Here is a 56,429-nt window from a genome sequence, read left to right on the forward strand (position 1 = left end):
CCGCGCCTCCAGGGCCCTCGTGCGTGCCGACACGCCACCCGGCCGCGGCTTGCGGGTTTCCGTATCCGCACTCGGGGGTCCGCAACCAGTGCCCACCCGCATTGACCAGCCCCGTCCGCCGGACGATGGTTGGTCCAAGCCCAGGGAACGGTGTACCCCCGTTCCGACGCCCACCCAGCGCCGGGTCCTCCCTCGACCACTCCCGCATGCAGCCTGAACCCGACAGGAGCACCATGTCCGCCAGCACCGTCCGACCCCGAGACCCCCGCGTCTCGGTCGTCATCCCCGCGAGGAACGAGGCCCGCAACCTCGAGATCATCCTCCCGCAGCTCCCGCCCGTCTACGAGGTGATCCTCGTCGACGGCAACTCGGTGGACGACACCATCGCGACGGCGCAGCGCCTCATGCCGACGATCAAGGTCGTGCAGCAGACCCGCAAGGGCAAGGGCAACGCGCTCGCCTGCGGCTTCGAGGCCGTGACCGGCGACGTCGTCGTCATGTTCGACGCCGACTGCTCCGCCGACGCCGCCGAGATCCCGCGCTTCGTGCAGGCGCTCGTCGACGGTGCCGACGTCGCGAAGGGCTCCCGCTACGCACCCGGTGGCGGCAGCGACGACATCACGATCATCCGCGGCCTCGGCAACAAGGGGCTCAACATGATCTCCAACGTGCTGCTCCGTGCGCGGTACACCGACCTCTGCTACGGCTACAACGCCTTCTGGGCGGACACGCTGCCGACGATCGGGCTGCTGTCGTCGACGCTCCCGCAGCCGACCGACGGCTCGATGCGCTGGGGTGACGGCTTCGAGATCGAGACGATCCTGACCTGCCGCTGGTCCGCCGCGGAGTTCGCGATCACCGAGGTGCCGAGCCACGAGAAGCTCCGCGTGCACGGCACCAGCAACCTCAACGCGGTCAGCGACGGCATCCGCGTCCTGAAGTCGATCATGCACGAGCGTCGTCGTGCCCGCGAGGCCAAGGCCCGCATGCGCCTCATGCCGACCCCGGTCTCGGGCCTCGTGGTCCCGGCCGCCGTGCCGGCGATGGACGAGGAAGCGGCGTGAGCGTCGCGACGGTCGCCGTCGTCATCTGCGCCTACACGCAGCAGCGCTGGGGTGACCTGCAGGACGCGGTCGAGTCGGCGAAGCGCCAGCCCGACGCGACCGAGGTGATCGTCGTCATCGACCACGAGCCGGAGCTGTTCCGCCGTGCGGCCGCCCGCTGGCCGGAGCTCCGCGTCGTCGAGAACGCCGAGGACCGCGGCCTCTCGGGTGCGCGCAACACCGGCGTCGCACTCACCGAGGCCGACGTCGTCGCCTTCCTGGACGACGACGCGACGGCTGACCCGGACTGGCTGATGCACCTCGTCGAGGCGCTCGAGCTGCCCGACGTCGTCGGTGTCGGCGGCCGGGCGACCCCGTCGTGGCCGACCGCGACCGGCGCCGGGCCCTACCCGGACGAGCTGCTCTGGATCGTCGGGTGCAGCTACACCGGCCTCCCCACCACGTCCGCGGACGTCCGCAACGTCATCGGGTCGAGCATGGCCTTCCACCGTGACGTCGTGCTCGCCGCCGGCGGCTTCCGCTCCGGCATCGGTCGCGTCGGCAACCACCCGCTGGGGTGCGAGGAGACCGAGCTCTGCATCCGCATCGCCCGGATCCGTCCCGGCGCCCGCATCCGCTTCGAGCCGCGCTCGAACGTCTCGCACCGGGTCTCCCCGGACCGCGTCACGATGCGGTACCTGCGGCGCCGGAGCTACTACGAGGGCATCTCGAAGGCCGTGCTGAGCCGCCGGGTCGGTGCCCGCGACTCGCTCTCGAGCGAGTCGACGTACCTCACCCGGGTCCTGCCCGGCGCGGTGCTCCGCGAGCTCGGGGCCCTCGGTCGCGGTGGGGGCCTCCGTGCCCTGGCGATCGTGACCTCGGCGGTCTCGACCGTGTTCGGCTACGCCGTCGGCCGTGTCTTCGGCACCGTCGTGGTCCGTGCACCCGCCCCGGTGTCCGCGCCCGTGCAGCAGCCCGTCGGCGCTCCCTGACCGACACCCACCCACCCGACCCACCCACGCACAGAAGACGACATGCAGCGAGACGCCCCGACCCCGAGTGCCACCATCCGACGCCGTTGGAAGGTGGCACTCGCGGTCGCGGCAGCGGTCATCACGGGCGCCACCGTCTCGGCGCCGAGCCTCCTCGCGCCGTCGAGCGCCGGTGCGGCGACCACCGCGGACTGCAGCGCGGGGAAGGTCCTCACCGTCGTCGCGCACGCCGACGACGACCTGCTGTTCGAGGGCACCGAGCTCCGCAAGGACATCGACGCGGACAAGTGCGTCCGCTCGGTCATCGTCACCGCCGGGGACGCGGGCAAGTCCGCCACGTACTGGAAGGGCCGGCAGACGGGCCTCGAGGCCGCCTACGCGAACCTCGCCGGCGTCACGAACGCCTGGACCTCGGGCTCGGTCAGCGCCGGTGGCAAGACCCTCGTGACGCGCACCCTGACGGCGGACCCGCGGCTCAGCCTGGTCTACCTGCAGCTGCCGGACGGCAACATCGACGGCTCCGGGTTCGCCGCCACCCGGTACCAGAGCCTGCAGAAGCTCTACCAGCGCTCGATCACGAGCATGAGCACGGTCTCCGGTGCGACCTACGGGACCACCTACACGCTCGCCCAGCTCCAGGCCACCGTGCTCGCGCTGATGAACGGGTACGGGCCGCAGGAGGTGCACACCCTCGACCACGTCGGCACCTACGGCGACGGCGACCACAGCGACCACCACACCGTCGCGTACCTCACCAAGTCGGCGCAGCAGCAGCTCACGACGGCGAGCACGCTCACCGGGTACATGGGGTACCCGATCGCGGACAAGCCCTCGAACCTCACCGCCGCGCAGACGCAGGCGAAGGGGAACGCGTTCTTCGCCTACTCCGCGTACGACGCCGAGACCTGCGCCTCGGTGGCGTCGTGCTCGTCGCGTCCCGAGGGCTCGTGGCTCAGTCGTGAGTACACCGTCGGCACGCAGACACCCACCGACCCGGGCACCGGTTCGGGCGGGTCCGTCGGAGCTGACGTGACCGCCGGTGCGGCCGTCACCGCGAGCAGCGAGAACCCCGCGGACGGGCAGACCGCCGTGAAGGCCGTCGACGGCGTCGCGAGCGGCTACCCCGACGCGCCGACCGCCGAGTGGGCGACCCGCGGGGGCGGCACCGGTTCGTGGCTGCAGCTCGCGTGGTCGAGCCCGGTGACGCTCGGCGCCGTGGACCTCGCGGACCGTCCGAACGCCGACGACCAGGTCACGGCCGGCACGCTGACGTTCTCCGACGGGAGCAGCGTCGCCGTGCCGACGCTCGACAACGGCGGCGCGTTCACCCGCGTCACCTTCTCGTCCCGGCAGGCCAGCTCGGTGAAGTTCACCGTCACCGCCGTCAGCGCGACGACGCGCAACGTCGGCCTGGCGGAGATCCGGACGTTCGCCCCGGGCACCACGACGCCGACGCCCACGCCGACCCCGACGCCCACCCCGACGCCGACCCCGACCCCGACGCCGACGCCGACCCCGACGCCCGGGGGCGCGACCGACGTCACGGGCTCGGCGACCGCCACCGCGGCGTGGGACGACACCTCGACCGGGCAGACCGCCGCCAAGGCGATCGACGGAGTCGTCAGCGGCTACCCCGACAACACGACCGCCGAGTGGGTCGCTCCCTGGGGCACGACCGGTGTCTGGTTGCAGCTCGACTGGTCCTCGTCGAAGGCGGTGAACCGGGTCGTCCTGTACGACCGACCGAACGGCGACGACCAGGTCACGAGCGGCACCCTGACGTTCTCCGACGGCAGCCAGGTGGCGGTCGGGACACTCCCGAACGACGCGTCGCCGCTCACGGTGGACTTCTCGGCGCGGAACGTCACGTGGGTCCGGTTCACCGTCACCGGGGTGTCGGCGAGCACGCGGAACGTCGGCCTGGCCGAGTTCCGGGCGTTCACCGGCTGACCCGGGAGCACCCGACGGACGGGAGGCGCGGTGCCGGTGGGCACCGCGCCTCCCGTCCGTCGTCCGCGCGCGTCGCGGGTCGCGGGTCGCGGGCGCAGCGTGCGAGGTTCCGCGCACGGTGCGGCCCGTGAGCCGTTGCGCCGCGCGCGCGAGCTCGCACGCTGGTGCGGCTCGTGCCGCCGCGGGTGACCGTCGTCGTGGGCGCGACCTCATCGCGGCGGGCGGCGCGGTACCGGCGGGCGGACGCCTGCGGGAACGGGCGGGCATCGCGCGGGGAGAGCACGTTCTGGACGGGAGGTGTGACCGTTCTGGTTCGCGATCGCCGGGGATCGCGAACCGGAACGGTCAGGCGGCGAGGAGAAGGCGACACGGGCGCGAGCACGCGACGGACGGGAGGAGCGGTGCCAGGGGGAGCCGCGCCTCCTGGGCTTCAGCGACGGGCGTGCGTGAGCAGAGCGCGCAGGAGACCGGCCACGTGCGGTCCGCGGCCGTAGTGGTCGCGCACCCAAGCGCGGCAGCGCTCGCCGAGGGAGGGGTCGCGGTCGGCGCGGTCGAGGGTGTCGAGGACCTTGGTGGCGAGCGCCTCGGGGTCGGTCGGGTCGACGGTCGACGTCGCCCACTCGCCGGCGAGGATCTCGCCCGTGCCACCGCTCTCGGCGGCGACGACCGGGCGGCCGGCGGACATCGCCTCGACGACGACCCGGCCGAAGCCCTCGGGCTCGATGGACGGCACGACGACCATGTCGGCGGCGTGGAGCAGGGTGACGACGTCGTCCCGCTCGGGGAGGAGCACGACGGAGCCGGCGGGGAGGGACGCGACGGCGCGTCGGACGTCCTCGGCGTCGTCGGGGTCGGCCGCTCCGGCGAGCACGAGCACGGGCGGGTGGTGCGGCTGCGTGGCGTGGTGCGTGCCGGCGGGCCCGAGCGCGGGGGTGAGGGCACGCACGGCGGCGCGCGGCGCGCGGGCGCGGTGGCGTTCGGCGTCCTGCTCGAGCACGAGGCGCCAGGCCTCGAGCAGCGCGAGCACGCCCTTCGACCGGGTGAGGCGGCCGTAGTAGAGGACGGTGCGGGTGTCGTCGTCGAGCCCGAGGGTGCGGCGGGCGCGGACTGTCGCGGACGGCGTGGCCGCGGGGAAGAGTGCGGTGTCGACGCCGTTCGGGACGACGGTGATCCGCGAGGCCGGGATGCCCACGTCCGCCCATGCACGAGCCATCGCGTGCGAGACGGCCAGGTAGTGCGTGCGGCCGCCGGCGATCGGGCCGAGGCGTCGGTAGTTCGGCGCGTGGTGCAGGTGCACGACGAGCGGGACGCCGGAGACCACGGACGCCACACGGCCCCAGGGGAGGTGCTCGGGCCGGTTCAGCCAGATGACGTCGGGGCGCGAGCGGCGGAGGCGGAGGCCGTCGAGGACGAACCGTGCGGCGTCGCCGGCAGCGCTGCGGAGGCCGAAGGACCGGTTGCCGGTGCGGTGCAGGGCGACCCCGAGCTCGGCGAACTGGTCGCTGCCGGCCTCGGCGCCGTCGGGTCCCGGGGCGAGGTGGCCGCGGTGCCAGACCTCGACGTCCTGCCCGGCGCGCACGAGCTCGCGGGTGTCCTCGAGGACGCACCGCTCGACCCCGCCGGTGATGGCGAGCCCGTTCGTGACGACCGCGATCCGGAGTCGACGGTCGGGGCGTTCCGGGGCGTGGGTCACGGTGTGCCTCCTCGGGCGATCGCGAGCCTGCGGATGAACCAGGGCAGGCAGCCGAGGACGCCGGCCACGCGGACGATGTTCCACACGAGGTCCTGGGGCACGAGGACGGACACCCCGGCGACGACCACCACGGCCGCCAGCACGAGGACCGTCCGGGCACGCGGGCCGCGCCACTCCCGGCGGTCGGGGAGCGAGAGCTGCTGCAGCGCCGCGAGCACCATGTAGGCGAAGACCGTGGAGACCCCGGCGCCAGCGATTCCGAGCAGCGGGACCAGCAGCAGGTTCGCGCCGATGTTGACGGCACCGGCGATGGCCGCGATCACCCCGACGGCGACGCCGCGACGCTCCACGAGCAGGAGCCGTCCGGTCGCGCCGCTGGCGATCACCGGGAACGCCGTGAGCGCCACGATGAAGACCACGACGGTGAGCTCGTGCACGCGGTACGACGCCGGTGCGAGGATCGGCAGCGCGACCGGCGACACGAGGGTGACCGCGAGCAGCACCGGGGCGAGCAGCAGGTACAGCTGGTCCCGGGCGTGCAGGGCCAGCTGTCGACGGGCGACGGCGTCCCGGAGCGCCGCGAAGTGCGGTGCCCAGGCCTGGTTCGTGAAGGTCAGCAGGAGGATCACGGCGGAGCCGACGACGTAGGCGATCTGGTAGCGCGCGACCTCGTCCGGACCGAGCAGCCGCTGCACGACGATCCGGTCGCCGGCGTTCAGCACGAAGTAGGACAGGTTGCCGAGGGCGATCGGCACGCCGAGCTTGAAGGCCCGTGCGGTGGTCTGGCGGTCGAACAGACCGGCGAGGCGAGGCCGGGTCGCCGCGAAGCCGATGACCATCGCGGCGGCCTGGGCGAACACGCCGCCCCAGGCGTAGGTGGTGGCGTCGGCGTGCACGAACACGAGCAGGCCGAGGCCGATGATCGAACCGCCGACCGAGGACAGCAGGCTCGTGACCGCGAAGACCCGGATGCGGTCCTGGGCGACCAGGATCGCGAGGGAGAGCTGCACGACCGCGGCGGGGAAGATCCAGAGGACCGCGACGAGCAGGATCGGGTGTTCGCCGACGAACCCGGCGACGTCGCCCCAGAGCGGGATGGTGGCGAGGGCGACCGCGGTGACGACGGCCGCGAGGACGATGCCGACCGCGATGAGCCCGCGGGCCTTCCGGTCGTCACCGCCGTCCTCGGCGCGCTGCAGCACGGACGCCTGGTCGAGTCCCGCGACCGCGAGCACGACGAGCGCCTGGTAGAGCGCGATCGCCGAGGCGAGCACACCGAACTCGGAGAGCGGCATGAGGTGCGCGAGGACCGGCGAGATCAGCGAGCTCACGACGAGCTGCATCGACCACACGACCACGTACAGCAGGCCACGGCCGAACAGGACGGACGCACCCTTCTGGACCGCGGTGCTGCCGGTGTCGGGGACGGTGTGGGCGGCGGCCTCGACGGCGGCGGCTGCCTCGGCGGCCTCGACCGCTGCGGCCTTCCGACCGGTGCTGTCGGCGTCGGGCGGGGTGGCTGCGGCGTGGCGGGCCTCGCGGCGGGTCTGGGGAACGGTCACGAGACACCCACCTCCGGGGTCCGGACGTGCTGTCGGAGTCCGAACGCCTGGTCGACGACGTCGAGCAGGTCCGAGCTCGCAGCGGTCGAGAACTTGCGGGCGAAGAGGTGCGGCATCGCGGTGGGGTCCGTCGTCCATCGTTCGAGCAGTCGACCGGCGTGGGGGAGCGTCAGCCACGGCGGGCTCTTCATCTTCGAGCCGTCCCAGCCGATGAACCACAGGGTGTGCGGGACGTGGTCCTCGGCGAAGCCGTCGACCAGGGCGGGGGAGTTCAGCACGGTCGGCACGAACGACTCGTCGGCGATCCAGGTGCGGCGCCAGAAGCGGACCAGGTCGGGACGGGCATCGACGACCTGGACGACCGCGGCCGCGTGTGCGGCGCTGAGGACCTTGAGCTGCGACCCGCCCGTGAGCACGACGTCACGCGGGATCCGGCGGGGGATCGGCAGGCGGAGCATGTGCTTCCGCCACGCCCAGTGCGGGTACCGCATCCGGGCGACCCCGCCGCTGGCGCCCCACGCCGCGTGTGGGAGGGGGTGCGGGATGAGGAAGGACTGGTCGCGGTGGGCGTCGAGCAGCGCGGTGATCTCGGCGGGGTTCGCCAGCGGGTAGTCGCTGCCGGTCAGCACCGCCACGTGGCGCGCGCCGGTCTCGGCGAGGGCGGCACGGTAGCCGGAGACCTCGGCCGCGACGTTCTCCCACTTCGCCCAGCCCGTCCGCAGTCGCGGCAGGAGGCGGACCCGGTCGGGGAGCCCCTCGGTCATCGCACGGTGCACGTCGTCCGGGGTCCGCGCGTCGACGTGCAGGAACACCGGGAACGGGTCGAGTGCCTCGACGAGTCGTCGGACGTGCTGGGGGTCCTCGTGGGCGAGGACGATGCACGCGAGCGCCGCGGGGGAGTTGGCCATGTCTCGAGTGAACAGGGCCGTCCGGACACCGACAAGGCGGTCCCGGGGCGGGTGCGGGGAAGCGGCGGTTTCCCGCAGCGGTCACCGGCGGCGGCGGTACCTCGGGCAGTCGCAGAGGGCGCAGTCGCTGCCCGGCCGGTAGTGCTCGTGGGCGTCCTGCGCGTGGCCGCACACGCAGACGGCCGTCTCCGTGGTGGCGTGGGACGTCGGCACGGTGACGGGCTCGAGCACGAGCGTGGGCCCCAGCGGCATGCGTCCTCCTCCGACCCGCGCGGTACGGGCAGCTGCACCGATCCTACGGGGCAGGGAGCGACGCGTCCGCCGACAGCGGGGGTCGGGCGTGGAACCGCCCGCGGGGTCACCCGGCGTGGAACCGCCCGCGGGGTCACCCGGCGTGGAACCGTCCGGCCTCGACGTCCCGCCAGCGACGACGGCTGCGGAACCACGCCGCCGGGCCCGCCGGGAAGCCCCGGAGCTCGTGGTAGGCCAGCGACCGCGGCACCCCGGCGTCCGGGACGGCGGGGATCGCGGGGCCGACGGGCGTGGACTCGACGGCAGCGGGGCCCGGTGCGCTGCCGGTGCGCAGCCGTCCGACCGTCTCGCGGAGCTTCACCATCGCGGCGGCGGGCACGAGCCGGGCGAGGACCGCGACGTGCCGCCGGTCCTTGGCGGCGAGGGCGCACATCAGCGCGGTGAACCCGACGCCGTTGCCGTGCAACTGCTTGTGCAGGTCCTCGATGCTCTGCCGGTGCCGGTGGTGCACGACCGCTCGCGGCTCGAACCCGATGCGCCCACCGCGCCAGAGCGTCTCGATGAACATCGCCAGGTCCTCACCGCCACGGGCCGGGGAGCCCGCGCCGAGCGTGGTGTCGAACCCACCGACGGCGTCGATCACCGACCGCCGGAACGCCATGTTCGCACCAGCGCCGTAGGCACCGATGCCGTACACGGCGAAGTGCTTCACGACCGACCCGTCCGGGCGGACCGCCTGCACCCGCGCGTGCCGCATCGTGCCGGCGACGTCGTCGGGGACGATCGTGACGGGCGCGAAGGTGCGCTCGCCGCTGAACCCGCCGTAGTACGCCTCGTACCAGATCTGCGCGGGCGTCGAGAGCTCGGTGGGGAGGATCACGCCGGACACCGCGTCGAGGTCGGCCTCGCGGACGAACCGCGCGCCGAGTGCGCGCAGCCACTGCGGGTCGACCCGCACGTCGTCGTCGGTGAACGCGACGACCTCGCCGCGGGCGGCCGCGACCCCGGCGTTGCGGCCGGCGGACAGGCCGGGCCGGCGCTCCGTCACGAGGCGCACGCCCCGACCGGCGAGCAGTGCCGGGAGCCGGTCGTCGGCGGGCACCCGGACGCGGTTGTCGACGACGATCACCTCGTGGTCGGGGTAGTCCAGGTGCTCGAGGACGTCGAGCAGTGCGCCGAGGTCCTCGACGCGGTCCACCACCGTCGAGACGACGACGGAGATCGTCGGCAGGAGGGCATCCGGCACCGGTTCGACGTCGGCGAGCACAGTCTCCCGCAGCGATCCGAGCGCACGGGCGGCGTCGGCGGGGTCGTCGGTGAGCTCGACGTCGAGCGTGCCCGTCGGACGCCCGCCGCGGTAGCCGATCACCAGCGCGGACGAGCCCGTGCCGTCCGCGACGAGGCGGGGGAGCGGTGCGTCGAGGTCGACGTCGATCACGCGTCGGGGTGCGGGGAGTGCACGAGCGGTGCTGGTGGTGGCCATGGTGTGGACGGTAGGTGCCAGGCCGCGGCGGCGACAACGGGGAACGGGGCCGCTGGCGGTGATCGTGCGGAACCCCGCACGGCAGCGCCGCCGAGCCCCCGGGACGAGGGTGAGCGCTCACACCCGAAAAGCGAACGGCGCACGGTGGTCACGAGCAGGTCACGGAATCTTTGCAACCGGTTGCGAACGGCTGAGAGCGGGCGTAGCTTCCTCCTCCAGCAGGCAGCGTCGCCTGCTCCAGGCAGCGTCGACCCGATGGTCCTCGCCTGGTGATCTCAACGTGGAGACGACACTGTGAAGACAACACGCGCCAAAGTGCGGTTCGCATCCGTAGCGGGGATCGCGGTCATCGGCCTCGTGCTGACCGGGTGCTCGAGCGGCAGCTCGGCGTCGGACGACGCCAAGAACGGTCAGGACAGCCGCGGCCCTATCACCTACGTGCAGGGCAAGGACAACTCGAACGTCGTCCGCCCCCTCATCGCGAAGTGGAACAAGGCCCACCCCGACGAGAAGGTCACCTTCAAGGAGCAGTCCGACCAGGCCGACCAGCAGCACGACGACCTCGTGCAGCACTTCCAGGCGAAGGACGCGAACTACGACGTCGTCGACGTGGACGTCGTCTGGACCGCCGAGTTCGCGGCGAAGGGCTGGCTCACCCCGCTCACCGGCAGCATGAAGATCGACACGTCGAAGCTCCTGCCGGCCACCGTCAAGACGGCCACCTACAACAACACGCTCTACGCGGCACCGCAGACCTCCGACGGCGCGCTGCTCTACTACCGCAAGGACCTCGTCAAGACGCCCCCGACCACCTGGGACGAGATGATGAAGGACTGCGACATCGCCAAGCAGGCCGGCATCGGCTGCTACGCCGGGCAGTTCGCGAAGTACGAAGGCCTGACCGTGAACGCCTCCGAGGCGATCAACGGCTCCGGCGGCTCGGTCCTCAGCAAGGGCGGCACGCCGGACGTCGACACGTCCGACGCGAAGGCCGGCCTGCAGAACCTGGTCGACGCCTTCAAGGACGGGAACATCCCCGCCGAGGCGATCACCTACCAGGAGGAGCAGGGCCGCACCGCCTTCGAGGCCGGCAAGCTGCTGTTCCTGCGCAACTGGCCGTACGTCTACAGCCTCGCGAAGACGGACGGGTCGAGCACGGTCAAGGACACCTTCGGCATCGCGCCGATCCCCGGCAAGGACGGCACCGGCGCCTCGACGCTCGGCGGTCACAATGCCGCGATCAGCGTGTACTCGAAGCACAAGGCGACCGCGCACGACTTCCTCGAGTTCCTGGAGTCGAACGAGACGCAGAAGTTCTTCGCCACGCAGGGCTCCCTCGCGCCGGTCGTCGGTGACCTCTACACCGACTCCGAGCTGACGAGCAAGCTGCCCTACCTGCCGACCCTGCTCAAGTCCATCGAGTCGGCCGAGCCGCGCCCGGTCACGCCGTTCTACCCGGCCGTGACGAAGGCGATCCAGGACAACACCTACGCCGCGCTCAAGGGATCGAAGAGCGTCGACGAGGCGATGAAGGACATGCAGGCGGCCCTCAAGACGGCCACCAGCAGCGGCAGTTAGCACCCGAGTACGCGGCGTTCGCCGCATCGGACTGGAGGCGCGGGTCGACCCCGCCCCGCGCCTCCCGTCCGTCCCATCCTGCGTTCCGACACCCGGCAAGGAGGCCGTCACGTGTCAGCAGCAACCGAGATCCCCGCCGCCATCCCCAACCCGACGGGCATGGAGCCGCAGAAGCGGCGCAAGGGCGGACTCAACGCCGAGCACGGCCGATGGGCCGTGTACCTCATCGGCCCGACGATCGTGCTCCTCGCCATCGTCATCGGCTACCCGGTGGTCAGCGCGATCATCCAGTCGTTCCAACTCGACCAGGGTCTCGACAAGGCGACCCAGCTCTTCGTCGAGGGCGGCTTCGCCGGCGTGACGAACTACGTGCACTGGCTCGGGCAGCAGTGCGGGAACGTCACCTGCCCACCCGGCAGCCTCGGCTCCCAGTTCTGGGTGTCGATGGGCAACACGTTCTTCTTCACGGTCGTCACCGTCGCCCTGGAGACGGTGATCGGCGTGTGGATGGCGATCATCATGAACCGCAACTTCAAGGGCCGCGCGCTCGTCCGTGCCGCGATCCTCGTGCCGTGGGCCATCCCGACCGCCGTCACCGCGAAGCTCTGGTACTTCATCTTCGACGCGAACGGCGTGCTCAACCACGTCATCGGGCAGCAGATCCTCTGGACGAGCGGCGAGTGGGCGTCCCGGTGGGCGGTCATCATCGCCGACACCTGGAAGACCACGCCGTTCATGGCGCTGCTCATCCTCGCGGGGCTGCAGCTCATCCCCGAGGAGGTCTACGAGGCCGGCAAAATGGACGGCGCCTCCACCGTCCAGCGCTTCGTGCTCATCACCCTGCCGCTCATCAAGCCGGCGCTCATGGTCGCCGTCCTGTTCCGCGTGCTCGATGCGCTGCGCATGTACGACCTGCCGGCGATCCTCACCGGCGGTGGCGGTGGTTCCGGCAACGCCACCACGACCCTGTCGATCCTCGTCGTCGAACAGATCCGGCAGGGCTTCAACTCCGCGTCGGCCCTGTCGACCATCACCTTCCTGGTGATCTTCATCGTCGCGTTCGTCTTCGTGCGGTTCCTCGGCGCCAACGTGGTGCAGACGCAGGCCGCCCAGCAGAAGGGGGAGCTCAAGTGACCCTCGCAGCCGACCGTCCCCGGTCCAACGCCCGAACCCGCGACATCGCCGTCGACCGCAGCGACGTTCGGGTCAAGCGCCACACCGGCCCGCGGATCCGCACCGCCGTGCAGGCCATCGTCATCGCCGTCTGGTGCCTCCTGCCGTTCTACTGGATGGTGGTGACCAGCTTCCGCGACGTCGGGTTCACGTTCGACGCCACACCGTGGCCGACGCACGTCACGCTCGACAACTACGCGACGGCGTTCTCGACGTCGCTCGGCAACCACCTCGGGCGGGCGCTCGCGAACAGCCTCCTCATCGGTGGCGTCGTGACGATCATCGCCCTGCTCGTCGGGACGAGTGCCGCGTACGCCCTGGCCCGTCTGGAGTTCAAGGGCAAGTCGCTCATCGCCGGTGCGATCCTCGCGGCGTCGATGTTCCCGGGCGTCGCGCTCATCTCCCCGCTGTTCCAGCTGTTCACGGACATCGGGTGGATGGGCTCGTACCAGGCGCTGATCCTGCCGAGCATCTCGTTCGTGCTGCCCCTGACCGTCTACACGCTCGCGAGCTTCTTCCGCGAGATGCCGTGGGACCTCGAGGAAGCGGCACGCATCGACGGGTGCACCCGCGTGCAGGCGTTCCGACGGATCATCCTGCCGCTGGCCGCCCCGGCCGTGTTCACGACGGCGATCCTGGCGTTCATCTCCAGCTGGAACGAGTACCTCATCTCCTCCCAGCTCTCGAGCGACGCGACGCAGCCGGTGACCGTGGCGATCGCCTCGTTCGCCGGGTCCCAGCCGCACCAGGAGCCCTACACGGCGGTGATGGCCGCCGGCACGATCGTCACGATCCCGCTCGTGGTCCTCGTGCTCATCTTCCAACGACGCATCGTGGCCGGCCTCACCGCCGGCGGCGTGAAGGGCTGACGACCATGGCACAGCGCGGACCGACCCGGCCCACGGCCCGGATCGAGGAGGCCATCGGCTTCGTCGGCACGTTCGGCATCCTGTTCCTCGGGGCCACGGTGTTCTGCGAGCTCACCGGTCGCCCGGCGCTCGGCTGGGCGCTCACGCTGCTCGTCTGCGTGTTCGGCGTGGTGGTGCTCGACCGGTGGCGGGTGTCGGTGCTCCGCCGCACCCGCTCGACCGACGGTGTCGGCGGAGTGCAGCCGGTCGTCGCTCCGGTCGCGCGGCCGTCCGCGGTGCCGGTCGCCGCGGCCGGCTCCGGTCCGTCGGGGTGGCGGTCGGACCCGTCCCGCATCGCCGTGCAGCCCGCGGCGGACGGTCGGGTGCACCGCCACGTCGGGTGGGACGAACTCGCGCCCGCCGGTCGTCGGGCCGCCCGGACGCGGCGCGTTGCCCCGATCCCCGGAGCAGCGCCCGGCACGGCGCTCCCCGGGGCGGGCAGCGCGCCGACGGTCGCGCGAGCGCAGACCGGCCCCGTCGCCGACGTGCGGCGGCCGTCGGACGGGTGACGGGCCTCCCGGGACCGTCCATGGGCATCCAGGAGATCGCGACCGTCACGGGCCTGTCGAAGTCGACGGTGTCCCGCGCACTGCGTGGGATGTCGACGGTCGCGGACACCACGATCGACGAGGTGCGACGGGTCGCCGACGAGCTCGGGTACGTGCCGAGCTCGGCGGCGGCCGGCCTCGCCACGGGGCGGCAGCGTGCGATCGGCGTCGTCGTCCCGGTGATCGACCGGTGGTTCTACGTCAAGGCGCTCGGCGGTGTCGACGCCGAACTGCGGCGGGCCGGGTACGACCTGGTGCTGTACAACCTCGGCGGACCCGGCGGCGACCGCGACCGGGCGTTCCGACGGTCGATGCTGCGGCACCGGGTCGACGGACTCGTCCTGCTGTCGCTCGTGCTCGACGAGACCGAGCGCGCCGAGCTCGAACTCACGCGGCACCCCATGATCGTGATCGGCGGTCCGGCGCCGGGCCTCCGGAACGTCGGCGTGGACGACGTCGCCGTGGCCGGGATCGCCGTCGAGCACCTGTGCGGACTCGGGCACCGGGACGTGGCCTACGTCGGCGGACAGGACGAGGCGGGGATGAACGTGGCGGTGCCGTGGCTGCGGCGGGACGGGTTCGTGGACGCGCTCGCCGCGCGGGGGATCGCGGTGCGGGAGGACTGGATCCTCGACGGGCGGTTCTCCTTCGCGGGCGGCGTCGACGCGGGGGAGGCGTTGTTCGGCGGGCGTGACGGGCGCCGCGGTGTCGGGCGTGACGGCGCGTGGCCGACCGCGGTGTTCTGCGCGTCGGACGAGATGGCACTCGGGGTGGTCCTCGCCGCGCGTCGAGCGGGCCTCTCGGTGCCGAAGGACGTCTCGGTCATCGGCATCGACGGCCACGAGTACGGCGAGGTCGCCGGGCTGACCACCATCGCCCAGGACCCGGTCGCCCAGGGTCGGGTCGCGGCGCGGGCCGTGCTCGCCGAGGTCGACGGCGGGCTCGCGGGGCCGTTGCCGGCGTCCCCGGCGCACCTCGTGGTGCGGTCGACGACGGGGCCACCCCGGGCCGTCCGCGCGTAGGCGGTGGCCGCGCCGCGCCGTCGCGTTGCCGCGCCGCCGCGTAGGGTCGCCCGCATGGAGGTCACCAAGCTCGAACACGCCTGCCAGATCGTCACCGAGGGCAGCGCGCGCCTCGTCATCGACCCGGGCAACTTCACCCGCCCCGTCGACGTCACCGGTGTCGTCGCCGTCGTCGTCACCCACGAGCACCCGGACCATGTCACGCCCGAGCAGGTCCGGCGGATCCTCGACGCGAACCCCGGGGCGGTCGTGATCGGCCCCGCCGGTGTCACCCGGGCGCTCGCCGAAGATGCGGACGGCGCGGGCGGCGCGGGTGGCGTCGTGGTGGACGTCGTCACCGCCGGGGACCGACGCACCGTGGGCCCGTTCGACCTGTCGTTCCACGGCACGCGCCACAACCTGATCCACTCGAGCGTCCCGATCGTCGACAACACCGGTGTCCTCGTGAACGGCAGGCTCTTCCACCCGGGCGACTCCTACACGGTCCCCGACGTCCCGGTCGAGGTCCTCGCCGCACCCGTCGGCGCCCCGTGGCTCAAGGTCTCCGAGATGATGGACTACGTCCTCGCGGTCGGGCCCCGCCTGGCCTACCCCGTGCACGAGGCAACGCTCTCCGACGTCGGCTACGGCATGCACACCGGTCGTCTCCGCGAGGCCGTGGAGCCCTCCGGCTCGCTCGTCGTCCTCCGTCCCGGGGAGTCGCTCACGATCTGACGGGGGCGGTTGTCCCGCCGCGGCATGGCGGCGCACCCGGGCGACACGCCTCGTTTTGGCACGGCGTCGGGCTTGTGCAATACTTGTCGAGTTGTCGGAACGGCCCCATCGTACAGCGGCCTAGTACGTCGCCCTCTCACGGCGGTAACGCGGGTTCGAATCCCGCTGGGGTCACCACAGGTGGCTTGCCTCCGACTCCGACAACGACCATGACCCCCGCTTCCGGGCGGGGGATTCCCATGTGTGACGGCCCCATCGTACAGCGGCCTAGTACGTCGCCCTCTCACGGCGGTAACGCGGGTTCGAATCCCGCTGGGGTCACACCAGCACGAAAGCCCTCCGGTCCGCCGGGGGGCTTTCGTCGTCCCGGTCGGCTCTGCGAGGCTGACGGGGTGACCAGTGTCGTGCAGCTCATCCGTTCCGGTGCCCTCAGCGACGTCGCGGAGTACGCGTACGCCGCGTCCGTGCCCGCCGGCAGCCGACTCGTGTTCCTCGCCGGCGCGTGCCCCCTCGACGCCGACGGCCGGACCGTGGCCGTGGGCGACGTCCGCGGTCAGGCGGCGCAGTGCGTCGAGAACCTCCGCACCGCGCTCGACGCCGCGGGGGCCGGGATCGCCGACCTCGCCCAGACCCGGGTCCTCGTCGCGTCGACGCGGCAGGCCGACCTCGTGGCCGCGTGGGAGGTCGTCCGCGAGGCCGTGGGCGACCACGACGTGCCGAGCACCCTCGTCGGGGTGACCGTCCTCGGGTACGACGACCAGCTCGTCGAGATCGAGGGCATCGCGGCCGTCGCGGACTGACGCGGTACGCTGATCCGGTCGTCAGACCCGGCAGTGGGGCCTGCCGGACCCAACCGCGGCCAGCCGCCAACGGTCCCTATCCCGAGAACACCGCACGCGCGGAGACGATCCGGCGTGCTCGGCGATAGGAGCACCGTGCACGAACGTCCACCCCACCTCCGCTGGTCGATGCTCGGCGTCGTCGCACTCGGCGGGGCGATCGGCACCGGTGTCCGAGCGCTCCTCGCCGAGGTCTTCCCGGCGCACGACGGCATCAGCTGGGCGATCTTCGCGATCAACGTCGTCGGCGCGTTCTGCCTCGGCCTCCTGCTCGAGGCGCTCGCGCACCGCGGCCCGGACGTCGGGCGTCGTCGGGGCCTGCGGTTGTTCGTCGGCACCGGGATCCTCGGTGGCTTCACGACCTACAGCACGCTCGCCGACGACACCGCGCAGCTGCTCGACGTCGGTCGCTGGGGCGCCGGCAGCGGGTACGCCCTGCTCACGGTGGCGGCGGGGCTGCTCGCCGTCGTGGCCGGCATCGGGCTCGCCACGGTGCTCCGGTCCGGAGGCGCCCGGTGAACGCCCTCGAACTGCTCCTCGTCGCGGTCGGCGGGGGAGTCGGCGCGGCGCTGCGCTTCCTCCTCGACGGTGTCGTGAAGGCCCGGGTGTCCGGCTTCCCGCTCGGCACGGTCGTCATCAACGTGTCCGGATCGCTCGTCCTCGGGGTCCTGACGGGCCTCGGGCAGGCGGGCACGATCCCGCTCCCGGTCGTCGCGGTGCTCGGAACGGGCATGATGGGTGGGTACACGACGTTCTCGACGGCGAGCGTCGAGACCGTACAGCTCCTCCGATCCGGCAAGCCCCGGCTCGCCGTCCTGAACGGCCTCGGGATGCTCGTCGTCTCGGTCGGCGCAGCCGCGCTCGGCCTGCTCATCGGAAGGAACACATGACCTCGGAACGCCCCGGCGAACTCGTCCTCGTCCGTCACGGAGAGACGGAGTGGTCGAAGAGCGGGCAGCACACCGGCCGCACCGACATCCCGCTCACCGAGAACGGCATCGAGCAGGCGAAGCGCGCCGGCCGGTACCTGGCGGACCGCACGTTCGCGCTGGCACTGTCCAGCCCGTTGCAGCGTGCCCGTGACACGGCGGCGCTCGTCGGTGTCGACGCGGAGCTCGACGAGGACCTCTACGAGTGGGACTACGGCGCGTACGAGGGGCTCACCACGCCGCAGATCAAGGTCCTCCGGCACGGCCCGTGGGACCTCTGGACCGACGGCGTGCCCGCCGGTGACACCCCGGGCGAGAACGCCGCCGAGGTCCGGGTCCGCGTCGAGCGCATCCTCAACCGTGCCCGACCGGTCCTCGCCGAGGGGCAGGACGCGATCGTCGTCGCCCACGGACACGTCCTCCGCGCGCTCGGCGCCGCGTGGATCCGCCTCGCACCGCAGGACGGCGCCGTGCTGAAGCTCGGCACCGCCTCGGTGAGCGTGCTCGGGTACGAGCACGGCCGTCCCGTCATCGACGCCTGGAACATCCAGCCCCGCGACTGACGCGTCCGCGCACGCGTCCGCAGCGGGTCTGCGGCGGCCTGCTGCGGACGGGAGGCGCGGTGCCGGCCCGACCCGCCCCTCCTGTCCGCGCAGCCCGCGTCAGACGGTGCGGATCGCGCTCGTCGCGCCCAGCGCGCGACCGCGCCGCCGCTCGATCCCGCGCCCCACGAACAGCAGCGCGACGCTGACGAGCGCGCCCAGGGTGGTCTGCGCGACGCGGTCGAGCGCGAGGAGCTCCGGCGCCTCGGGCAAGCTCAGCCACGACACGGCGAGCGCGAGCGGCGTGAGGAAGAGCAGGCACACGGCGTAGTGCCGCGCGACGAAGATCTCGGCGAAGAACTGCCCGACGACGGCGATCAGGACGATCCACCACGCCGACGGCTCCAACAGCAGGATGCCCACCGCGATCACGGTGCCGCCGATCGTGCCGATGAACCGCTGGAACGCCCGGAACACCGTGTGCCGCTGGCGCAGTGCGGGCAGCGTCGACACCACGGCGATGACCGCCCAGTAGGGGTGCCCGAGCCCGGGGATCGTCTCGGCGACGGCTCCGGCGACGAGCGCTCCGACCACGTTGAGGGCCACGGTCTCCCACAGCGCGGGCGTCCGGAGCACCGCGAGCGAACGGTGCTTGCGCTCCGCCAGCGGCCGGAACCGGTGCGGGGCGTGCGGGTGCAGCACCAGGCGCATGACGGAGCCGGACATCGCGACGAGCCAGGCCCAGACGACCGAGCACGCGATGATCGTGGCGATGACCGGGACGTCGGCCGGCCGGACCGGCACGAGCGACGAGACGAGGAACGCGAACACCGGGAAGATCGGCTGCGCCGGGATCGAGCGGAGGGCGCTCAGCGTGCAGACGGCGAAGACGAGCACGAGGACGAGCCCGACCGCCTGCATCCAGAGCTGCGACCCGGCCAGGGCGACACCCACACCGGCGGCCATGCACACCGCCTGCATCGCGCCGGCGACACCGGTCGTCACCGCACGCTGCCGGTAGGGCTCGGTGGCGCCGAAGATCGCGGTGAACCCGGCGAACATGGCGAAGGCGGCGTACCCGGGCATCCCCAGGGCGATGAGCAGCGCGAGCGGGGCGCCACCGGCGACCGCGGCGCGGATCGCGCCCTCGATGTTGATGGTCCGGGTCGAGTGCGCAGGTGTCGTCATGTCGCGACCATCTTCCCACCGCGACGGGTGTCGCGGAGTCGAGCCGTGCCTCCAGGCAGCCGGGTCGACGCGGGAGCACGTTGGTATACCAACCTGCTAGACTCGCCGGACCGAGCCGCGACAGCGGCTCATCGACGACAACGAGGAAGGGTCGGGTCGATGGGAAAGACGCTCGCCGAGAAGGTGTGGGACGACCACGTCGTGGTCAAGGGCGAGGACGGCAACCCCGACCTCCTCTACATCGACCTCCACCTCGTGCACGAGGTCACGAGTCCGCAGGCGTTCGACGGCCTGCGCCAGGCCGGCCGCCCGGTGCGCCGCCTGGACCTGACGATCGCGACCGAGGACCACAACACCCCGACCCTCGCGATCGACCGTCCGATCGCGGACCCGACCAGCCGGACCCAGATCGAGACGCTCCGTCGCAACTGCGAGGAGTTCGGCGTCCGCCTGCACTCCCTGGGCGACAAGGAGCAGGGCATCGTCCACGTGGTCGGTCCCCAGCTCGGCCTGACCATGCCCGGCATCACGGTGGTCTGCGGCGACTCGCACACCAGCACGCACGGGGCGTTCGGTGCGATGGCGTTCGGCATCGGGACGTCCGAGGTCGAGCACGTCCTCGCGACCCAGACCCTGCCGCTCAAGCCCTTCAAGACCATGGCGATCACGGTCGAGGGCACGCTGCGTCCGGGCGTGACGGCGAAGGACATCATCCTCGCCGTCATCGCGAAGATCGGCACGGGCGGCGGGCAGGGCTACGTGCTCGAGTACCGCGGCTCGGCGATCCGTGCGCTCTCGATGGAGGGCCGCATGACGATCTGCAACATGTCGATCGAGGCCGGTGCCCGCGCCGGCATGGTCGCCCCCGACCAGACCACCTACGACTACGTGCAGGGTCGCGACCACGCCCCGACCGGCCAGGACTGGGACGACGCCGTCGCGTACTGGGACACCCTGTCGACCGACGACGACGCGGTGTTCGACGCCGAGGTCTTCATCGACGCCGACGAGCTCGAGCCCTTCGTCACCTGGGGCACCAACCCCGGCCAGGGCGTCTCGCTGTCCGAGAGCGTGCCGTCGCCCGCGGACTTCGACGACCCGAACGACCAGGCCGCCGCGCAGCGTGCGCTGGAGTACATGGACATCGCGGCCGGCACCCCGATGAAGGACATCGCCGTCGACGCGGTCTTCATGGGATCGTGCACGAACTCGCGCATCGAGGACCTCCGGGCCTTCGCGTCGATCATCCAGGGCCGCAAGAAGGCCGACGGGGTCCGGGTCATGGTCGTGCCCGGGTCCGCACGGGTCCGGCTCGAGGCCGAGGCCGAGGGGCTCGACAAGGTGTTCACGGAGTTCGGCGCCGAGTGGCGGTTCGCCGGCTGCTCGATGTGCCTGGGCATGAACCCCGACCAGCTCGCGCCGGGGGAGCGCTGCGCGAGCACGTCGAACCGCAACTTCGAGGGGCGTCAGGGCAAGGGCGGGCGCACCCACCTGGTGTCCCCGCTCGTGGCCGCGGCGACCGCCGTGCGCGGCACGCTCTCCAGCCCGTGGGACCTGGAGACGTCCGAGTCGAACGCCGTCCTGGAAGGGGCACACTGATGGACAAGATCTCGACCGTCACCGGAATCGCCGCACCGCTCAAGCGGTCCAACGTCGACACCGACCAGATTATCCCCGCGGTCTACCTCAAGCGGGTCACGAAGACCGGCTTCGAGGACGCCCTGTTCTCCGGCTGGCGCCAGGACCCCGACTTCGTGCTGAACCAGCCCGAGTACCAGGGCGCGAAGGTCCTGGTGGCAGGCCCGGACTTCGGCACCGGCTCGTCGCGTGAGCACGCCGTCTGGGCACTGCGTGACTTCGGCTTCGCGGTCGTCATCTCGCCTCGCTTCGCCGACATCTTCAAGGGCAACGCGGGCAAGCAGGGACTGGTCACCGCGATCGTGACCGAATCGGAAGTCGAGCGGCTCTGGGCCGAGATCGAGCGGAACCCGGGGGTGTCGGCGACCGTGGACCTGGTGGCGCAGCGCGTGTCGCTCGGGGATGTGGACGTCCCCTTCGAGATCGACGCTTACACTCGTTGGCGGTTGATGGAAGGGCTCGACGACATCGGGCTCACCCTCCGTGACGAGACCTCGATCACGGAGTTCGAATCCCGCCGCTCCCGTTGGCGGCCGAAGACATTGCCGGTGAAGTAGTGAACTCTCTCGTACAGGACGCAGCAGCCGCAGGGGCGCGCGTGGGCCTCAAGTCGGACGAGATCGTCATCCGCGGGGGCAAGCCGCTCGTGGGGCGCATCGAGGTCCGCGGGGCGAAGAACCTCGCGACCAAGGCCATGGTGGCGTCGCTGCTCGGTGACACCCCGTCGATCCTCAAGGACGTCCCGGACATCTCGGACGTCAAGGTCGTCCGCGGGCTGCTCGAGGTGCACGGCGTGCGCATCACCGATCCTGCACGAGGCGAGCTCATCCTCGACCCGTCGAACGTCGAGTCGGCGCACTTCGCCGAGATCGACGCCCACGCCGGTTCGAGCCGCATCCCGATCCTGTTCTGCGGTCCGCTGCTGCACAAGCTCGGCGAGGCGTTCATCCCGGACCTCGGTGGCTGCCGCATCGGCGACCGCCCGATCGACTTCCACCTCGACGCCCTCCGTGCCATGGGCGCGGTCGTCGACAAGCAGGTCAACGGCATCCACCTCACCGCCCCGGACGGCCTCAAGGGCGCGTACATCGAGCTGCCGTACCCGAGCGTCGGCGCCACCGAGCAGGTCCTGCTGTCCGCGACCCTCGCCGAGGGCGTCACGGAGCTCCGGAACGCCGCGATCGAGCCCGAGATCATGGACCTCATCGCGATCCTGCAGAAGATGGGCGCCATCGTCTCGGTCGAGCCGAACCGCGTCATCTTCATCGAGGGCGTGCAGTCGCTCCGCGGCTACACGCACCGTGCGATCAACGACCGCAACGAGGCCGCCAGCTGGGCCTCCGCCGCGCTCGCGACCAACGGCGACATCTTCGTCGAGGGCGCGAAGCAGCAGGAACTCATGACGTTCCTCAACGTCTTCCGCAAGGTCGGCGGGGGGTTCGACATCCAAGAGGACGGCATCCGCTTCTACCGCGAGCTCGAGGTCCTCAAGCCGGTCGTCATCGAGACGGACGTGCACCCCGGGTTCATGACGGACTGGCAGCAGCCGCTCGTCGTGGCCCTGACCCAGGCCGCCGGGCAGAGCATCGTGCACGAGACCGTGTACGAGAACCGCTTCGGCTTCACCGACGCCCTGAACGAGATGGGCGCGGACATCGTCGTCCACAAGGAGGGCCTGCCCGGGCACGACCGTCGCGTCGCCCGCCGTCCCTTCGAGCAGGCCGCGGTCATCACCGGCCCGACGACGCTCCACGCCGCCAACGTCCGCGTGCCGGACCTCCGCGGCGGCTTCAGCCACCTCATCGCGGCACTCACCGCCGAGGGCGAGTCCCACATCACGAACGTCGGCATCATCAGCCGCGGCTACGAGCACTTCATCCCGAAGCTGCGCAAGCTCGGCGCCGACTTCGACTTCGCGGGCTAGCGCGGTGACTGCTGCTCCGGCACCTCGCGGTGACGGTGAGGGCCAGGAGGCGCGGCGCGCCTCCGCCTCGCAGGTCACCACCGGCATGCCCGTCCCTGGGCGCCGGTGGCGCCGCGGGGAGCTGAACACGGCCTTCCGGATCCTCGCCACCGTGGTCATCCCGACCTTCCGCTTCTCCGCGCGCTACCACTGGCACGGCCCGAACCGGTTGCCGGCCGAGGGCGCGTTCGTGCTCGCACCGAACCACTTCACCAACATCGACCCGCTCGTCGTCGGCACGGCGGTCTGGCTGTCCCGTCGGGCACCGCGGTTCCTCGCGAAGGCGTCCCTCTTCAAGGTCCCGGTCTTCGGCAAGATCATGTCCGGCATGGGCCAGATCCCCGTCGAGCGTTCCGGCCGTACCCGGCTGAGCGACCCGCTCGGTGGCGGCCGGTCCCTCATCGAGCAGGGCGGCGCCATCATCGTCTACCCCGAGGGCACGCTCACCCGTGACCCGGACCTGTGGCCGATGCGCGGCAAGACCGGCGCGGTGCGGATCGCGCTCGAGAACGACGTGCCGCTCATCCCGATGGCCCACTGGGGCACGCAGAACATCATGGCGCGGTACGGCAAGAAGCTCCGGCTCATCCCGCCGTCGCGTGTGGACGTCATCGTCGGCGACCCCGTCGACCTGTCGGCGTACCGCGGCAAGCCGATCGACCAGCAGGTGCTCGTCGAGGCGACCGAGCTGCTCATGCGGCACATCACCGCGCTGCTCGAGGAGCTCCGCGGGCAGCAGGCGCCCCCGACCCGCTGGGACCCGGCGGCGAACAACCAGAAGGAGACCGGCCGGTTTGAGTGAGCAGCGATCGGGCCTCCGCCCGCACGATGACCACCCGGACCCCGCGGTCGCAGCCCCCGGAGCGGTGGACACCGCCGCGATCCGCGTGGTCATGCAGTCGACCGACAAGCCGCGCGTCGCCGTCATCGGTGCCGGCAGCTGGGGGACCACGTTCGCCAAGGTCCTCGCCGAGGGCGGTGCCGACACGGTCGTGTGGGCACGTCGTCCCGAGGTCGCGCGCGAGATCACCGAGACCAAGCGCAACTCGGAGTACCTGCCCGGCATCAACCTCCCGCGCACCCTGACCGCCTCGACGTCGCTCTCGGCCGTGCTCGACGGCGCCCAGCAGGTGTACGTGTCGGTGCCGTCGCAGACCCTGCGGTCGAACCTCGATGCGATCGCGCCGCTGCTCGCGCCGGGGGTGCCCGTCGTGAGCCTGATGAAGGGCGTCGAGAAGGCGACCGGTCTGCGGATGAGCGAGGTCCTGCTCCAGGGCCTCGGCATCGACCAGGACCGCATCGCCGTCGCGAGCGGCCCGAACCTGGCGCTCGAGATCGCCCGTCGGCAGCCCACTGCGGCCGTCGTGTCCTCGTCGTCGGCCGAGACCGCCAGCGCGGTGGCCGCCGTCGCCACGAACCCCTACTTCCGGTCGTTCATCAACACCGACGTCATCGGCACCGAGTTCGGCGGCGTGCTGAAGAACCTCATCGCCGTGGCGATCGGCATCGTCGACGGCGTCGGCTACGGCGAGAACACGAAGGCGTCGATCATCACGCGCGGGCTCGCCGAGATGACCGACTTCGCGGTGTCGCTCGGCGCGCAGCCCTCGACGCTGTCCGGGCTCGCCGGTCTCGGCGACCTCATCGCCACGTGCCAGTCACCGCTCTCGCGGAACAACACCGCGGGGCGGCTGCTCGGCCAGGGGTACCGGTTCGACGAGGTCGTCCGCCAGATGAACCAGACCGCCGAGGGGCTCGCCTCGGTCGCGCCGATCCTCGAGCTCGCCGCGGCGAACGGCGTCGACATGCCCATCGTGGGGCAGGTCGCCGAGGTGCTCGCCGGTAGGCTCGATCCGCGCAACATCGCGCCGCACCTCACCGAGACCGACGAACCCCAGGGCGAGTGACCGGTCCGACCCCGACCAGCAAGAGGACTGCCATGCCCACGATCGCACCCGTGCCACCGACGACCGTCGCCGTGCTGTTCGGCGGCCGTTCGAGCGAGCACGAGATCAGCTGCGTGACCGCCGGCGGGATCATGGACGTCGTCGACCGTGCCGAGTACGACCTCGTGCCGATCGGCATCACGAAGGACGGCGCGTTCACGCTCCAGCCCGACGACCCGGCGCAGTGGGCCCTGCGTGACGGCACGCTCCCGACGGTGCCCGACAACGGCACCCGCGTTGCGTTCCCGACGTCGCCGGCGACGAACGAGCTCGTGATCTCGCACCCGGACGGCTCCGTCACGACGATCGCGGTCGACATCGTCTTCCCGATCCTGCACGGCCCGTTCGGCGAGGACGGCACCGTCCAGGGGCTCCTCGAGATCGCCGGTCTGCCGTACGTCGGCAACGGGGTGCTCGCGAGCGCCCTGGCCATGGACAAGCACGTCGCCAAGGCGGTCCTCGAGCACGCCGGGCTCCGGGTCGCGCCGTGGACGACCGTGCTCCGTCGCGAGTGGTCGGCCGACCCGGTCGACGTCGCCGAGGCGATCGCCGCGCACGGGTGGCCGCTCTTCGTGAAGCCGGCACGTGCGGGCTCCAGCATGGGGGTGTCTCGCGTGGACGGTCCCGACGAGCTCGGTGCCGCGATGGACCTGGCGTTCGAGCACGACTCCAAGGTCATCGTCGAGCCGCGGGTGATCGGGCGCGAGGTCGAGGTCGCGGTGCTCGAGGGTCGTGACGGCGTCCCGCGCACGAGCCTGCCGGGCGAGATCGTCGTCGCCGAGGACGGCTTCTACGACTTCGCGTCGAAGTACCTCGGCGGTGACGAGTCGCTGCTCTGCCCGGCCCCGCTCACGGAGGCGCAGACGGACGAGATCCGGTCGATCGGCGCCCGGGCGTTCGAGGCGATCGGCGGCTCCGGGCTCGCCCGCGTCGACTGCTTCCTGACCGACGACGGCTTCGTGGTGAACGAGGTCAACACCATGCCCGGGTTCACGCCGCTGTCGATGTACCCGCGCTGCTGGGCGGCGTCGGGCGTGTCCTACGGCGAGCTCGTCCGCGAGCTCATCGAGCTGGGGCGCGCCGCCGTCCGCTGACCCGGGCCTACTGGTCGACGTCGGACGGGTCCAGGCACTGGTGCCCGTCCTTCGGGAGCGTCGACACCGCGTCGGTGACGTCCTGCACAACCTGGTTCGTGGTCTTCGTCGCGTCGATGACGAGCTGGACCGCCGGCGACCGCCCGAAGGTCGTGTAGACGATCTGCCCGCCACGGTCGTCCCGGATCCAGTCGACGTCACCGAGCGAGAAGCACGGCAGGTCGGAGACCGTCGGGACGGCCACGCCGCAGTGGTACAGGGCCACCTCGGGGTCGCCCCACGCCGCCGTCGACTGGGCGTTCGTGTTCCGCAGGTCGAACTTCGAGTCGACCGCTGCTGGCAGCCGGACCTGCACGGCTGCGCACGCGGCGGCGTCGGCTGAGGGCGCCGGGGACATCGCGACGGCGTTCGTGCAGCCGGTCAGACCGGCCGCGACGGCGATCACGACGCCCACGATCGCGGTCTTCCGGGTGGGGCGGCGCACGGTGTCCATCGACGTCCAGGCTACCGTTCTCGTGTGGACGCGACGTACGACGCCTGGGCCGGACCGACCGTGGGAGAGCTCGGCGAACTCGTCGTCCTCGACCGCATCGTGCGCCGGTTGCCCGCCGGAGCGCCGCTGCTCGGCCCCGGCGACGACTGCGCGGTCGTGGCGGCACCGGACGGCCGGTTCGTGGTGACCACGGACATGATGGTGCACGGGCCGGACTTCCGCTGGGCATGGTCCGCACCCGAGGACGTCGGGTGGAAGGCCGCGGCGACGAACCTGTCCGACGTCGCCGCGATGGGTGCGGTGCCGACCGGTCTCGTGATCGCCCTGGCGGCGCCGCAGGACACGCCCGTGGCGGTGCTCGAGTCCTTCGCGGACGGGGTGCGCCTGGCGGTCGACGCCCTGGCGCCCGGCTGCGGTGTCGTCGGCGGGGACCTCTCCACGTCGTCGGCGTTCACGGTGTCGGTGACGGCGTTCGGCGACCTCGAGGGCCGTGCCCCCGTCGTCCGCTCGGGTGCCCGCCCCGGGGACGTCCTCGCCGTCTCGGGGGAGCTCGGGCCGGCGGCGCGCGGGTTGACGCGGCTCTTCCGCGAGGGTGTGGACGCCGACGGCGAACCCTCCCGCGAGGCGGTCGTGGCGAGCGGCGCGGACACGGACCCCGACGTCGGACGACAGCGGCGCCCGGTCCCGCCGATCCCGGACGGGCCACGCGCGGCGTCCGCGGGGGCGACGGCGATGCTCGACCTCTCCGACGGGCTGGCGATCGACGCCGGACGGCTCGCCCGGGCCAGCGGGGTGACACTGGCGCTCGACGAGGCCTCCGGCACCGGGCCCGTCATCGACGAGATGGCGCTGCACGGCGGCGAGGACCACGGGCTGCTCGCCGCGTTCCCGACCGGTGTCCCGCTGCCCGGGGGGTTCCGTCGGATCGGTGTCGTGCTCGACCGGGGCGACGCGGACCTCGTGCGCGGGGGAGTGCCCGTGCCGACGACCGGCTGGGACCCGTACGCCGACTGGGACGGCGCGGCCGGCTGACCGGCTCGCGGGCGCGGGCGACCGCGGCGTCAGGCGGCGGCGACCACGGCCTCCCACGCGACGGTCTCGCCGTAGCTCCGCTTGCTGAACGGCTCGAGCCCCGCGGGCCACGTCGGCTCCGGGGAGCGCTTGCTCCGCTCCACGACCACCACCGCGGCCGCCGTGAGCCGGGGCACGAGCGTCTCGAGCACCTCGGCCAGCTCGTGCTCGGTGACGTCGTACGGCGGGTCGATGAACACCAGGTCGAACGTCCGCACGGTGCCGCGCAGGTACCCGAGCACCGGCTGCGGCTGCACGTCGATCCGCACGCCGGGAACCCGCTGCTGCACGGCCTTCGCGTTCGCCCGGCAGGCCTGCGCCGCCGCCGACGCCCGGTCGACGAGCACGACCTCGACCGCACCGCGGGACGCCGCCTCGAGCCCGAGGGCACCCGTGCCGGCGTACAGGTCGGCGACGGAGGTGTCGTCGACGAGCCCGCGTGCCTCGAGCGACGAGAACAGCGCCTCGCGCACCCGGTCGCTCGTCGGCCGCGTGCCGGACTTCGGCACCCGGAGCGTCGTGGAGCCGGCGGCGCCGGCGATGATGCGGGTCATGCAGCCACCGTAGCGGGCCGCCGGGCGCTCCAGGCGTTCTCCACAGGCGGTCCAGGAGGCGCGGGTCGCGTCGGTGCCGCCGGGTACCGTTGACGTGTGGTCACGACCGGAACGACAACCGAGCCGGCGGTGCCGGACCTCGGCCCCGCACCGCTCGACGCGCGGTTGTCGACCGTCCTCGGCGGACGGACGGCGAGCGCGATCGAGAAGGCGTTCGGGTACCGCACGGTCGGCGAGTTCCTCGAGCACGCGCCCCGGCGCTACGCCGAACGCGGTGCCCTGACCGCGCTCGACTCCCTCGCGATCGGCGAGTCGGTGACGATCGTGGCCGAAGTCGTCGACGTCCGTGAACGGACGATGCGTGCGCGCCGTGGCTCGATCCTCGAAGCCAAGATCGGCGACGGCAAGGGGCTGCTCACCCTGACGTTCTTCAACCAGGGCTGGCGGACGAAGGACCTCGTGCCCGGTGCCCGTGGCATCTTCTCCGGCAAGGTCGGCGACTACCGCGGCGCACGGCAGCTCGCCCACCCCGACTACGAGCTGTTCGACCGCGACGACCCCCGGGCGACGGCGGACCCCGAGTCCGAGGAAGCCATCCGCTTCTCCCGCCAGCCGATCCCGATCTACCCGGCGACGTCGACGCTGACCTCGTGGCAGATCGCCAAGTCGATGGCGATCGTGCTCGACACGCTGCCCGACGTCCCGGACCCGATCCCCGCCCGGGTGCGGACCCGACTCGACCTCGTGCCGTTCCGCAAGGCCCTCGAACTCCTGCACCGCCCCGAGAAGGTCGCGGACTTCAAGCGCGCGCAGGACGCCCTCCGCTACCGCGAGGCGTTCGTGCTCCAGACCGCCCTCGTGCAGCGCCGGATCGCCGCGCGCGCCACCGCCGCCACGCCGCGCTCCGCCTCGTCCGGCGGGATCCTCGAACGCTTCGACGCCACGCTGCCGTTCACGCTCACGGACGACCAGCGGTCGGTCGGCGCCGAGATCGCGCACGACCTGGCGGCGGACTGGCCGATGCACCGCCTCGTGCAGGGCGAGGTCGGCTCCGGCAAGACCCTCGTGGCGATCCGGGCGATGCTCACCGTGGCCGAGTCCGGCGGGCAGTCGGCGCTCATCGCCCCGACCGAGGTCCTCGCGGCGCAGCACCTCCGGTCGATCGTGAAGTTCCTCGGCCCCGACCTCGCGGCCGAGCTCCGGCCGGTGATCCTCACGGGGTCGCAGTCGACGGACGAACGGCGGCGGGCACTGCTCGCGGCGGCGTCCGGCAGCTCGCGGCTGGTGGTCGGCACGCACGCGCTCCTCGGCGACCGGGTCGACTTCGCCGAGCTCGGCCTCGTCGTGGTGGACGAGCAGCACCGCTTCGGAGTCGAACAGCGCGAGGCCCTCCGCACGAAGGGCGCCACACCGCCGCACGTGCTCGTCCTCACCGCGACGCCCATCCCGCGCACGGTGGCGATGACGGTGTTCGGCGACCTCGACGTCTCGACGATCACCGGGCTGCCCTCCGGCCGCGCCGGCGTCGAGACCTTCACGGTCCCGCTCGCCGAGCACCCGGGCTGGGAATCCCGCATCTGGACCCGCATGGCCGAGGAACTCGCCGACGGCCGACAGGCCTTCGTGGTGTGCCCGGCGATCGACGACGCCCACACGGAAGACGACGGCGAGCCCGACCCGGCGAACGACGACGCCCCGAAGCGCGCCCCGGCCACCGTGCTCGCCACGGCGGAACGCATGCGGACGATGCCGGTCCTCGCCGACCGCCGGATCGAGGTCCTGCACGGCCGCATGACGGCGGACGAGAAGGACCGGGTGATGACCTCCTTCGCGGCCGGCACGGTCGACGTGCTCGTGGCGACGACCGTGATCGAGGTCGGCGTCGACGTGCCGAACGCCTCGATGATGGCCGTGCTCGACGCCGACCGGTTCGGCGTCTCGCAGCTCCACCAGCTCCGTGGGCGCATCGGCCGCGGCCAGTACGCCGGCGTGTGCCTGCTCGTGACCGCGGCCGAGGCCGAGACGACCTCGCGGGAACGGGTCGACGCGGTGTCGGCGTCCGACGACGGGTTCGAGCTCGCGCGGGTCGACCTCGAGCTCCGGCGCGAGGGCGACGTGCTCGGCGAACGGCAGTCGGGCGGGCGGTCGTCGCTCAACCTCCTGCGCGTCGTGGAGCACGCCGACCTCATCGTCGACGCGCGCGAGGAAGCCGAGCGCGTGCTGGAGCCCGATCCGCAGCTCGACGGGCACCCCGCGCTCCGCGAAGCCCTGGCCCGGCGGCTCGACGAGTCCGACGCCGCGTTCCTCGGCAAGAACTGAACGCCGGTATCGTCGCTGGCATGGCGCAGATCGCGGTGGTCCCCGGTTCCTTCGATCCCGTGACCCTCGGGCACCTCGACGTGATCGGGCGTGCGGCGGGGCTCTTCGACGAGGTGCACGTGCTCGTCGTGCACAACCCCGACAAGCGGCCCGCGATGTTCGACGCGGTCGACCGTGTCCGCCTCATCGAGGAGTCGCTCGTCGAGACGGGCGTGTCCGACAACGTCCGGGTCGGGGAGTGGACCTCGGGGTTGCTCGTCGACTACTGCCGGCAGGTCGGTGCGAAGGTCCTCGTCAAGGGCGTCCGATCCGGCGAGGACGTCGCGTACGAGACCCCGATGGCGATCATGAACCGCCACCTCGCCGACGTCGAGACGGTGTTCCTGCTGCCCGAGGCCGCCCGCGCCCACGTGTCGAGCTCGCTCATCCGTCAGGTGGCGTCCCTCGGCGGCGACGTGACCCCGTACGTGCCGCAGGTGGTCGCGGCGGCCCTCCACGAGCACACCGGACGCTGAGCGCCGGACGCACGGAACCGGACACGCCCGCCCCCGCCTCGACTCGCAGGCCCGAGCGATGTAGGCTTGTCGATCGTGTCTTCCCACGTGAACAGCCCCTACGCCCTGCGCGTGCGCGACCTCGCGCACCGGCCGGGCGAGATGCGCGAGCACTCGCTCGACATCGCGGTGCCGGATGCGATGGGAGCCGGTGTCATCTCCGTCCGCGAAGGCGCCGAGATGCACATCGACCTCCGGCTCGAGGGCCTGCACGAGGGCGTCCTCGTCTCCGGGCACGCCAGCGCCGAGGCCGAGGGCGAGTGCTCCCGGTGCCTCATCGACATCAGCGAGCCCGTCGAGGTCGATTTCGCCGAGCTGTTCGCGTATGATGCCTCGGAGGATTTCGACTTCTTCGTTCACGATGACCACGTGGATTGTGAACAGGTCGTTCGAGATGCGGTGGTGCTGGCGCTGCCGTTCCAGCCGGTCTGCCGACCGGACTGCCCAGGCCTCGACCCGGTGACGGGCGAGCGACTGGCCGACATCGGCGAGCAGCGCGCTCACGAGGTCCTGGACCCGCGGTGGGCTGCGCTGAGCGGCATCACCCTCGACGACGCGACGAGCGGCGGCGAGGACACCGACGCAGCCAGCACGACCACGCCCCAGACCACCGAGGGTCAGGAGCGGTCCGACGCCGACCAGGCCGACTGACCGCCGCCCCTCGCCACTGACCACCGACCAACCGAAAGAGAACCACCATGGCCGTTCCCAAGCGCAAGCAGTCCCGTGCCAACACGCACGCCCGTCGTTCGCAGTGGAAGGCCGCGCCGGTCCAGCTCGTGAAGACGATCGAGAACGGCAAGGTCACCTACAGCCTCCCGCACCGCGCGAAGGTCGTCGAGGACTCCGCCGGCACGCCCCTGTACATGGAGTACAAGGGCCGCAAGGTCGCCGACGTCTGATCGGACCACACGCATGACAGCGACGTCCGGCGCCACGGGGTCCCGCCCCGTGGGGCCGGACGTCGTTCGTCTGCAGGGCATCCTCGGAGCCGACATCGACCTCGAGCTCCTGCAGCTCGCCCTGACCCACCGCTCGTACGCGTACGAGCACGGTGGCATCGGGCACAACGAACGCCTCGAGTTCCTCGGGGACTCGATCCTCGGCCAGGCCGTGACCGTGAAGCTCTACCGGTCCTTCCCCGACCTCGACGAAGGCGACCTCGCCAAGCGGCGCGCGAGCCTGGTGTCGACGGTCGCCCTCGCCGAGATCGCCCGCATGATCGGGCTCGGACAGTACCTCCGGCTCGGCAAGGGTGAAGAGCAGACCGGCGGCCGCGACAAGTCGTCGATCCTCGCAGACACGGTCGAGGCCGTGATCGGCGCGACCTACCTCTCCGCCGGCCCCGACCCGGCGACCGCGCTGGTGCTCCGGCTGGTCGAACCGCTCCTCATCGACCCGGACCGCTTCGGCGCCGCGATGGACCCGAAGACGAGCCTGCAGGAACTCGCGTCGAGCCTGTCGCTCGGCAACCCGTCGTACCGCGTGACCGAGGCCGGTCCCGACCACGACAAGACCTTCCACGCCACGGTCGTGCTCCAGGGCGAGGACGTCTCCACCGGCACCGGGTCGAGCAAGAAGACCGCCGAGATGGCAGCGGCGCTCCAGGCGTGGACGCAGCTCTCCGGCCGGGCGGCCTGACCGCGTGCCCGAACTGCCCGAGGTCGAGGTCGTCCGCGCCGGCCTCGAACCCGCCGTCAGCGGCGCGCGGGTCCTGCACGTGGACGTCGTCGACGACCGGGCACTGACCCGGCACGACGGTCCGGCCGAGGACTTCGCCGACCGCCTGACCGGTCGCACCATCGCCGCCGCGGTCCGTCGTGGCAAGTTCCTCTGGATGCCCCTGCAGCCCGAGCACGAGGGCGACCGACCCGAGGCCCTCGTGGCCCACCTCGGCATGAGCGGTCAGATCCTGCTCGGCCGTGGGCGCGAGGCGGCGAAGCACCGACGGATCCTCCTCGACGTCCAGCCCACCGGCACCGACCGCGACGGCTCCCCGGAGCCCCCGGTCGAGCTCGAGTTCGTCGACCAGCGCACGTTCGGCTCGATGGCGATCGACGAGATGGTCCCGACGATCGACGGGGCGCCGGCCGGTTCCGCCGGACACGTCGACGAGGTCGATCCCGACGCCGTGTGGCGCCGGAGCATCCCGAAGCAGGTGTCGCACATCGCCCGCGACCCGCTCGACCCCGCGTTCGACGACGACCGCTTCATCGCCGCCGCCCGGAAGCGCTCGAGCGGCATCAAGCGGGTCCTGCTCGACCAGGGCGTCGTGAGCGGCATCGGGAACATCTACGCCGACGAGTCCCTCTGGGCCGCCAGGCTGCACTTCGACCGCCCGGCCGAGCGGCTGACCCGCGCCGACCTGCACGGCCTCCTGGCCGAGGTGCGGCACGTCCTCGGCCGTGCGCTGGAGGACGGCGGCACGAGCTTCGACGCGCAGTACGTCAACGTGAACGGGCAGTCCGGGTACTTCTCGCAGCGGTTGCACGTGTACGGGCAGCAGGGGAAGCCGTGCCCCCGGTGCGGCACCACGATCGTGCGTGAGGCCTTCATGAACCGATCGAGCCACATCTGCCCCGTGTGCCAACCACGCCCACGCCGTCGCACGCGTTAGCCTGACGCCCAACCAGAGCATCCGGAGACCGCATGTACTTGAAGAGCCTGACCATCAAGGGGTTCAAGTCCTTCGCGCAGCCGACGACGTTCGCGTTCGAACCGGGCGTCACGTGCATCGTCGGCCCGAACGGCTCCGGCAAGTCCAACGTCGTGGACGCCCTCGCCTGGGTGATGGGGGAGCAGGGGGCGAAGACCCTCCGTGGCGGCAAGATGGAGGACGTCATCTTCGCGGGCACCTCGACGCGCGGTCCGCTCGGCCGTGCGCAGGTGCTGCTGACGATCGACAACGCCGACGGCCTGCTGCCGATCGAGTACTCCGAGGTCACGATCTCCCGCACGCTCTTCCGCAACGGCGGCAGCGAGTACGCGATCAACGGCGAGAACTGCCGCCTGCTCGACGTCCAGGAGCTCCTGAGCGACACCGGCCTCGGCCGTGAGATGCACGTCATCGTCGGCCAGGGCCAGCTCGACAAGGTCCTGCACGCCACGCCCGAGGACCGCCGCGGCTTCATCGAGGAGGCCGCGGGCATCCTGAAGCACCGTCGGCGCAAGGAGAAGACCCTCCGCAAGCTCGACGCGATGCAGACGAACCTGACGCGCCTGTCCGACCTCGCGGGGGAGATCCGCCGCCAGCTGAAGCCTCTCGGACGCCAGGCCGAGGTCGCGCGCAAGGCCCAGTCGGTCGCCGCGGTCGCCCGTGACGCCAAGGCCCGCATCCTCGCCGACGACGTCGTCCGCCTGCGCCGCGAGCTCCACGAGCACCAGGAGGTCGAGGCCGGCCGCAAGTCCGAGCGCATCGTGCTGCAGGAACGGCTCGACCAGACCCGTGCCCGCCAGCAGCACGTCGAGCAGAGCATGGTCGGCGACGACGTCGACCGCGCCCGCACGGTGGTGCACCGGCTGGAGAGTGTGCAGGAGCGGCTCCGCGGCCTGTCGAGCCTGGCGAACCAGCGCCTGATGTTCCTCGCGCAGCAGGCCGATGCACCGCAGCAGGGCCCCACGATCACGCCAGAGCAGGTGCAGGGCGTCCGGAACGAAGCGGACCGGCTCGAGGCGCAGGCGGCGGAGATGACCGGCGGCACGGCGGTGGCGGCGCAGCGGGTGCAGGCGGCCCGTGCGGCGCTCGACGCCCTCGACGAGCGGATCGCCGCCCAGGCAGCCCTCGTCTCGCAGCACGACCTCGAGGCCCAGCGCCTCGGGTCTGCGGTGGACGTGGCGACGTCGAAGCGTGGCTCCGCGGTGGCCGACCGGGAACGGCGCGAGCGGGCGCTGGCGGAGGCGGGGGAGCGGTCCGAACGGGCGGCTGCGGCCCTCGCCGAACTCGGGACCGATCCGTCCGAGGGCATCGACGAGGACGCGCTGACCGCCGCGCTCGAGACCGCCCGCGAGCAGCAGGAAGCGGCGCAGTCAGCACGTGACGAACTCCGTGACCGCCTGCACGCCCTCGAGCGCGAACGGGACGCCCTCGACGCCCGTGTCGCCGCGCTCGGCATGTCGATCGACGTCCGTGACGGTTCGCAGGCGCTCATCGAGGCCGGGCGCGACGGCATCGTGGGTCGCCTCGCGGACCGTCTCAGCGTGACGCCCGGGTTCGAAGGGGCGATCGCGATCGCCCTCGACGGGCTCGCCGACGCCGTCCTCGCCGACGACCGGTCCGTCGCGCTCGACGCCGTCGCGCACGCCCGCACCGAGGACATCGGACGCATCGACGTCGTGGTCGCCGACGCCGACGCCCCGCCGTCCGGACTGCCCGAGCGGCTCCCGGCCGGGGTCCGCCGCGCACTCGACCTCGTGCAGGGTCCGCCGGCGATCGCCGCGATCCTGCGGGACACGCTCGTCGCCGACACCGATGGGGTCGACCTGGAGGCGGTGCTCACCGCCGCCCCGCAGGCCACGGTGGTGACGCGGTCCGGTGACCTCGTCCGTGCGGTCCGCGTGACGGGCGGCGGGGAGCGCGTGACCTCGCGCATCGAACTCGTCGCGGAACGCGACGACGCCGTGACCCGCCGCGACGCGATCGCGCGCGACGCCGAGGACGCGGCCACGCGCCTCCAGGCCGCCCGCACCGCCGTCGAGGACGCACGTCGCGCGGCGGACGACGCGGACGCTGCCTCGCGCGCCCACGCCCGGGCGAAGGCGGAGTACGACCGGACCAGCGCGTCGACCCGCGCGAAGGTGGAGAACGCCGCCGCCGAGGTCGAGCGGCTGCGCGCGGCCCTCGCCGAGACCGACGGCGCCGTCGAGGCTGCCGAGGCGGCCCTGGCCGAGGCGGAACGCGCACGCCAGGAGTTCGCCGACCGTCCGCGCCCGGTCGTCGACGCGTCCGAGCGCCCCGCGCTGCAGGACGCGCTCGAGGCCGCACGTGCCGCCGAGATCGAGCAGCGCATCCAGGTCGAGACCGTCCGCGAGCGTGTCCGTGCGGAGCGGACCCGCGCCGACCAGCTGGAGCGGCAACTCGAGGCCGAACGCGCCGCAGCGGCGGAGGCCGCACGGCTCGCCGTGATCCGCCGTGGCCAGATCGCCGTCGCCGAGGACGTGCTCGCCGACCTGCCCGGGCTGCTCGGTGCCGTGGACCGGTCCCTCGCCGAAGCCCGCGTGCAGCTCGCCACCGAAGAGGCCGAGCGGTCGAAGCGCAACACCGAGCTCCAGACGATCCGGAACGAGGAGCGCGAGCTCCGCGACCGCCTCCAGTCCATCACCGACGGCGTGCACTCGCTCGAGATGGAGATCTACGAGAAGAAGTTGCACGTGTCCGGCGTGCTCGACCGGGCGCAGAGCGAGCTCGGTCTCGTCGAGGCCGTGCTCGTCGCCGAGTACGGGCCGCACGTGCCGGTGCCGGTGGACGTCCTGATCGACCCCCGGGTCCTCGCCCGGAAGCACCGCGACGCCGAGCGCGCGGCCGCTGCCGCCGCGGCGGGGACGGCCCTGGACGGCGCCGTGCCGGAGGCGACGCCGGAGGACGAGGCCGAGCCGCGCCTCCAGTCCGACGACTCGCCGACCGACGCCGACTCGCCGACCGACGCCGACGACGACCTGGTCGAACTGGTCGACGCCGAGTCGACGCTCCCGGGCGGCCCCGCCCTGCCCGAGTTCGACGCCACCGAGGACGTCGACCCCGCCGACGTCGAGACGGTGCCGTACGTCCGCGCCGAGCAGGAGCGACGGCTCAAGGCGGCCGAGCGTGACCTCGGCCAGCTCGGCAAGGTGAACCCGCTCGCGCTCGAGGAGTTCCAGGCGCTCGAACAGCGTCACGCGTTCCTCGCCGAGCAGCTCGAGGACCTGCAGAAGACCCGGACCGACCTCATGACGATCATCGACGAGCTCGACCAGAAGATGCAGACGATCTTCGAGTCCGCGTTCGACGACACGAAGGAGGCGTTCGACGTCATCTTCCCGATCCTCTTCCCCGGCGGCTCCGGGTCGATCACGCTGACGAACCCCGACGACCTGCTGAACACCGGCATTGAGGTGCAGGTGAAGCCCGCCGGCAAGAAGATCGACCGGCTGACCCTGCTGTCCGGCGGCGAGCGGTCCCTGGCCGCGGTGGCGCTGCTCGTGGCGATCTTCACCGCCCGCCCGTCGCCGTTCTACATCATGGACGAGGTCGAGGCGGCGCTCGACGACGCCAACCTCGGGCGGCTGCTGACGGTGTTCGAGCGGCTGCGGGCGTCGTCCCAGCTCATCGTGATCACGCACCAGAAGCGCACGATGGAGATCGCCGACGCGCTGTACGGGGTCTCGATGCGGCAGGACGGCGTCTCCGCCGTCGTCGGCCAGCGCGTGCAGAAGCGGTCGCCGGTGCCGGAGCCGGCGGACGCCGTCGCCGTCGCGTAGCCGGCCGCCGCGTGCGGTTGTGATCCGTCGCTTTCGCGAAAGCGACGGATTGCCGCGAACGTTTGGCCGCACAGCGTCGCTTTCGCGGGACGGACGGCGAGCCATCCGCCGAATCTGTCGCTTTCGCGGCAACGAACGCTACCGCCGACGGACGGGAGGCGCGGTGCCAGCCGGCACCGCGCCTCCAGACCGTCAGGCGGTTGCGACTAGTGCGCGTCGGCCTCGACGGCCTCCTTCGGCTCGCCCGTCGGGGTGAGCCCGCGCTCCTGGCGACGCTTCGACACCACGAGCGACGCCACCGTGGCGACCGCGATCGTCAGCATGATGAAGCCCAGCGAGAACCAGATCGGGATCTCCGGAGCCCACTCGATGTGCTCACCGCCGTTGATGAACGGCAGCTCGTTGACGTGCATGGCGTGGAAGACGAGCTTGACGCCGATGAACCCGAGGATGACCGCGAGGCCCTGCCCGAGGTAGATGAGGCGTTCGAGCAGCCCGGCGATGAGGAAGTACAGCTGCCGGAGCCCGAGCAGCGAGAACGCGTTCGCGGTGAACACGATGAAGGCGTCCTGCGTCAGCCCGAAGATCGCGGGGATCGAGTCGAGCGCGAAGAGCACGTCGGTGAGGCCGATCGCGACCATCACGAGCAGCATCGGCGTGAAGAGGCGCTTGCCGTCGACCTTCGTGGTGAGGCGGTCGCCGTCGTAGTGGTCCGAGGTCGGGATGACGCGCTTGAGGATGCGGATCAGGCGGGAGTCGCCCTCGTCGCCACCGTGGTCGTTGCCGCTGCGGGCCTGCGACCAGGCGAGCCAGAAGAGCAGCGCGCCGAAGAGGTAGAACACCCACGAGAAGTTGTCGATGATCGTGACGCCGAGGGCGATGAAGATGCCGCGTGCGACGAGGGCGATCGCGACGCCGACGAGCAGGACCTTCTGCTGGAACTCCTTCGGCACGGCGAAGCTCGTCATGATGATGAGGAAGACGAACAGGTTGTCGACCGACAGTGCCTTCTCGGTCAGCCACCCGGCGAAGTACTCACCGCCAGCCTGTCCGCCGCCGAAGACGAGGATGCCGACACCGAAGAGGATCGCGAGCCCGACGTAGAACGCCGACCAGAACGCGGATTCCTTGATGTGCGGGACGTGCGGGGTCCGCACGTGCGAGAAGAAGTCGAACACCAGCAGCGCGAGGATGCCTGCGATGGTGAGGAGCCAGACGAAGAGTGGGACGTCCACGGGTTTCCTTCAGGTCGATGGGCGCAACCGGGTGGTGGGTACGCCGAGGCCTGAAGGTCTCTTCCGCCGCCATCCGCACCGGGTGCTGATCACGACCGGCGCCCCGGGCCCGGATCGTTCCGGACCGTACTGACGGGGACACCGAGGAGGAATACTCCCCTTCGTGTCCCCGAGCGTACCGGGCGCCGCCCACATGCGCCGCGCTCTAAGCTGGGAACATGGCGAGTTCCTGGTCACTGTCCTCCCGGCTGCGCGGGCTGTTCCAGCGCAAGACGATCGACGAGACCACGTGGGAGGACCTCGAGACGGCGCTCATCGGTGCGGACTTCGGCCCGGACATCGCCGACGAGATCATCGAGGACCTCCACACGCGCGTCGACCGCTACGGCACGACGGACCCCGCCGATCTCCAGCGGATGCTGCGCGAGGTGCTCGAGGAACGGCTGTCGAAGCTCGACACCACGCTGAAGCTCAGCAACCGGCCGGCGGTCGTGCTCGTCGTCGGGGTGAACGGCGTCGGCAAGACCACGACCATCGGCAAGTTCGCGAAGTTCCTCAAGACGTACGACCGCACGGTCCTCGTCGGCGCGGCGGACACCTTCCGAGCCGCCGCGGTCGAGCAGGTCGCGACGTGGGCGGAGCGAGCGGGCGTCGACGTCGTGCGACCGGCCCAGCCCGGGCAGGACCCGGCGTCGGTCGCGTACCAGACGGTCGAGAAGGCCATCAGGGACAACACCGAGATCGTCGTCATCGACACCGCCGGCCGACTGCACACCAAGGCCGGGCTGATGGACGAGCTCACCAAGATCAAGCGCGTGGTCGAGAAGCAGACCGAGATCGCCGAGGTCCTGCTCGTGCTCGACGCCACGACCGGCCAGAACGGCCTCGCGCAGGCGCAGGCGTTCATCGAGGGGGCGGGCGTCACCGGGCTCGTCATCACCAAGCTCGACGGTTCGGCCAAGGCCGGGTTCGTGCTGAGCGTGCAGGAGAAGACGGGCATCCCGATCAAGCTCATCGGCCAGGGCGAGGGCATCAACGACCTCACCGGTTTCACCCCGCACGTGTTCGTGCAGAACCTCGTGGGCTGATTCCGGGTACCGTCTGCGCAGTACAGGGATCGTCCAGGTACACGGAAGGAGCCCTCACATGCCCGCTCTGCTGATCATCGCGATCATCGTCGGCCTCGTCCTGCTCTTCAGCGGCATCTTCGTCGGTGCCCTGAAGTTCCTGCTGTGGGTCGGGATCGTCCTCATCATCCTGGCCGTCATCGGCTGGCTGCTCAGGAGCATCCGCGGTCGCGCGTAGCGACCGACGCGTCCGTCACGGACGCATGCGCGGAACGGGAGGCGCGGTGCCAGCTGGCACCGCGCCTCCCGTCCGTCGTCCGTCCGGTCCCACCGCTCAGACGGCCTGGCGACCCGGCGTCGCGTCGAGCAGGTGCGACAGGTGCTCCGGCACCGTGCCGCCGCGGGTGACCGTGGCACGCGCCCAGAGGCGCCCGGCCCGGTAGGACGACCGGACCAGCGGCCCGGCGAGGACCCCGGCGAAGCCCATCTCCTCGGCGACCTCGCGCAGGGCGACGAACTCCTCGGGTGCGACCCACCGCGCGACCGGCAGGTGCCGCGGCGACGGGCGGAGGTACTGCGTCAGCGTGATGATGTCCGTGCCGGCGTCGTACAACCGCTGCAGGGCGTCCTCGATCTCGATGCGCTCTTCGCCCATGCCGAGGATCAGGTTCGACTTCGTGACGAGCCCCGCGTCGCGTCCCTGCGTGATGACGTCGAGGGAGCGCTCGAAGGTGAACGCCGGGCGGATGCGCTTGAAGATGCGCGGCACGGTCTCGACGTTGTGGGCGAAGACCTCGGGGCGGGCGTCGAACACCTGTCCGAGCTGGTCCGGGCGGCCGTTGAAGTCGGGCACGAGGATCTCGACACCGGTGCCGGGGGAGTGCTCGTGGATCTGGCGGATCGTCTCCGCGTAGAGCCAGGCGCCGCCGTCGGGCAGGTCGTCGCGGGCGACGCCGGTGACCGTGGCGTACTTCAGGCCCATCTCAGCGACGGAGTCCGCGACCCGGCGGGGCTCGTCGCGGTCGAGCGGCTCGGGCTTGCCGGTGTCGATCTGGCAGAAGTCGCAGCGGCGCGTGCACTGCGAGCCGCCGATGAGGAAGGTGGCCTCGCGGTCCTCCCAGCACTCGAAGATGTTCGGGCAGCCGGCCTCCTGGCAGACGGTGTGCAGCTGCTTGCTCCGCACGAGGCCGGACAGCTCGCGGAACTCCGGGCCCTGGGTGGCGCGGGTCTTGATCCACGCCGGCTTGGTCTCGATCGGGGTCTCGGCGTTGCGGGCCTCGACGCGGAGCATCCGGCGGCCTTCAGGGGCGAGGGTCATACGAGGGTCTCCTGTCGTGCGGGCGTTGTGGCGGGCGTGCCCGCGGCGTTGCTGATCCGGTGTCCGGAGTGCATGCCCCGCTGGGCGGCGCGGAGGCGGTCGAGCACCACGGGGACGATCTCGTCGACCGTCACGGTGCGACCGGCTGCGCGGCTGAGGGTCGTCACCCCCGCGTCGCTGATGCCGCACGGCACGATCGCGGCGTAGGCGTCGAGGCTGTTCGTGCAGTTGATCGCGAGGCCGTGGCTCGTCACCCCCTCGGCGACGTGCAGGCCGATCGCGCCGACCTTGGCGTGCGGGGCTCCGGCCGGGCCGGGGACCCAGGCGCCGCTGCGTCCCGGGACCCGCTCGGCGAGCACACCCACGGCGGCCGCCGCGTCGACGATGACCTGCTCGAGGTCCCGCACCCAGGCGACGACGTCGAGCGGCTCGGCCAGCCGGACGATCGGGTAGGCGACGAGCTGCCCCGGTCCGTGCCAGGTGATCCGTCCGCCGCGGTCGACGTCGACCACGGGGGAGCCGTCCGTCGGCAGGTCGGACGGTTCGGTGCGACGCCCGGCGGTGTACACGGACGGGTGCTCGCACAGGACGACGGCCCCGGGTGAGCGGCCGGCGACGACGTCGGCGTGGAGGGCCCGCTGCAGTGCGAGTCCCTCGGCGTGGTCCAGCAACCCGGTTGGGCGCACGATGTCGAGTTCCGGCATGCGCGCCAGGCTACGACAGTTTCTGTACTCCGTCCAACAACGGCATCGACGGGTTTCCGGAGGTCACGGCACGCGGACGTCCTGCCACGTTGCCGTGCGGAGCTCCTCCTCGTACAGCGCACGAGCCCGTGGCAGGTGGCGTCGTTCGACCGCGAAGACGTGCACCGCGATGCCCGCCCACAGCACCCCGGGGAAGAGCGCGAGCACGACGTCCTGCCAGTCGCTCGCACCGGCCAGTTGCGAGACGGCCGGTGCGAGGAACAGGACGGCCAGGACCGCGGAGAGCCACGCGAACCAGCTGGTCCGGTCGATGAAGTGCGCGAGCCACCGGACCCGCCGTCGGGCGGGGACGCCGACCGGCTCCGAACCCCCTCGAACCCACTCCCGCAGCGCCCGCTGGGTGGCGTACCCGCCGATGGTGGCCCAGGCGACGACGACGAGGACGGTCACGAGCAACCCAGCGCCGATGCCGACGGCCACGACGGTCGACACCGGGATCGCGAACCGTGACGCGAACACGGCGGCGGCGAACCCGCAGAGCAGTGCGACGGCAGCGGCACGGGCCCAGCCGCCGAGGTCGATCTCCCGGAGGTGCATGCGACGGACAGTAGTCCGGGGCTTGACCTGAAGCGCGGTTGAGGGTGTCGGGTGGGGCAATGCACATCCGCCAGGTCCAGCTCGCCACCCGCTCCCTCGACGACACCGTCCGCTTCTACGAGCGACTCGGGTGCGCCGTGCTCGCCGACGACGACTCGGTCCGGGTCACCGTCGGGGCGTCGCAGCTCGTCTTCCGGGAGCTCGACGGGATGACCGGGGCGCACCACCTCGCGTTCACGATCCCGACCGGGACGTTCGCGGACGCGAAGCGCCGGGTGGCCGAGGTCGCGACGGTGCTCGGGGCGGACGGTGTCGACGAGTTCGAGGGGCCGGCGGGCTGGGACTCGCGGTCGGTGTACTTCGAGGGGCCCGACCGGCAGCTGCTCGAGCTCATCGAGCGACGGGAGCTCCCCGACGGCGACGCCGCGCCGGCCGCCGGGCAGGCCGCGCCGGCCGACGGGCACCCCGCGCCGCTCGCCCCGCTGCTCGTGTCGGTCAGTGAGGTCGGCATCGCCGTCCCCGACGTCCCCGGGGCGGTCGAGGCCCTCCGCCAGCACGGACTCGACCCCTACGCCGACCCGCCCGGGCCCGACTTCGCCCCCGTCGGCGACGTCGACGGGCTGCTCATCCTGGTGTCGTCCGGTCGGCAGTGGTTCCCGACGCTCGACCGGGCCCCGTCGTCGGCTCCGGTGGTGGTCGATCTCGGGCTCGGCACGACGGTGGAACTCGCCGAGGGCGTCCTCCTGCGGTGAACGGGCGAGAGCGTCCGGGCGGGGCCTTGTAGAATCGACGGATCATGGCGCAATTCGGTTCACTCTCCGATCGGCTGACCGAGACCTTCCGCAACCTGCGGAGCAAGGGTCGGCTGACTCCGTCCGACGTCGACGGCACCGTCCGCGAGATCCGGCGGGCGCTCCTCGACGCCGACGTCGCGCTCGAGGTCGTCAAGGCGTTCACCGCAGCCGTCCGCGAGCGGGCCCTCTCCGACGAGGTCAACCGCGCGCTCAACCCGGCGCAGCAGGTCGTCCAGATCGTCAACGAGGAACTCGTCGGCATCCTCGGCGGCCAGCAGCGGCGTCTCGAGTTCGCGAAGCGGCCACCGACGGTCATCATGCTCGCGGGCCTCCAGGGCGCCGGCAAGACCACGCTCGCCGGCAAGCTCGGCAAGTGGCTCAAGAAGGACGGCCACACGCCGATGCTCGTCGCGGCGGACCTCCAGCGTCCGAACGCCGTGCAGCAGCTGCAGGTCGTCGGCGAACAGGCCGGCGTGCACGTCTTCGCGCCGGAGCCCGGCAACGGCGTCGGCGACCCGGTCAAGGTCGCGAAGAACGCCATCAAGGCCGCGGTCGACCAGCAGTACGACACCGTCATCGTGGACACCGCCGGTCGTCTCGGCGTCGACGCCGAGCTCATGAAGCAGGCCGCGAACATCCGCAAGGCCGTCGACCCCGACGAGGTCCTCTTCGTCATCGACGCGATGATCGGTCAGGACGCGGTCAACACCGCCCGCGCCTTCCAGGAAGGCGTCGACTTCACCGGCGTCGTCCTCTCGAAGCTCGACGGCGACGCCCGCGGTGGTGCGGCCCTGTCGGTCGCCAGCGTGACCGGCCGTCCGATCATGTTCGCCTCCACGGGCGAGGGGCTGGACGACTTCGAGCCGTTCCACCCGGACCGCATGGCGAGCCGCATCCTCGACCTCGGCGACATCCTCTCCCTCATCGAGCAGGCGCAGGGTGCCTTCGACGAGGAAGAAGCGCGCAAGGTCGCCGAGAAGATCGCGAGCGACTCGTTCACGCTCAACGACTTCCTCGAGCAGATGCAGCAGCTCCGCAAGGCCGGCTCGATCAAGGGCATGCTCGGCATGCTCCCCGGCGCCAAGGGCATGCGCGAGGCGCTCGACAACTTCGACGAGCGCGAGATCGTCCGCACCGAGGCGATCATCCAGTCGATGACCCCGCAGGAGCGCGAGCTGCCGAAGCTCCTCAACGGCTCCCGCCGCCTCCGCATCGCCAAGGGTGCCGGCTCCACCGTGACCGAGGTCAACGCCCTCGTGAACCGGTTCGAGCAGGCCGCGAAGATGATGAAGACCGTCGCCCGCGGTGGGGTCCCGCAGATGCCCGGCATGGGGCCGATCCCCGGTATGCACGGCGGCAAGAAGCAGCAGCAGGGCGGCAAGAAGAAGTCCAAGGTCGGCAACCCGGCGAAGCGTGCGGCGCTCGCCGCGGGTGCGGCCGCGGCGCCGCAGCAGGCGCCGAAGGGGTCCGGTCTCGGGCTCGGCGGCGGCAAGGGCGGCAAGGCGCCGACCGAGGAAGAGCTCGCGTCGCTGCAGAAGTTCCTGGGTCGCTGACGCGGCTCGCGATCGCACTCCCGCACGTCCCCCAGGACTGGAGGCGCGGTGCCGGCCGGCACCGCGCCTCCCGTCCGTCGGACGGTGACGGTCAGAGCGAGTCGCGCAGCTCGGTGACCAGGTGCCGGACGACGGCGCGCAGGTCTCCGCCGTTCTCCTGCGCGACCTGCAACTGCCGCTGGTAGGAGGCGCCGTCCGCGATCATCGTGTCGAGGTGGTGCAGCTCTTGCTGACACCCGAGACGGTCCGCCACCGGGTCGAGCCGCTGCACGAGGTCGTGCACCTCGTCGGTCACGAGCCGCTCGTCGCCGGCCGCGTTCGTGATGATCTCGGCCTCCATGCCGTACCGGGCCGCGCGCCACTTGTTCTCGCGGACGAACCAGGGCTGCATGGTCGGCAGGGTCTCGCCGGCGTCGAGCCGGTCGGACATCTCGGTGACGAGGCACTGGACGAGCGCGGTCACGGCCCCGACCTCGTGCAGGGTCGAGATGCCGTCGGAGACGCGGTTCTCGAGGGTGCCCCAGCCGGGCGACGGGCGGATGTCCCAGCGGAGGTCCTTGACGCCCTCGATGACGCCGGTGCGGGTGAGGTCGTCGACGACCTCCTCGAAGTTCGCCCACGCGCCGAGTGCCGGCGGCAGGCCGCCGGTCGGCAGCTGCTGGAACATCAGGGCGCGGTTCGAGGCGTACCCGGTGTCGGTGCCGGCCCAGAACGGGCTCGAGGCGGTGAAGGCCTGCAGGTGCGGCACGTACGCGAGCATCGCGCCGAGGATCGGCAGCGCCTTGTCGCGGTCGTCGATGCCGACGTGGACATGGACGCCCCAGATGAGCATCTGACGGCCCCACCACCGGGTGCGGTCGATGAGGGTCGTGTAGTGCTCGCTGTCCGGCGTGATCTCCTGCTGGTCCCACACGGCGAAGGGGTGGGTTCCGGCGCACATGACCTGCGCGTCGAGCGGTTCGGCGGCGTCGACGACCTCGCCGATGATGCCGGACAGCTCGCTCGTGGCACCGCTCACCCGCGAGTGGACACCGGTGACGACCTCGACCGTGTTCGTCAGGAGCTCCTCGGTCACCCGGTCGTGGTCACCGAGCCGCTGCTGCACCGCCTGGATCACGGCCGGGGCACGCGGGGTCAGGTCGCCGGTGTCCCGGTCGACCAGGGGGAGCTCCCACTCGACGCCGATGGTCGACGGGCGGGACTCGGTGAAACGGATGTCCATGCTGTACATCCTGCCCGGCTCCTTGTCGGACACGCACAAGGAACCGCACTCCCGGTCGTGCGGATCCGATTCACAGACGATCCACACCGGGCGTACCGTAGTAACGCTCAACAGGGAAGAGGTAGGCATGCAGCTGGTCGTGCGCGGGACGAACGCACCGCTCGTCGGAGAACTCGACATCCCGGTCTCGAAGTACCACGCGCACCGCGCGCTGGTGCTCGCGTCGCTGGCGAAGGGGACGAGCATCGTCTCCGGCATCAGTGCGACCCGGCAGGTCGAGTGGACCGTGGGCACGCTCCGTGCCCTCGGCGTCGACGTCAAGCGTCGCGGGAACGAGTACCACGTCACCGGCCTCGGCGGTCGGTACGAGGCCACCGACGTCGTCGACCACGGCTCGCGGGGCGCCGACGGGCTCCTCAACATGGGCTCCTCGGGCACCACGCTCTACTTCATGACGGGGCTCGCGTCGCTGGCGGACAAGCCGATGACCCTCTCGGGCATGAAGTACTTCCAGCGCCGCCCGATCAAGGCCCTGCTCACCTCGCTCACCCAGATGGGCATCGAGCTCGAGGCCACGAACGACTGCCCGCCGGTCACCGTGCAGCCGAAGCGTCCGCGCGGCGGCGACGTCCAGATCGCCGGCACCCTGTCGCAGTGGATCTCCGGCTTGCTCCTCGTCGCGCCCTTCGCGGAGGAGGAGACCCGGATCCACATCACCGGCGGACGGCTCAACGAGCAGCCGTACGTCGAGCTGACCGTGCGCATGATGCGCCAGTTCGGCCTCACGGTCGAGGTGTCCGACGACTGGCTCGAGTACCGGATCCCGGCGAACCAGCAGGCAACCCCGCACGACTACGTGATCCCGCCGGACATCGGCTCGGCCGCGTTCGGCATCGCCGCAGCCGGCATCCGCGAGTCGAACGTGCTGCTCCGCGGCATGACGGCGTTCACCACCGCCGAGACCGACCACCCGGAGAGCGAGTTCCTCGACCTCGCCACGGCGATGGGCGTCCCGATGCGGATCGACGAGGAGACCGGCTTCGTGCGCATCGAGCACGACGGCTCCCCGCTGCGCCCCCTCGACATCGACTGCCAGCCGATCCCGGACCTGCTGCCGATCCTGTCCACGATGGCGACCTTCGCCGAGGGCACGACCCGGCTCTGGAACGTCGCGCACATCCGGTTGAAGGAGTCCGACCGCGTCGCGGCGATGCTCCAGCTCAACCGACTGGGCGGCCGCGCCGAGCAGGGCGCCGACGAACTGCGCGTCACCGGTGTCCGTCCGGGTGACCTGCACGGGTCGCCGATGTCCTCGTTCAACGATCACCGCGTGCTCATGTCGCTGGCCGTCGCCGCGTCGAAGGCCGACGGCGTCTCCGCCCTCACCTACCCGCGCGCCTACCGGATCTCGTACCCGACCTTCCTCGAGGCGATGAACTCGGTCGGCCTCGACATGGAGGTCGGCGACGGCGCCGAGGCGCAGATCGCCCGCGACGACCGGATCGACGCCGCCGAGGCCGCTGCGGAGAGCACGGACCTGGGGGAGGAGCAGGAGACGGTGACGAGCGCGCTGCCCGAGCTCGCCGGCGTCGACGCCGACCCGCTCGTCCTCAGCGAGAAGGTCCGCGCACTCTCCCAGCAGGACCCGGACGGCCTCGCCGTGATCGAGGTCGGCGGCCCCGAGCCGGTGAACACGACGTGGCGCGAGCTGCAGGACGAGGCCGACAAGGTCTCCGCCCTGCTCCTCGAGCTCGGTGTCCGCACGGGCGAGTCCGTGGCGATGCAGCTGCCGAACTGGCGCGAGTTCGTCTCGATCACCCTCGGTGCGATCCAGATCGGTGCCGTCGCGACGCCGATCATGCCCGTGTTCGGTCCCCGCGAGACCACGATGACGCTGGCCCGGTCCCGCGCCCGCGTGGTCTTCCTGCCGAACGTCTTCCGGAAGCGTCGCCCGGCGCTCGAACTGCTCGAGGTCATCGACGAGGCGAAGGCCCAGAAGCGCCGCCTGTCGGTGGAGCACGTCATCGTGCTCCGCTCCGAGGCCCGCGGGCAGGCGGACAGCCCGACGAACCAGCCGCCGCTGCCCGCCGACGCCGCCGACCGCGTCGCCGCGAGCGAGTGGAACTGGCGCTACTTCGACACCGCGCTCGACTCGGTGCAGGTGGACGTCGACCAGATCCTGTCCCACGCGCCCGGCCCGGACGACGTCTGCCAGCTGCTCTTCACCTCCGGCACCACCGGCGAGCCGAAGGGCGTGCAGCACCCGCACCGCACGCTCGGCCTGGCGACCGCGATGCACGTCGCGCAGTCCGGCCTGACGAGCGAGGACCGGATCTACATCCCGTCGCCGCTCGCCCACCAGACCGGGTTCCTGTACGGCATGCTCCTGGCCTTCCGGCTCGGCGCACCGCAGGTCATCCAGCCCGTGTGGGACGGCACCGTCGCGCTCGAGCAGGCGTTCGGCGCCGCGAAGGCCACGTTCGTGCAGTGCGCGACGCCGTTCCTGACCGACCTCGTCGACCTCGTCGAGGCCGGGGCCGGACAGCCCGAGTCCCTCCGGATCTTCGTGCCGACGGGCGCCGCGGTGCCCCGTGCACTGGCCCAGCGTGCCGCGACGGTGCTCGGCACCGCGATCCTCGGCGCGTTCGGCACGAGCGAGACCTGCCTCGGGGCGCTCTCCAGCCCGACCGACGACCCGGCGGACGCCTACGGCCACGACGGTCGCGCGCTGCCCGGCATCCGGATCCGCATCGTCGACGACGAGGGGCACGAGCTGCCGGCGGACACCGAGGGCAACTTCGAGCTGCACTCGCCGACGATGTTCGACGGGTACCTCGACCGGCAGGACCTCACGGACGACGTCTTCACCGAGGACGGCTGGTACAAGACCGGCGACCTCGCGAAGGTCGACGCCAAGGGATTCCTGTCCATCACGGGCCGCGTCAAGGACGTCATCAACCGCGGTGGCGAGAAGATCCCGGTCGTCGAGATCGAGAACCTGCTCTACCAGCACCCGCTCGTGACCGACGTGGCGATCGTCGCGATGCCGGACGCCCGCCTCGGGGAGCGCGCCTGCGCGTTCGTCGTGCCGGCGGCCGGTGCGGAGCAGCTCGACTTCACCGCGATGCAGCGCGCGCTCGACAAGGCCGGCGTGAGCAAGTACTACTGGCCTGAGCGTCTCGAGTACATCGCCGAGCTGCCGCGCAACGCGGTCGGCAAGGTCCAGAAGAACGTCCTGCGCGAGCAGGCAGCCGCGCTCGTCGCGACGAAGGAGAACTGACAGATGACGATGGTCATGGAGCCGCAGACCGAGGCCGCCTTCCAGGAGCTCAAGGCCGAGGTGACCGAGTGGGTCCGCGGTCGCGGCGAGGAGTGGGCGGAGGAGATCGAGCGCACCGGACAGGTCGCGCCCGAGCTGTTCCAGGAGCTCAAGGACAAGGGGTGGCTGTCGCTCGCCGCCCCGGCCGAGCTCGGCGGACGGGCCATCCCGTTCTCGCGCTACCTCGAGATCATGGAGATCGTGTCGCGCTCGCACGCGTCGATCCGCATGCTCGTGCACGTCATCAACGGCACCTGGCGCGCCATGCAGCCGTACGCGACGCCGGAGCAGCTCGACGAGGTCGTGAAGCCGAGCGTCGCCGGCGACAAGCTCGTCGCGTTCACGCTGACCGAGGCGACCGCGGGCACGGGTGCCGACATCCGCACGACCGTCCGCCGCGAGGGCGACACCTACGTGATGAACGGCGAGAAGCACCTCATCACGTTCGGCGTCAAGGCCGACTACTGGCTCATCGCCGCGCGCCTCGAGGGCACCACGGGCCAGGACGGCACCGTCGCGTTCCTCATGCCGAACTCCGGCCTGCCCGGCGCCGAGGTGATCGACGACTCCGACACCATGGGCATCCGTGGCACCGACCACGCGATCCTCCGCTTCACCGAGACCCCGATCCCGGCGTCCGCCCGTCTGGGCGAGGAAGGCCAGGGCCTCGAGGTCGCACTCGGCGGCTTCCTGCTGCCGAGCCGCGTGTCCGTCGCGATGAGCGCCGTCGGCCTCGCCGAGCGTGCGAACGAGCTCGCCGTCGAGTACGCGAACAAGCGCGAGACGTTCGGCAAGAAGCTCTCCAGCCGGCAGGCGATCCAGTTCTACGTCGCGGAGAACTACGCCGACATCGCCGCCGCGCGCGCCCTCGTCCTCGAGGCGGCCCGCGCCTACGAGGAGGGCCGCCCGGACGCCGGCACGCTGTCCAGCGCCTCGAAGATGGTCGCCGTCGACATGCTCGCCCGCGTCACCGACAAGGCACTGCAGGTGCACGGCGGCCAGGGCTACTGGAAGCGCAACGCCATCGAGCGCGTCTACCGCGACGCGCGCGCGCAGCGCTTCGAGGAGGGCACCAACGAGATCCAGAAGCTGGTCGTCGGCCGCGCCGTCGTGACCGGCCAGGCCGGGTTCTGACCCGCAACCACTCCATGGCCTGGAGGCGCGGTGCGGGCCCGCACCGCGCCTCCAGGCCCTGACAACGCAAGGAACACATTGGCTGCAACCACTGCTCCCATCGCCCTCATCACGGGTGCCTCCCGCGGCATCGGCCGCCTGCTCGCGCAGAAGCTCGGCCAGCGCGGCGTCACCGTCGTCGTGACGTACAAGGGCAACGCCGACCTGGCCGAGGAGTCGCTCGCCGACGTCAAGGCCGCCGGCGGCGACGGGATCACGGCGCAGGTCGACATCGAGCAGCCCGAGTCGATCGACGCGCTGTTCGACCTGGTCCGCGACACCTACGGACGCCTCGACTACTTCGTCGCCAACGCCGCCGCGAGCGCCTTCAAGCCCGTCGCGGACCTCAAGCTGCACCACCTCGACCGCAGCTACGCCACGAACGCCCGCTCGTTCGTCCTCGGTGCGCAGCGTGCCGCGCAGCTCATGGACAGGGGCGGCCGCATCGTGGTGGTCACCTCGTACGGGTCGCTCCGCGCGTTCCCGACGTACGCCGCGCTCGGTGCCGCGAAGGCCATGAGCGAGTCCTACATGAAGTACATGGCGGTCGAGTTCGGGCCCCGTCAGATCACCGTGAACGCGGTCAACGGCGGGCTCATCGACACCGACTCGCTCGAGTACTTCTACACGAAGGTCCCCGGTCAGGCGCCGATCGACACCGTGTTCGAGAAGCTCCCGCTGCAGCGTCCCGGCACCGCCGACGACATGGCCGACGCGGTGGACTTCCTGCTCTCCGACAAGGCCGGCTACATCACGGGCCAGGTGCTGTCGGTCGACGGCGGCCTGACCGTGATCGCCCCGCCGTTCTGGGCGGACACGACGTCCCCGCTGCGCGACGCGGTCCTGCCGCCGGCCGACGCTGCCGCCGACTCGGCTGCCGACACGGCAGAGTAGGCGCATGAGCACCGTCGCCATGCCCGACCTCGCCGTCGTCTCGTCGCCGTGGACGCTCGGCCCCCTGACCCTGCCGAACCGGGTGGTCATGGGGTCGATGCACACCGGGCTCGAGGTGCACGACGACGGCGGGGCCGGCATGGCGGCGTTCTACCGTGAGCGCGCCGCGGGCGGTGCCGCGTGCATCATCACCGGCGGCATCGCGGTGAGCGACGAGGCACGTGGTGGCCCGGACTTCGCCGTGTTCGGCGTCGGGGGAGCGGACGAGCGGTTCCGTGCGGCGGTCGACGCCGTGCACGACGCCGGTTCGGTGATCCTCGCGCAGCTCTTCCACGCCGGGCGGTACGCGCTCGCGTCGGGCATGGTCGACCGGCACGGGGAACCCCAGCGTGTGGTGGCCCCGTCCGCGTTGCCGTGGGCGGCTGCCCGCGGCGTGGTGCCGGTCGAGCTGACCGCCGCCGAGATCGAGCAGACCATCGAGGACTTCGCCGACGCCGCCCGGTCCGCGCGGGACATCGGCTTCGACGGCGTCGAGATCATGGCGTCCGAGGGCTACCTCATCAACCAGTTCCAGTCGCCGCTGACGAACCTGCGCGACGACGAGTGGGGTGGGGACGCGGTCCGGCGTCGTCGGTTCACGGTGGCGGTCGTCGACGCCGTCCGCAGGGCGGTACCGGACCTCGCCGTGACGATCCGGCTCTCCGGCGCCGACCTGATGCCCGGCTCGTCGACCGACGACGACGTCGACGCGCTCGTGCACGAGCTGCTGCCCCTCGGCCTCGACGGGATCTCGGTCGGCATCGGCTGGCACGAGTCCCGCACGCCGACCGTGCAGGCCGCGGTGCCGCACGGCGCGTGGCTCGCGTACGGAGCCCGCATCGCCGGCGTCGTCCGTGCTTCGGCGTACCCGGACGTGAAGGTCATCGCGTCGAACCGGATGACGGACCTGCGAGACGGTGAGGCCGTGCTGGCCGACGGGCTCCTCGACGCGGTCGCCCTCGCGCGCCCGTTCCTCGCCGACCCCGCGATCGTGAACCGGTCGCTCGCCGGCGCCTTCGACCTCGTCAACACCTGCATCGGCTGCAACCAGGCCTGCCTCGACCGCTCGATCGTCGGCCAGCCCGTGTCGTGCCTGGTCAACCCGCGCGCCGCCCGCGAGGTCGCGTTCCCCGCCCGTCCGACGACCGACCCGAAGCGTGTCGACGTCGTCGGTGGTGGCCCGGCCGGGCTCGCCGCCGCGGTCGACGCCGCGCGTCGCGGCCACACCGTGACCCTCTGGGAGGCGTCCGACCGGCTGGGCGGACAGTTCGACCTCGCCGCGCTGGTGCCCGGCAAGGAGGACTACGCGGCGACGGTCCGCGCCGCCCGCGCCGAGCTCGAGGACCGCGGCGCGACGATCCACCTCGGTCGGGCCGCCACGGCCGCGGACCTCACCGCGAGCGAGGCCGTGGTGCTCGCCCCCGGTGTCGTGCCCCGGACGATCGACGTCCCCGGTGCCGACCTGCCGCACGTCCGGTCCTACGAGCGGGCGCTCCGCGAGGGCGTCCCCGCCGGGACCGTCGCGATCATCGGCGGCGGTGGGATCGGCGTCGACACGGCGGCGTTCCTCGTCGAGTCGCCCGACGAGGCCCGGCGTGCCACCGAGTTCGGCGTCCGCTGGGACCTCGACGTCGCGGACACCGTCGTGGGCGACGTGCCGCAGCGGCTCCCCGTGGCGACCCGCATGCTCCGACCCGGCGGCGACGTCACCGTCCTCCGTCGCTCGGGCAAGTTCGGGCAGGGCATCGGCATCACCTCCCGCTGGGTGGCGATCGGCCGGCTCCGGGACGCCGGCGTGCACCTGGTCGGCGGCGTGCAGGAGTACCTCCGCATCGAGCCCGGTGTGCTCTGGATCCGCGACGAGCACGGCGAGGAGCGCGGCGTCCCCGCGGACAACGTGGTGGTCTGCGCCGGGCAGGAGCGGGCGCTCGGGACGGGTGCCGAGGCGGGCGCAGGGCCGTCCGACGGACTCGAGCCGGGCCTCCTGGCAGCCGGTGTGCCGTACGCCGTCGTGGGCGGCGCACGCGACGCCCGGAGCGTCGACGCGGTGCGTGCCACGTCCGAAGCGCTCGAAGCGGTTCGACGACTCGCACCCTGACGGCGCGTCCCGACTCGCTTCTCGCTCGGAAACCTGCAAGAATGAACGGTCGAATCGTGTCCGCTCGACCCTCTATCCAGCGGATCACGGTCTCATCGAGCTTCCACCGTGTGTGCCCCCACGCCCGCGGTCCGGTTCAACCACAACAACACGCAACAGGAGCATTTGTGGCTGTCAAGATCCGTCTCAAGCGTCTCGGTAAGATCCGGGCGCCGTACTACCGCATCGTCGTCGCCGACTCGCGCACCAAGCGCGACGGTCGCGTCATCGAGGAGATCGGTCAGTACCACCCGACCGAGGAGCCCTCGGTCATCAAGATCGAGTCCGAGCGTGCGCTCTACTGGCTCGGCGTCGGCGCGCAGCCGACCGAGCAGGTCGCGGCCCTCCTCAAGCTGACCGGCGACTGGGCCAAGTTCAAGGGCGAGAAGGACACCGAGTCCAAGGTCAAGGTCGCCGAGCCCAAGCAGGCGTTCGTCGTGGACTCCTCCAAGAAGGCCGTCCTCAAGCCGAAGTCGGAGAAGACGGCCCCCGCCGCCGCTCCGGCCGAGTCGGCCGACGAGACCGCAGAGACGACCGAGGCGTAATTCCTTGCTCGAATCCGCGCTGACGCACCTCGTCAAGGGGATTGTCGATCACCCTGACGACGTGCGCGTCGCCAGTTCCACCTCCGCGCGGGGCGAGGTCCTCGAGGTGCGTGTGCACCCCGAGGACCTCGGCCGCGTGATCGGTCGCGCCGGACGGACCGCAAAGGCGCTGCGCACCCTCGTCTCGGCTCTCGCCGACGGCAAGCGGGTGCGTGTCGACGTGGTCGACACCGATTCCTAGGGAGACGACCCAGCTCCGGGTGGGTCGCATCACGAAGGCGCACGGGCTCAAGGGCGGCATCAAGCTCGAGCTCTACACCGACGACCCGGATCGTCGGTTCACGCCCGGAGCCGTGTTCACGCTCCAGGTCCCGGACGACTCGCCCTGGGCCGGCAAGACCATCGCGCTCGACGAGCTCCGCTGGTACAACGGCCACCCGGTCGCCTTCTTCGAGGGCATCGGGGACCGCACCGCAGCCGAGACGCTCGCGCGGGCGATCCTCTGGGTCGAGCAGGACGCCGACGCCGAGACCGGTGAGGACGACGCCTGGTACGACCACCAGCTGGTCGGGCTGACGGTCCTCCGCGACGGCGTCGAGGTCGGTACCGTCGCGCGGGTCGACCACCTGCCGGCGCAGGACCTCCTCGCCATCGACACCCCGTCGCGGGGCGAGGTCCTCGTGCCGTTCGTCTCGGCGATCGTGCCCGCGGTGGACATCGCCGCCGGCACCGTCACCGTGACGCCGCCGACGGGCCTGTTCGAGGACCCCGAGGACACGTCCCGACCCGAGACCGTGACGGACTAGCGCGCGTGCGCATCGACATCGTCACGATCTTCCCGGAGTTCTTCTCCGTGCTGGACGTCTCGCTGCTCGGCAAGGCCCGCTCCGGCGGCCTGCTCGACCTGCACGTGCACGACCTCCGCTCGTGGACGACCGACCGGCACCGCACCGTCGACGACACCCCGTACGGCGGGGGAGCGGGCATGGTCATGAAGCCCGAACCGTGGGCGCTCGCGCTCGAGTCGCTGTTCCGGCCCGACGGCTCGTCGACCCTGGTGGTCCCGACGCCCGCCGGCAGGCCGTTCACGCAGTCGATCGCGCGCTCGCTCGCGTCGACGTCGGACCACCTCGTGTTCGCCTGCGGGCGGTACGAGGGGATCGACGCCCGGGTCTTCGAGTGGGCCGCGGCGCACGCCACGGTCGTCGAGCTCTCGCTGGGCGACTACGTGCTGAACGGCGGCGAGGTCGCTGCGATGGCGATGATCGAGGCCGTCGGGCGACTCGTGCCCGGAGTCGTCGGCAACCCCGAGTCCCTCGTCGAGGAGTCCCACGAAGACGGGCTGCTCGAGTACCCGTCGTACACGAAGCCCGCGTCCTGGCGTGGCTTCGACGTGCCGGACGTGCTGCTCAGTGGGCACCACGCCCGCGTCGGTGCGTGGCGGCACGAGCAGCAGGTAGAGCGGACGCGGCGCGTCCGGCCGGATCTGCTGCGGGACGCGTAGCGCGCGGCTGGCGCTGCGTGCGGCTGGCGCTGTGCGCGGCTGCGCGCGGGCGGTCGGACGCGCGCTCCGCGAAAGCGACAGCAGCGCGCCACCTGCTGGCGGGCGCCTGTCGTTCTCGCGGCACGGACCGCGCCGCACGGCTGTGACCTGTCGCTTTCGCGGGTTCGGCACCGGCCGCGCACTGCGAGACGGGAGGCGCGGGAGCGGCCCGCACCGCGCCTCCCGGCCGTGATGTGACCACCTGGGCTCGGTGCGCCGCCGGCTGCGGATCCTCAGGCGGTCGCGTCGGCGCGCTGGGCGCGACGCAGGGTGAGGACCTCGGGACCGGCGTCGGTCACGGCGACCGTGTGCTCGACGTGCGCGGCGCGCGAGCCGTCGACGCTCTTGAGCGTCCAGCCGTCGTCGTCCTGGAACAGGTCGGCGGTGCCCTGCATGAGCCACGGCTCGATCGCCACGACAAGCCCCTTCTGGAGCTTGAGACCGCGCCCGGGCCGGCCGTCGTTCGGGACGTGCGGGTCGCCGTGCATCGTCCGGCCGACGCCGTGCCCGCCGAACTGCAGGTTCACGTCGTAGCCGGCGTCCTTCGCGACGCGACCGATCGCGTACGAGACGTCGCCGAGCTTGTTGCCCGTGCGGAACTGGGCGATGCCCGCGGTGAGCGCGCGCTCGACGGTGTCGATCAGGCGCTGGTCGTCCTCGCGCGGGGCGCCGACCTGCACCGTGACGGCGGAGTCCGCGACCCAGCCGTCGACACTCGCGGCGAAGTCGAGGCTCACGAGGTCGCCGTCGACGAGCACACGGTCGTACGGCAGGCCGTGCAGCGCCGCGTCGTTGACCGAGGTGCAGAGGTTCTTGCCGAACGGCGACTTGCCGAACGAGGGGTGGTAGTCGACGTAGCAGCTCACCGCGCCGCGGTCGG

General features: G+C 71.8%; 53 protein-coding genes and 2 tRNA genes (1 of these 55 running past the window's edge). 41 read left to right on the forward strand and 14 right to left on the reverse strand.

The genetic code is table 11. The features are described from left to right. The first annotated feature begins 233 nt into the window (after positions 1-233). Genes BIV03_RS13900 through BIV03_RS13910 form a run of 3 tightly spaced genes read left to right on the forward strand, consistent with a single transcriptional unit; the run spans position 234 to position 3,985 of the window. On the forward strand, positions 234-1,064 hold the full coding sequence (locus BIV03_RS13900; RefSeq protein ID WP_083294974.1) for a glycosyltransferase family 2 protein: 831 nt from the start codon (positions 234-236) through the stop codon (positions 1,062-1,064). Then, entirely contained in the window at positions 1,061-2,035 is a 975-nt protein-coding gene (locus BIV03_RS13905; protein WP_070416441.1) for a glycosyltransferase family 2 protein, read from the forward strand. Before BIV03_RS13900 ends, BIV03_RS13905 begins: the two co-directional genes overlap by 4 nt. Positions 2,036-2,077: 42 nt before the next feature. Further along, positions 2,078-3,985, forward strand: a complete 1,908-nt coding sequence (locus tag BIV03_RS13910; protein WP_071296127.1) for a discoidin domain-containing protein — start codon at positions 2,078-2,080, stop codon at positions 3,983-3,985. Between the two features lie 430 nt (positions 3,986-4,415). Here BIV03_RS13910 and BIV03_RS13915 read toward each other — a convergent pair whose 3' ends face one another. The 5 genes from BIV03_RS13915 to BIV03_RS13930 form a co-directional block, all read right to left on the reverse strand. Then, positions 4,416-5,678 carry a glycosyltransferase family 4 protein gene (locus tag BIV03_RS13915; RefSeq protein WP_071296128.1) on the reverse strand — a complete coding sequence of 421 codons (1,263 nt, stop codon included), beginning with the start codon at positions 5,676-5,678 and terminating at the stop codon, positions 4,416-4,418. Beyond that, positions 5,675-7,240, reverse strand: a complete 1,566-nt coding sequence (locus BIV03_RS13920) for a lipopolysaccharide biosynthesis protein (protein WP_139201990.1) — start codon at positions 7,238-7,240, stop codon at positions 5,675-5,677. Before BIV03_RS13920 ends, BIV03_RS13915 begins: the two co-directional genes overlap by 4 nt. Next, positions 7,237-8,148: a beta-1,6-N-acetylglucosaminyltransferase gene (locus BIV03_RS13925; protein WP_071296129.1), complete on the reverse strand. Its 912-nt coding sequence runs from the start codon at positions 8,146-8,148 to the stop codon at positions 7,237-7,239. Before BIV03_RS13925 ends, BIV03_RS13920 begins: the two co-directional genes overlap by 4 nt. An 81-nt stretch (positions 8,149-8,229) precedes the next feature. Further along, complete coding sequence (locus BIV03_RS19790; protein WP_156794728.1) at positions 8,230-8,400, reverse strand: hypothetical protein; 171 nt, start codon at positions 8,398-8,400, stop codon at positions 8,230-8,232. Between the two features lie 133 nt (positions 8,401-8,533). Then, positions 8,534-9,883, reverse strand: coding sequence for a glycosyltransferase family 2 protein (locus BIV03_RS13930; RefSeq protein WP_071296130.1), 1,350 nt, complete (start codon positions 9,881-9,883; stop codon positions 8,534-8,536). 315 nt (positions 9,884-10,198) lie between these two features. Here BIV03_RS13930 and BIV03_RS13935 point away from each other — a divergent pair, with 315 nt between their 5' ends. The 12 genes from BIV03_RS13935 (at position 10,199) to BIV03_RS13990 (ending at position 18,157) form a co-directional block, all read left to right on the forward strand. Then, entirely contained in the window at positions 10,199-11,461 is a 1,263-nt protein-coding gene (locus BIV03_RS13935; protein WP_254790905.1) for an ABC transporter substrate-binding protein, read from the forward strand. A 159-nt stretch (positions 11,462-11,620) separates the two neighbouring features. Next, on the forward strand, positions 11,621-12,595 hold the full coding sequence (locus BIV03_RS13940) for a carbohydrate ABC transporter permease (RefSeq protein WP_071296132.1): 975 nt from the start codon (positions 11,621-11,623) through the stop codon (positions 12,593-12,595). Between the two features lie 44 nt (positions 12,596-12,639). Continuing rightward, on the forward strand, positions 12,640-13,503 hold the full coding sequence (locus BIV03_RS13945) for a carbohydrate ABC transporter permease (protein WP_071296326.1): 864 nt from the start codon (positions 12,640-12,642) through the stop codon (positions 13,501-13,503). Positions 13,504-13,508: 5 nt separating this feature from the next. Further along, a complete protein-coding gene (locus tag BIV03_RS19200) occupies positions 13,509-14,051 on the forward strand; it encodes a hypothetical protein (RefSeq protein WP_071296133.1) in 543 nt (180 codons plus the stop codon). A 20-nt stretch (positions 14,052-14,071) separates the two neighbouring features. Beyond that, entirely contained in the window at positions 14,072-15,112 is a 1,041-nt protein-coding gene (locus BIV03_RS13955) for a LacI family DNA-binding transcriptional regulator (RefSeq protein WP_071296134.1), read from the forward strand. Between the two features lie 54 nt (positions 15,113-15,166). After that, positions 15,167-15,826: an MBL fold metallo-hydrolase gene (locus BIV03_RS13960; RefSeq protein ID WP_071296135.1), complete on the forward strand. Its 660-nt coding sequence runs from the start codon at positions 15,167-15,169 to the stop codon at positions 15,824-15,826. A 101-nt stretch (positions 15,827-15,927) separates the two neighbouring features. Continuing rightward, a tRNA-Glu gene (locus BIV03_RS13965) sits at positions 15,928-16,003 on the forward strand. 71 nt (positions 16,004-16,074) lie between these two features. Further along, positions 16,075-16,147: transfer RNA gene (locus tag BIV03_RS13970), tRNA-Glu, on the forward strand. A gap of 71 nt (positions 16,148-16,218) precedes the next feature. Continuing rightward, entirely contained in the window at positions 16,219-16,626 is a 408-nt protein-coding gene (locus tag BIV03_RS13975) for a RidA family protein (protein WP_175475873.1), read from the forward strand. Between the two features lie 168 nt (positions 16,627-16,794). Next, positions 16,795-17,184: a CrcB family protein gene (locus BIV03_RS13980; protein ID WP_071296328.1), complete on the forward strand. Its 390-nt coding sequence runs from the start codon at positions 16,795-16,797 to the stop codon at positions 17,182-17,184. After that, positions 17,181-17,555, forward strand: coding sequence for a fluoride efflux transporter CrcB (gene crcB / locus BIV03_RS13985; RefSeq protein WP_071296136.1), 375 nt, complete (start codon positions 17,181-17,183; stop codon positions 17,553-17,555). The genes BIV03_RS13980 and crcB overlap by 4 nt, the downstream gene beginning before the upstream one ends. Continuing rightward, positions 17,552-18,157, forward strand: coding sequence for a histidine phosphatase family protein (locus BIV03_RS13990; RefSeq protein WP_070416429.1), 606 nt, complete (start codon positions 17,552-17,554; stop codon positions 18,155-18,157). Before crcB ends, BIV03_RS13990 begins: the two co-directional genes overlap by 4 nt. A 99-nt stretch (positions 18,158-18,256) precedes the next feature. Here the strand turns inward: BIV03_RS13990 and BIV03_RS13995 are convergent, their stop codons facing one another. Beyond that, on the reverse strand, positions 18,257-19,324 hold the full coding sequence (locus tag BIV03_RS13995) for an FUSC family protein (RefSeq protein WP_071296137.1): 1,068 nt from the start codon (positions 19,322-19,324) through the stop codon (positions 18,257-18,259). A gap of 159 nt (positions 19,325-19,483) precedes the next feature. On the opposite strand from BIV03_RS13995, the gene leuC reads away from it, so the two are divergent. From leuC to BIV03_RS14025, 6 genes are all read left to right on the forward strand, one after another. Beyond that, positions 19,484-20,923: a 3-isopropylmalate dehydratase large subunit gene (leuC, locus tag BIV03_RS14000; protein WP_071296138.1), complete on the forward strand. Its 1,440-nt coding sequence runs from the start codon at positions 19,484-19,486 to the stop codon at positions 20,921-20,923. Beyond that, complete coding sequence (gene leuD / locus BIV03_RS14005; protein WP_071296139.1) at positions 20,923-21,519, forward strand: 3-isopropylmalate dehydratase small subunit; 597 nt, start codon at positions 20,923-20,925, stop codon at positions 21,517-21,519. The genes leuC and leuD overlap by 1 nt, the downstream gene beginning before the upstream one ends. Beyond that, on the forward strand, positions 21,519-22,886 hold the full coding sequence (gene murA, locus BIV03_RS14010; RefSeq protein WP_071296140.1) for a UDP-N-acetylglucosamine 1-carboxyvinyltransferase: 1,368 nt from the start codon (positions 21,519-21,521) through the stop codon (positions 22,884-22,886). Before leuD ends, murA begins: the two co-directional genes overlap by 1 nt. Positions 22,887-22,971: 85 nt before the next feature. Then, positions 22,972-23,727 (forward strand): 1-acyl-sn-glycerol-3-phosphate acyltransferase, encoded by a 756-nt coding sequence (locus tag BIV03_RS14015; RefSeq protein ID WP_071296141.1) that lies wholly within the window; start codon positions 22,972-22,974, stop codon positions 23,725-23,727. Between the two features lie 91 nt (positions 23,728-23,818). After that, complete coding sequence (locus tag BIV03_RS14020) at positions 23,819-24,832, forward strand: NAD(P)H-dependent glycerol-3-phosphate dehydrogenase (RefSeq protein ID WP_070419107.1); 1,014 nt, start codon at positions 23,819-23,821, stop codon at positions 24,830-24,832. Between the two features lie 32 nt (positions 24,833-24,864). Continuing rightward, positions 24,865-25,965, forward strand: coding sequence for a D-alanine--D-alanine ligase family protein (locus BIV03_RS14025; protein WP_071296142.1), 1,101 nt, complete (start codon positions 24,865-24,867; stop codon positions 25,963-25,965). A 7-nt stretch (positions 25,966-25,972) separates the two neighbouring features. Here BIV03_RS14025 and BIV03_RS14030 read toward each other — a convergent pair whose 3' ends face one another. Continuing rightward, positions 25,973-26,458: a DUF3515 family protein gene (locus BIV03_RS14030; protein ID WP_071296143.1), complete on the reverse strand. Its 486-nt coding sequence runs from the start codon at positions 26,456-26,458 to the stop codon at positions 25,973-25,975. A gap of 24 nt (positions 26,459-26,482) precedes the next feature. Between BIV03_RS14030 and thiL the strand changes: the two genes are divergently transcribed. Then, complete coding sequence (gene thiL, locus BIV03_RS14035) at positions 26,483-27,490, forward strand: thiamine-phosphate kinase (RefSeq protein WP_071296144.1); 1,008 nt, start codon at positions 26,483-26,485, stop codon at positions 27,488-27,490. 29 nt (positions 27,491-27,519) lie between these two features. Here thiL and BIV03_RS14040 read toward each other — a convergent pair whose 3' ends face one another. Continuing rightward, positions 27,520-28,083 (reverse strand): RsmD family RNA methyltransferase, encoded by a 564-nt coding sequence (locus BIV03_RS14040; RefSeq protein ID WP_070416420.1) that lies wholly within the window; start codon positions 28,081-28,083, stop codon positions 27,520-27,522. A gap of 129 nt (positions 28,084-28,212) precedes the next feature. Between BIV03_RS14040 and BIV03_RS14045 the strand changes: the two genes are divergently transcribed. The 7 genes from BIV03_RS14045 (at position 28,213) to BIV03_RS14075 (ending at position 37,409) form a co-directional block, all read left to right on the forward strand. Next, on the forward strand, positions 28,213-30,402 hold the full coding sequence (locus BIV03_RS14045) for an ATP-dependent DNA helicase RecG (RefSeq protein WP_071296329.1): 2,190 nt from the start codon (positions 28,213-28,215) through the stop codon (positions 30,400-30,402). A gap of 20 nt (positions 30,403-30,422) precedes the next feature. Beyond that, on the forward strand, positions 30,423-30,917 hold the full coding sequence (coaD, locus tag BIV03_RS14050; protein WP_070416419.1) for a pantetheine-phosphate adenylyltransferase: 495 nt from the start codon (positions 30,423-30,425) through the stop codon (positions 30,915-30,917). 75 nt (positions 30,918-30,992) lie between these two features. After that, entirely contained in the window at positions 30,993-31,607 is a 615-nt protein-coding gene (locus tag BIV03_RS14055; RefSeq protein WP_308202937.1) for a DUF177 domain-containing protein, read from the forward strand. Positions 31,608-31,654: 47 nt separating this feature from the next. Next, complete coding sequence (gene rpmF, locus BIV03_RS14060; RefSeq protein ID WP_022905230.1) at positions 31,655-31,858, forward strand: 50S ribosomal protein L32; 204 nt, start codon at positions 31,655-31,657, stop codon at positions 31,856-31,858. A gap of 13 nt (positions 31,859-31,871) precedes the next feature. Next, positions 31,872-32,597 (forward strand): ribonuclease III, encoded by a 726-nt coding sequence (rnc, locus tag BIV03_RS14065; protein ID WP_229086630.1) that lies wholly within the window; start codon positions 31,872-31,874, stop codon positions 32,595-32,597. A gap of 4 nt (positions 32,598-32,601) precedes the next feature. Further along, positions 32,602-33,573, forward strand: a complete 972-nt coding sequence (gene mutM / locus BIV03_RS14070; RefSeq protein ID WP_071296145.1) for a bifunctional DNA-formamidopyrimidine glycosylase/DNA-(apurinic or apyrimidinic site) lyase — start codon at positions 32,602-32,604, stop codon at positions 33,571-33,573. A 32-nt stretch (positions 33,574-33,605) separates the two neighbouring features. Continuing rightward, positions 33,606-37,409, forward strand: a complete 3,804-nt coding sequence (locus tag BIV03_RS14075; RefSeq protein ID WP_071296146.1) for an AAA family ATPase — start codon at positions 33,606-33,608, stop codon at positions 37,407-37,409. A 206-nt stretch (positions 37,410-37,615) separates the two neighbouring features. Here the strand turns inward: BIV03_RS14075 and BIV03_RS14080 are convergent, their stop codons facing one another. Beyond that, complete coding sequence (locus tag BIV03_RS14080; protein ID WP_070416415.1) at positions 37,616-38,644, reverse strand: TerC family protein; 1,029 nt, start codon at positions 38,642-38,644, stop codon at positions 37,616-37,618. 218 nt (positions 38,645-38,862) lie between these two features. Between BIV03_RS14080 and ftsY the strand changes: the two genes are divergently transcribed. Together ftsY and BIV03_RS19205 are read left to right on the forward strand one after the other, a co-directional pair. After that, on the forward strand, positions 38,863-39,732 hold the full coding sequence (gene ftsY / locus BIV03_RS14085; protein ID WP_071296147.1) for a signal recognition particle-docking protein FtsY: 870 nt from the start codon (positions 38,863-38,865) through the stop codon (positions 39,730-39,732). Between the two features lie 58 nt (positions 39,733-39,790). Further along, the gene (locus BIV03_RS19205) at positions 39,791-39,949 is read left to right on the forward strand and encodes a DUF4175 domain-containing protein (RefSeq protein ID WP_139199230.1); all 159 of its coding nucleotides are present in this window, start codon (positions 39,791-39,793) and stop codon (positions 39,947-39,949) included. 96 nt (positions 39,950-40,045) lie between these two features. Here BIV03_RS19205 and lipA read toward each other — a convergent pair whose 3' ends face one another. The 3 genes from lipA to BIV03_RS14100 form a co-directional block, all read right to left on the reverse strand. Beyond that, positions 40,046-41,029, reverse strand: a complete 984-nt coding sequence (lipA, locus tag BIV03_RS14090) for a lipoyl synthase (protein ID WP_083403449.1) — start codon at positions 41,027-41,029, stop codon at positions 40,046-40,048. Continuing rightward, positions 41,026-41,733: a lipoyl(octanoyl) transferase LipB gene (gene lipB, locus BIV03_RS14095; protein WP_071296149.1), complete on the reverse strand. Its 708-nt coding sequence runs from the start codon at positions 41,731-41,733 to the stop codon at positions 41,026-41,028. The genes lipA and lipB overlap by 4 nt, the downstream gene beginning before the upstream one ends. 63 nt (positions 41,734-41,796) lie before the next feature. Further along, complete coding sequence (locus BIV03_RS14100; RefSeq protein WP_071296150.1) at positions 41,797-42,330, reverse strand: hypothetical protein; 534 nt, start codon at positions 42,328-42,330, stop codon at positions 41,797-41,799. Between the two features lie 59 nt (positions 42,331-42,389). Here BIV03_RS14100 and BIV03_RS14105 point away from each other — a divergent pair, with 59 nt between their 5' ends. Together BIV03_RS14105 and ffh are read left to right on the forward strand one after the other, a co-directional pair. Continuing rightward, positions 42,390-43,082: a VOC family protein gene (locus tag BIV03_RS14105; protein ID WP_083403450.1), complete on the forward strand. Its 693-nt coding sequence runs from the start codon at positions 42,390-42,392 to the stop codon at positions 43,080-43,082. Positions 43,083-43,126: 44 nt separating this feature from the next. Beyond that, entirely contained in the window at positions 43,127-44,677 is a 1,551-nt protein-coding gene (gene ffh / locus BIV03_RS14110) for a signal recognition particle protein (RefSeq protein WP_022905829.1), read from the forward strand. Positions 44,678-44,768: 91 nt separating this feature from the next. Here the strand turns inward: ffh and BIV03_RS14115 are convergent, their stop codons facing one another. Then, positions 44,769-45,908 carry a glutamate--cysteine ligase gene (locus BIV03_RS14115; protein ID WP_217637395.1) on the reverse strand — a complete coding sequence of 380 codons (1,140 nt, stop codon included), beginning with the start codon at positions 45,906-45,908 and terminating at the stop codon, positions 44,769-44,771. Between the two features lie 118 nt (positions 45,909-46,026). Here BIV03_RS14115 and aroA point away from each other — a divergent pair, with 118 nt between their 5' ends. The 8 genes from aroA (at position 46,027) to trmD (ending at position 55,510) form a co-directional block, all read left to right on the forward strand. Next, complete coding sequence (aroA, locus tag BIV03_RS14120; RefSeq protein WP_071296152.1) at positions 46,027-49,179, forward strand: 3-phosphoshikimate 1-carboxyvinyltransferase; 3,153 nt, start codon at positions 46,027-46,029, stop codon at positions 49,177-49,179. Between the two features lie 3 nt (positions 49,180-49,182). Further along, positions 49,183-50,352, forward strand: a complete 1,170-nt coding sequence (locus BIV03_RS14125) for an acyl-CoA dehydrogenase family protein (RefSeq protein WP_071296153.1) — start codon at positions 49,183-49,185, stop codon at positions 50,350-50,352. A 78-nt stretch (positions 50,353-50,430) separates the two neighbouring features. Continuing rightward, positions 50,431-51,285 carry an SDR family oxidoreductase gene (locus BIV03_RS14130; RefSeq protein WP_071296154.1) on the forward strand — a complete coding sequence of 285 codons (855 nt, stop codon included), beginning with the start codon at positions 50,431-50,433 and terminating at the stop codon, positions 51,283-51,285. 4 nt (positions 51,286-51,289) lie between these two features. After that, entirely contained in the window at positions 51,290-53,422 is a 2,133-nt protein-coding gene (locus BIV03_RS14135) for an FAD-dependent oxidoreductase (RefSeq protein WP_083403451.1), read from the forward strand. Between the two features lie 167 nt (positions 53,423-53,589). Then, complete coding sequence (gene rpsP / locus BIV03_RS14140) at positions 53,590-54,006, forward strand: 30S ribosomal protein S16 (protein WP_070416404.1); 417 nt, start codon at positions 53,590-53,592, stop codon at positions 54,004-54,006. Positions 54,007-54,010: 4 nt separating this feature from the next. Beyond that, positions 54,011-54,247, forward strand: coding sequence for an RNA-binding protein (locus BIV03_RS14145; protein WP_022902329.1), 237 nt, complete (start codon positions 54,011-54,013; stop codon positions 54,245-54,247). Positions 54,248-54,266: 19 nt separating this feature from the next. After that, on the forward strand, positions 54,267-54,812 hold the full coding sequence (rimM, locus tag BIV03_RS14150) for a ribosome maturation factor RimM (protein ID WP_022905821.1): 546 nt from the start codon (positions 54,267-54,269) through the stop codon (positions 54,810-54,812). A gap of 5 nt (positions 54,813-54,817) precedes the next feature. Beyond that, positions 54,818-55,510, forward strand: coding sequence for a tRNA (guanosine(37)-N1)-methyltransferase TrmD (gene trmD, locus BIV03_RS14155; protein ID WP_071296155.1), 693 nt, complete (start codon positions 54,818-54,820; stop codon positions 55,508-55,510). A 272-nt stretch (positions 55,511-55,782) separates the two neighbouring features. Here the strand turns inward: trmD and map are convergent, their stop codons facing one another. Further along, a protein-coding gene (gene map, locus BIV03_RS14160) for a type I methionyl aminopeptidase (protein WP_071296156.1) crosses the window boundary here: on the reverse strand, positions 55,783-56,429 show its 3' portion. It continues 145 nt past the right edge of the window; the window shows 647 of its 792 coding nt (coding positions 146-792); its start codon lies off the right edge, out of view; the stop codon is at positions 55,783-55,785.

Origin of the sequence: Curtobacterium sp. MCBA15_016 (assembly GCF_001865105.1) — a bacterium.
GTDB lineage: Bacteria > Actinomycetota > Actinomycetes > Actinomycetales > Microbacteriaceae > Curtobacterium.

What these genes read in the sequence shown, in the direction of transcription:
- BIV03_RS13900 (WP_083294974.1), top strand. Translation starts at nt 234, where the DNA reads ATGTCCGCCAGCACCGTCCGACCCCGAGACCCCCGCGTCTCGGTCGTC.
- BIV03_RS13910 (WP_071296127.1), top strand. Translation starts at nt 2,078, where the DNA reads ATGCAGCGAGACGCCCCGACCCCGAGTGCCACCATCCGACGCCGTTGG.
- BIV03_RS13925 (WP_071296129.1), bottom strand. Translation starts at nt 8,148, where the DNA reads ATGGCCAACTCCCCCGCGGCGCTCGCGTGCATCGTCCTCGCCCACGAG.
- BIV03_RS19790 (WP_156794728.1), bottom strand. Translation starts at nt 8,400, where the DNA reads ATGCCGCTGGGGCCCACGCTCGTGCTCGAGCCCGTCACCGTGCCGACG.
- BIV03_RS13930 (WP_071296130.1), bottom strand. Translation starts at nt 9,883, where the DNA reads ATGGCCACCACCAGCACCGCTCGTGCACTCCCCGCACCCCGACGCGTG.
- BIV03_RS13940 (WP_071296132.1), top strand. Translation starts at nt 11,621, where the DNA reads ATGGAGCCGCAGAAGCGGCGCAAGGGCGGACTCAACGCCGAGCACGGC.
- BIV03_RS19200 (WP_071296133.1), top strand. Translation starts at nt 13,509, where the DNA reads ATGGCACAGCGCGGACCGACCCGGCCCACGGCCCGGATCGAGGAGGCC.
- BIV03_RS13955 (WP_071296134.1), top strand. Translation starts at nt 14,072, where the DNA reads ATGGGCATCCAGGAGATCGCGACCGTCACGGGCCTGTCGAAGTCGACG.
- BIV03_RS13960 (WP_071296135.1), top strand. Translation starts at nt 15,167, where the DNA reads ATGGAGGTCACCAAGCTCGAACACGCCTGCCAGATCGTCACCGAGGGC.
- BIV03_RS13980 (WP_071296328.1), top strand. Translation starts at nt 16,795, where the DNA reads ATGCTCGGCGTCGTCGCACTCGGCGGGGCGATCGGCACCGGTGTCCGA.
- BIV03_RS13990 (WP_070416429.1), top strand. Translation starts at nt 17,552, where the DNA reads ATGACCTCGGAACGCCCCGGCGAACTCGTCCTCGTCCGTCACGGAGAG.
- BIV03_RS13995 (WP_071296137.1), bottom strand. Translation starts at nt 19,324, where the DNA reads ATGACGACACCTGCGCACTCGACCCGGACCATCAACATCGAGGGCGCG.
- leuC (WP_071296138.1), top strand. Translation starts at nt 19,484, where the DNA reads ATGGGAAAGACGCTCGCCGAGAAGGTGTGGGACGACCACGTCGTGGTC.
- leuD (WP_071296139.1), top strand. Translation starts at nt 20,923, where the DNA reads ATGGACAAGATCTCGACCGTCACCGGAATCGCCGCACCGCTCAAGCGG.
- BIV03_RS14015 (WP_071296141.1), top strand. Translation starts at nt 22,972, where the DNA reads ATGCCCGTCCCTGGGCGCCGGTGGCGCCGCGGGGAGCTGAACACGGCC.
- BIV03_RS14020 (WP_070419107.1), top strand. Translation starts at nt 23,819, where the DNA reads ATGCAGTCGACCGACAAGCCGCGCGTCGCCGTCATCGGTGCCGGCAGC.
- BIV03_RS14025 (WP_071296142.1), top strand. Translation starts at nt 24,865, where the DNA reads ATGCCCACGATCGCACCCGTGCCACCGACGACCGTCGCCGTGCTGTTC.
- BIV03_RS14030 (WP_071296143.1), bottom strand. Translation starts at nt 26,458, where the DNA reads ATGGACACCGTGCGCCGCCCCACCCGGAAGACCGCGATCGTGGGCGTC.
- BIV03_RS14040 (WP_070416420.1), bottom strand. Translation starts at nt 28,083, where the DNA reads ATGACCCGCATCATCGCCGGCGCCGCCGGCTCCACGACGCTCCGGGTG.
- coaD (WP_070416419.1), top strand. Translation starts at nt 30,423, where the DNA reads ATGGCGCAGATCGCGGTGGTCCCCGGTTCCTTCGATCCCGTGACCCTC.
- rpmF (WP_022905230.1), top strand. Translation starts at nt 31,655, where the DNA reads ATGGCCGTTCCCAAGCGCAAGCAGTCCCGTGCCAACACGCACGCCCGT.
- rnc (WP_229086630.1), top strand. Translation starts at nt 31,872, where the DNA reads ATGACAGCGACGTCCGGCGCCACGGGGTCCCGCCCCGTGGGGCCGGAC.
- BIV03_RS14075 (WP_071296146.1), top strand. Translation starts at nt 33,606, where the DNA reads ATGTACTTGAAGAGCCTGACCATCAAGGGGTTCAAGTCCTTCGCGCAG.
- ftsY (WP_071296147.1), top strand. Translation starts at nt 38,863, where the DNA reads ATGGCGAGTTCCTGGTCACTGTCCTCCCGGCTGCGCGGGCTGTTCCAG.
- BIV03_RS19205 (WP_139199230.1), top strand. Translation starts at nt 39,791, where the DNA reads ATGCCCGCTCTGCTGATCATCGCGATCATCGTCGGCCTCGTCCTGCTC.
- lipA (WP_083403449.1), bottom strand. Translation starts at nt 41,029, where the DNA reads ATGACCCTCGCCCCTGAAGGCCGCCGGATGCTCCGCGTCGAGGCCCGC.
- lipB (WP_071296149.1), bottom strand. Translation starts at nt 41,733, where the DNA reads ATGCCGGAACTCGACATCGTGCGCCCAACCGGGTTGCTGGACCACGCC.
- BIV03_RS14100 (WP_071296150.1), bottom strand. Translation starts at nt 42,330, where the DNA reads ATGCACCTCCGGGAGATCGACCTCGGCGGCTGGGCCCGTGCCGCTGCC.
- BIV03_RS14105 (WP_083403450.1), top strand. Translation starts at nt 42,390, where the DNA reads ATGCACATCCGCCAGGTCCAGCTCGCCACCCGCTCCCTCGACGACACC.
- ffh (WP_022905829.1), top strand. Translation starts at nt 43,127, where the DNA reads ATGGCGCAATTCGGTTCACTCTCCGATCGGCTGACCGAGACCTTCCGC.
- BIV03_RS14115 (WP_217637395.1), bottom strand. Translation starts at nt 45,908, where the DNA reads ATGTACAGCATGGACATCCGTTTCACCGAGTCCCGCCCGTCGACCATC.
- aroA (WP_071296152.1), top strand. Translation starts at nt 46,027, where the DNA reads ATGCAGCTGGTCGTGCGCGGGACGAACGCACCGCTCGTCGGAGAACTC.
- BIV03_RS14125 (WP_071296153.1), top strand. Translation starts at nt 49,183, where the DNA reads ATGACGATGGTCATGGAGCCGCAGACCGAGGCCGCCTTCCAGGAGCTC.
- BIV03_RS14135 (WP_083403451.1), top strand. Translation starts at nt 51,290, where the DNA reads ATGAGCACCGTCGCCATGCCCGACCTCGCCGTCGTCTCGTCGCCGTGG.